General features: G+C 72.3%; 48 protein-coding genes (1 of these 48 running past the window's edge). 24 read left to right on the top strand and 24 right to left on the bottom strand.

The window, feature by feature from the left end; genetic code table 11:
- From hmgA to ABZ930_RS09410, 3 genes are all read left to right on the top strand, one after another.
- Positions 1-1148, top strand: the 3' portion of a protein-coding gene (hmgA, locus tag ABZ930_RS09420) for a homogentisate 1,2-dioxygenase (protein WP_361544116.1). The gene continues 166 nt to the left of window position 1, outside the view; 1148 of the gene's 1314 nt are visible here — the last part of the coding sequence; its start codon lies off the left edge, out of view; the stop codon is at positions 1146-1148.
- A gap of 151 nt (positions 1149-1299) precedes the next feature.
- Positions 1300-2049: a GntR family transcriptional regulator gene (locus ABZ930_RS09415; protein ID WP_361544113.1), complete on the top strand. Its 750-nt coding sequence runs from the start codon at positions 1300-1302 to the stop codon at positions 2047-2049.
- Between the two features lie 22 nt (positions 2050-2071).
- Complete coding sequence (locus ABZ930_RS09410; protein ID WP_361544110.1) at positions 2072-3304, top strand: type ISP restriction/modification enzyme; 1233 nt, start codon at positions 2072-2074, stop codon at positions 3302-3304.
- Positions 3305-3381: 77 nt separating this feature from the next.
- Here the strand turns inward: ABZ930_RS09410 and ABZ930_RS09405 are convergent, their stop codons facing one another.
- Positions 3382-5112 carry an amidohydrolase gene (locus ABZ930_RS09405; RefSeq protein ID WP_361544107.1) on the bottom strand — a complete coding sequence of 577 codons (1731 nt, stop codon included), beginning with the start codon at positions 5110-5112 and terminating at the stop codon, positions 3382-3384.
- A 257-nt stretch (positions 5113-5369) separates the two neighbouring features.
- Positions 5370-5642: a hypothetical protein gene (locus ABZ930_RS09400; protein ID WP_361544104.1), complete on the bottom strand. Its 273-nt coding sequence runs from the start codon at positions 5640-5642 to the stop codon at positions 5370-5372.
- A 634-nt stretch (positions 5643-6276) separates the two neighbouring features.
- On the opposite strand from ABZ930_RS09400, the gene ABZ930_RS09395 reads away from it, so the two are divergent.
- From ABZ930_RS09395 to ABZ930_RS09380, 4 genes are all read left to right on the top strand, one after another.
- Positions 6277-7824 carry a DUF4331 domain-containing protein gene (locus ABZ930_RS09395; protein ID WP_361544101.1) on the top strand — a complete coding sequence of 516 codons (1548 nt, stop codon included), beginning with the start codon at positions 6277-6279 and terminating at the stop codon, positions 7822-7824.
- 63 nt (positions 7825-7887) lie between these two features.
- Positions 7888-9198 (top strand): tetratricopeptide repeat protein, encoded by a 1311-nt coding sequence (locus tag ABZ930_RS09390; RefSeq protein WP_361544098.1) that lies wholly within the window; start codon positions 7888-7890, stop codon positions 9196-9198.
- A gap of 35 nt (positions 9199-9233) precedes the next feature.
- Positions 9234-10631: a sulfite exporter TauE/SafE family protein gene (locus ABZ930_RS09385; RefSeq protein ID WP_361544463.1), complete on the top strand. Its 1398-nt coding sequence runs from the start codon at positions 9234-9236 to the stop codon at positions 10629-10631.
- A 52-nt stretch (positions 10632-10683) separates the two neighbouring features.
- Complete coding sequence (locus ABZ930_RS09380; protein ID WP_361544095.1) at positions 10684-12333, top strand: serine/threonine-protein kinase; 1650 nt, start codon at positions 10684-10686, stop codon at positions 12331-12333.
- Positions 12334-12355: 22 nt separating this feature from the next.
- On the opposite strand, the gene ABZ930_RS09375 is transcribed toward ABZ930_RS09380, so the two are convergent.
- Positions 12356-13153, bottom strand: a complete 798-nt coding sequence (locus tag ABZ930_RS09375) for an SGNH/GDSL hydrolase family protein (protein WP_361544092.1) — start codon at positions 13151-13153, stop codon at positions 12356-12358.
- Between the two features lie 349 nt (positions 13154-13502).
- On the opposite strand from ABZ930_RS09375, the gene ABZ930_RS09370 reads away from it, so the two are divergent.
- The 5 genes from ABZ930_RS09370 to ABZ930_RS09350 all read left to right on the top strand — a co-directional run bounded on the left by ABZ930_RS09370 (position 13503) and on the right by ABZ930_RS09350 (position 20742).
- On the top strand, positions 13503-13889 hold the full coding sequence (locus ABZ930_RS09370) for a hypothetical protein (RefSeq protein ID WP_361544089.1): 387 nt from the start codon (positions 13503-13505) through the stop codon (positions 13887-13889).
- 422 nt (positions 13890-14311) lie between these two features.
- Positions 14312-15115, top strand: a complete 804-nt coding sequence (locus ABZ930_RS09365; RefSeq protein ID WP_361544460.1) for a glycosyltransferase family 2 protein — start codon at positions 14312-14314, stop codon at positions 15113-15115.
- Positions 15112-16131: a glycosyltransferase family 2 protein gene (locus tag ABZ930_RS09360; RefSeq protein WP_361544086.1), complete on the top strand. Its 1020-nt coding sequence runs from the start codon at positions 15112-15114 to the stop codon at positions 16129-16131. Before ABZ930_RS09365 ends, ABZ930_RS09360 begins: the two co-directional genes overlap by 4 nt.
- Positions 16128-16949 (top strand): polysaccharide deacetylase family protein, encoded by an 822-nt coding sequence (locus ABZ930_RS09355; RefSeq protein ID WP_361544083.1) that lies wholly within the window; start codon positions 16128-16130, stop codon positions 16947-16949. Before ABZ930_RS09360 ends, ABZ930_RS09355 begins: the two co-directional genes overlap by 4 nt.
- Positions 16942-20742, top strand: a complete 3801-nt coding sequence (locus tag ABZ930_RS09350) for a lipopolysaccharide biosynthesis protein (RefSeq protein ID WP_361544080.1) — start codon at positions 16942-16944, stop codon at positions 20740-20742. The genes ABZ930_RS09355 and ABZ930_RS09350 overlap by 8 nt, the downstream gene beginning before the upstream one ends.
- A gap of 56 nt (positions 20743-20798) precedes the next feature.
- On the opposite strand, the gene ABZ930_RS09345 is transcribed toward ABZ930_RS09350, so the two are convergent.
- On the bottom strand, positions 20799-22220 hold the full coding sequence (locus ABZ930_RS09345) for a xylan 1,4-beta-xylosidase (protein ID WP_361544077.1): 1422 nt from the start codon (positions 22218-22220) through the stop codon (positions 20799-20801).
- Between the two features lie 154 nt (positions 22221-22374).
- Here ABZ930_RS09345 and ABZ930_RS09340 point away from each other — a divergent pair, with 154 nt between their 5' ends.
- Positions 22375-23469 (top strand): DUF5925 domain-containing protein, encoded by a 1095-nt coding sequence (locus ABZ930_RS09340; RefSeq protein WP_361544074.1) that lies wholly within the window; start codon positions 22375-22377, stop codon positions 23467-23469.
- A gap of 363 nt (positions 23470-23832) precedes the next feature.
- Here ABZ930_RS09340 and ABZ930_RS09335 read toward each other — a convergent pair whose 3' ends face one another.
- The gene (locus ABZ930_RS09335) at positions 23833-24204 is read right to left on the bottom strand and encodes a GntR family transcriptional regulator (RefSeq protein ID WP_361544071.1); all 372 of its coding nucleotides are present in this window, start codon (positions 24202-24204) and stop codon (positions 23833-23835) included.
- Between the two features lie 70 nt (positions 24205-24274).
- Here ABZ930_RS09335 and ABZ930_RS09330 point away from each other — a divergent pair, with 70 nt between their 5' ends.
- Positions 24275-25213 carry a GNAT family N-acetyltransferase gene (locus tag ABZ930_RS09330; RefSeq protein WP_361544068.1) on the top strand — a complete coding sequence of 313 codons (939 nt, stop codon included), beginning with the start codon at positions 24275-24277 and terminating at the stop codon, positions 25211-25213.
- Positions 25191-25688: a DUF402 domain-containing protein gene (locus tag ABZ930_RS09325; RefSeq protein WP_361544065.1), complete on the top strand. Its 498-nt coding sequence runs from the start codon at positions 25191-25193 to the stop codon at positions 25686-25688. Before ABZ930_RS09330 ends, ABZ930_RS09325 begins: the two co-directional genes overlap by 23 nt.
- Here the strand turns inward: ABZ930_RS09325 and ABZ930_RS09320 are convergent.
- Positions 25681-26271 carry a class I SAM-dependent methyltransferase gene (locus tag ABZ930_RS09320; RefSeq protein WP_361544062.1) on the bottom strand — a complete coding sequence of 197 codons (591 nt, stop codon included), beginning with the start codon at positions 26269-26271 and terminating at the stop codon, positions 25681-25683. The genes ABZ930_RS09325 and ABZ930_RS09320 overlap by 8 nt on opposite strands.
- A gap of 52 nt (positions 26272-26323) precedes the next feature.
- Entirely contained in the window at positions 26324-26623 is a 300-nt protein-coding gene (locus tag ABZ930_RS09315; protein WP_361544059.1) for a hypothetical protein, read from the bottom strand.
- 332 nt (positions 26624-26955) lie between these two features.
- Between ABZ930_RS09315 and ABZ930_RS09310 the strand changes: the two genes are divergently transcribed.
- Complete coding sequence (locus ABZ930_RS09310; protein ID WP_361544056.1) at positions 26956-27093, top strand: hypothetical protein; 138 nt, start codon at positions 26956-26958, stop codon at positions 27091-27093.
- Between the two features lie 16 nt (positions 27094-27109).
- Here the strand turns inward: ABZ930_RS09310 and ABZ930_RS09305 are convergent, their stop codons facing one another.
- On the bottom strand, positions 27110-27583 hold the full coding sequence (locus ABZ930_RS09305) for a GNAT family N-acetyltransferase (protein ID WP_361544053.1): 474 nt from the start codon (positions 27581-27583) through the stop codon (positions 27110-27112).
- Positions 27584-27783: 200 nt separating this feature from the next.
- Between ABZ930_RS09305 and ABZ930_RS09300 the strand changes: the two genes are divergently transcribed.
- On the top strand, positions 27784-28785 hold the full coding sequence (locus ABZ930_RS09300; RefSeq protein ID WP_361544050.1) for a lytic polysaccharide monooxygenase: 1002 nt from the start codon (positions 27784-27786) through the stop codon (positions 28783-28785).
- Positions 28786-28852: 67 nt separating this feature from the next.
- Here ABZ930_RS09300 and ABZ930_RS09295 read toward each other — a convergent pair whose 3' ends face one another.
- Positions 28853-29299, bottom strand: coding sequence for a MarR family winged helix-turn-helix transcriptional regulator (locus ABZ930_RS09295; protein WP_361544047.1), 447 nt, complete (start codon positions 29297-29299; stop codon positions 28853-28855).
- An 89-nt stretch (positions 29300-29388) separates the two neighbouring features.
- Between ABZ930_RS09295 and ABZ930_RS09290 the strand changes: the two genes are divergently transcribed.
- Positions 29389-29763, top strand: coding sequence for a cupin domain-containing protein (locus ABZ930_RS09290; RefSeq protein WP_361544044.1), 375 nt, complete (start codon positions 29389-29391; stop codon positions 29761-29763).
- 171 nt (positions 29764-29934) lie between these two features.
- Here ABZ930_RS09290 and ABZ930_RS09285 read toward each other — a convergent pair whose 3' ends face one another.
- On the bottom strand, positions 29935-30402 hold the full coding sequence (locus ABZ930_RS09285) for a GNAT family N-acetyltransferase (protein WP_361544041.1): 468 nt from the start codon (positions 30400-30402) through the stop codon (positions 29935-29937).
- Between the two features lie 138 nt (positions 30403-30540).
- On the opposite strand from ABZ930_RS09285, the gene dnaE reads away from it, so the two are divergent.
- Both dnaE and ABZ930_RS09275 read left to right on the top strand, forming a co-directional pair.
- Positions 30541-33999 carry a DNA polymerase III subunit alpha gene (gene dnaE, locus ABZ930_RS09280; RefSeq protein WP_361544038.1) on the top strand — a complete coding sequence of 1153 codons (3459 nt, stop codon included), beginning with the start codon at positions 30541-30543 and terminating at the stop codon, positions 33997-33999.
- Positions 33996-35000 (top strand): ImpB/MucB/SamB family protein, encoded by a 1005-nt coding sequence (locus ABZ930_RS09275; protein WP_361544035.1) that lies wholly within the window; start codon positions 33996-33998, stop codon positions 34998-35000. The genes dnaE and ABZ930_RS09275 overlap by 4 nt, the downstream gene beginning before the upstream one ends.
- Here the strand turns inward: ABZ930_RS09275 and ABZ930_RS09270 are convergent.
- Complete coding sequence (locus tag ABZ930_RS09270; RefSeq protein WP_361544032.1) at positions 34987-36009, bottom strand: sugar phosphate isomerase/epimerase; 1023 nt, start codon at positions 36007-36009, stop codon at positions 34987-34989. The genes ABZ930_RS09275 and ABZ930_RS09270 overlap by 14 nt on opposite strands.
- A gap of 137 nt (positions 36010-36146) precedes the next feature.
- Here ABZ930_RS09270 and ABZ930_RS09265 point away from each other — a divergent pair, with 137 nt between their 5' ends.
- The gene (locus ABZ930_RS09265; RefSeq protein ID WP_361544029.1) at positions 36147-37256 is read left to right on the top strand and encodes a Gfo/Idh/MocA family oxidoreductase; all 1110 of its coding nucleotides are present in this window, start codon (positions 36147-36149) and stop codon (positions 37254-37256) included.
- Here the strand turns inward: ABZ930_RS09265 and ABZ930_RS09260 are convergent.
- On the bottom strand, positions 37244-38497 hold the full coding sequence (locus tag ABZ930_RS09260; RefSeq protein WP_361544026.1) for an ROK family protein: 1254 nt from the start codon (positions 38495-38497) through the stop codon (positions 37244-37246). The two genes, ABZ930_RS09265 and ABZ930_RS09260, sit on opposite strands and share 13 nt — an antisense overlap.
- Before the next feature lie 148 nt (positions 38498-38645).
- Between ABZ930_RS09260 and ABZ930_RS09255 the strand changes: the two genes are divergently transcribed.
- Together ABZ930_RS09255 and ABZ930_RS09250 are read left to right on the top strand one after the other, a co-directional pair.
- A complete protein-coding gene (locus tag ABZ930_RS09255; protein ID WP_361544023.1) occupies positions 38646-39695 on the top strand; it encodes a DUF3533 domain-containing protein in 1050 nt (349 codons plus the stop codon).
- A 138-nt stretch (positions 39696-39833) separates the two neighbouring features.
- Positions 39834-40433: an acetate uptake transporter gene (locus ABZ930_RS09250; protein WP_361544020.1), complete on the top strand. Its 600-nt coding sequence runs from the start codon at positions 39834-39836 to the stop codon at positions 40431-40433.
- Positions 40434-40514: 81 nt separating this feature from the next.
- On the opposite strand, the gene adhE is transcribed toward ABZ930_RS09250, so the two are convergent.
- From adhE to ABZ930_RS09190, 12 genes are all read right to left on the bottom strand, one after another.
- Complete coding sequence (adhE, locus tag ABZ930_RS09245) at positions 40515-43130, bottom strand: bifunctional acetaldehyde-CoA/alcohol dehydrogenase (protein WP_361544017.1); 2616 nt, start codon at positions 43128-43130, stop codon at positions 40515-40517.
- 254 nt (positions 43131-43384) lie between these two features.
- Positions 43385-44467 (bottom strand): S1 family peptidase, encoded by a 1083-nt coding sequence (locus tag ABZ930_RS09240; RefSeq protein ID WP_361544014.1) that lies wholly within the window; start codon positions 44465-44467, stop codon positions 43385-43387.
- A gap of 782 nt (positions 44468-45249) precedes the next feature.
- A complete protein-coding gene (locus tag ABZ930_RS09235; RefSeq protein ID WP_361544011.1) occupies positions 45250-46083 on the bottom strand; it encodes a slipin family protein in 834 nt (277 codons plus the stop codon).
- Between the two features lie 211 nt (positions 46084-46294).
- Positions 46295-47200 (bottom strand): S1 family peptidase, encoded by a 906-nt coding sequence (locus tag ABZ930_RS09230; protein WP_361544008.1) that lies wholly within the window; start codon positions 47198-47200, stop codon positions 46295-46297.
- A gap of 259 nt (positions 47201-47459) precedes the next feature.
- A complete protein-coding gene (locus ABZ930_RS09225) occupies positions 47460-48212 on the bottom strand; it encodes a DUF1684 domain-containing protein (RefSeq protein WP_361544005.1) in 753 nt (250 codons plus the stop codon).
- Positions 48209-49495 (bottom strand): LLM class flavin-dependent oxidoreductase, encoded by a 1287-nt coding sequence (locus tag ABZ930_RS09220; RefSeq protein ID WP_361544002.1) that lies wholly within the window; start codon positions 49493-49495, stop codon positions 48209-48211. The genes ABZ930_RS09225 and ABZ930_RS09220 overlap by 4 nt, the downstream gene beginning before the upstream one ends.
- Complete coding sequence (locus tag ABZ930_RS09215; RefSeq protein ID WP_361543999.1) at positions 49492-50550, bottom strand: LLM class flavin-dependent oxidoreductase; 1059 nt, start codon at positions 50548-50550, stop codon at positions 49492-49494. Before ABZ930_RS09215 ends, ABZ930_RS09220 begins: the two co-directional genes overlap by 4 nt.
- A gap of 139 nt (positions 50551-50689) precedes the next feature.
- Positions 50690-51658, bottom strand: a complete 969-nt coding sequence (locus ABZ930_RS09210) for an ABC transporter substrate-binding protein (protein WP_361543996.1) — start codon at positions 51656-51658, stop codon at positions 50690-50692.
- 44 nt (positions 51659-51702) lie between these two features.
- Entirely contained in the window at positions 51703-52464 is a 762-nt protein-coding gene (locus ABZ930_RS09205) for an amino acid ABC transporter ATP-binding protein (protein WP_361543993.1), read from the bottom strand.
- Entirely contained in the window at positions 52461-53360 is a 900-nt protein-coding gene (locus tag ABZ930_RS09200; RefSeq protein WP_361543990.1) for an amino acid ABC transporter permease, read from the bottom strand. Before ABZ930_RS09200 ends, ABZ930_RS09205 begins: the two co-directional genes overlap by 4 nt.
- Before the next feature lie 60 nt (positions 53361-53420).
- On the bottom strand, positions 53421-55205 hold the full coding sequence (locus ABZ930_RS09195; protein ID WP_361543987.1) for an FAD/NAD(P)-binding protein: 1785 nt from the start codon (positions 55203-55205) through the stop codon (positions 53421-53423).
- Positions 55202-56077 carry an amino acid ABC transporter permease gene (locus tag ABZ930_RS09190; protein ID WP_361543984.1) on the bottom strand — a complete coding sequence of 292 codons (876 nt, stop codon included), beginning with the start codon at positions 56075-56077 and terminating at the stop codon, positions 55202-55204. Before ABZ930_RS09190 ends, ABZ930_RS09195 begins: the two co-directional genes overlap by 4 nt.
- A 456-nt stretch (positions 56078-56533) precedes the next feature.
- Between ABZ930_RS09190 and ABZ930_RS09185 the strand changes: the two genes are divergently transcribed.
- On the top strand, positions 56534-57502 hold the full coding sequence (locus tag ABZ930_RS09185; RefSeq protein WP_361543982.1) for an ABC transporter substrate-binding protein: 969 nt from the start codon (positions 56534-56536) through the stop codon (positions 57500-57502).
- Positions 57503-57671: the final 169 nt, after the last annotated feature.

The raw sequence follows: 57671 nt of genomic DNA, 5'->3' as shown, positions 1-57671 counted from the left end.
CCGAGCCCCGCGCGCACAACCGGCGCTCGTGGCTGTACCGGATCCGCCCCTCGGCGGCGCACCCCGAGTTCACCCGGACGGACAACGGCACGGTGCGCACGGCCCCCTTCACCGAGTCGGTCCCCGACCCCAACCGCCGCCGCTGGAACCCGCTGCCCGACCCCGCCCCCGGCACGGACTGGCTGGCGGGCCTGTGGACGCTGGGCGGCAACGGGGACGCGACGCAGCGCACCGGCATGGCCGTGCACCTGTACGCCGCCGACTCCTCCATGACGGACCGGGTGTTCAGCGACGCGGACGGCGAGCTGCTGATCGTGCCCGAGCGCGGCGGGCTGCTGCTGCGCACCGAGTTCGGGCTGCTCGCCGCCTCCCCCGGCGAGGTCGCGCTGATCCCGCGCGGGGTCCGCTTCCGGGTGGAACTGCTCGACGCGAGCGCGCGCGGGTACGTGTGCGAGAACTACGGGGCGCCGTTCCAGCTCCCCGACCTGGGCCCGATCGGTGCCAACGGGCTGGCGAACGCACGGGACTTCAGGGCCCCGGTCGCCGCCTACGAGGACGTCGAGGGCCCGGTCCAGGTGGTGAACAAGTTCTGCGGCAACCTGTGGACGGCGACGTACGACCACTCTCCGCTGGACGTCGTCGCCTGGCACGGCAATCACGTCCCGTACGTGTACGACCTGAGCCGTTTCAATGTCATCGGCTCGATCTCGTACGACCATCCCGATCCGTCGATCTTCACCGTGCTGACCTCGCCGTCGGACACCCCCGGGCTCGCCGGTGTCGACTTCGTGGTGTTCGCGCCGCGCTGGCTGGTGGGCGAGGACACGTTCCGGCCGCCGTACTTCCACCGGAACGTGATGAGCGAGTACATGGGGCTGATCGAGGGCGCCTACGACGCGAAGGCCTCCGGCTTCCTGCCGGGTGGCGGGTCGCTGCACAACATGATGTCGGCCCACGGGCCCGACCGGGAGACGTTCGACAGGGCCAGCGCCGCCGAGCTGGTGCCGCAGCGGGTCGACGACGGGCTGGCGTTCATGTTCGAGACGCGCTGGCCCGTGACGGCCACGGCGCAGGCCGCTGCCGCGGGTCACCTGCAACAGGGCTATGACGATGTGTGGCGCGGCTTGGAGCGTCATTTCCGGGGGTAGGGGAGTCGGATGTCGTCTGCGGGCCGGCCTCTGAGGGCGAGCTTCGCTCGCTTCAGGGGCGCGGGGAACCGCGCGACCAGCCACGACGCACCCGCACCCCGAGAACGCACCCGCATTGCACATCACGTCGCCGACCGATACGGATAACCCCGTGACGTCATTCGCCCCGGACTCGATCGTCCTGAACCGCAAGCTGCCGCTCTGGTATCAGGTGTCGCAGTCCCTGCGCGCCTCGATACTGGGCCGGTCCCCGCAGGACCCGCTGCGCCTGCCCACCGAGGAGCAACTGGCGGGCCACTACGGCGTCTCCGTGCTCACCATGCGGCAGGCGCTGAAGGAGCTGGAGGACGAGGGGCTGATCACCCGGCACCGGCGCCGCGGCACGTTCATCGAACCGGCGGCCCGGCGGGGCGCCCCGGTGCGGCTGCTCGGTTCGGTGGACGCCATCGTGGCGCAGCAGTCCGGGATGACGGCCGAGCTGCTCGAACACGGCACGATCCCGGTACCGGCGGCGCTGACCGACCACTTCCCGGGTGCGGAGCAGGTAGCCACGTACCACCGGCTGCGCAGCGACGAGAAGACCGGCGAGCCGACGAACCACGCCCGCAACTACATCCGGCCCGAACTCGCCGAGCGGGTCGACGTCGCGGATCTGGAGCGCTGGCCGATGACGAAGGTGCTGCGGGACGTCGTGGGCGTGCGCATCACCCGGGTCACGGACTCGGTGGAGGCCCGCCTCGCGGATCCGGAGACGGCCCGGCTGCTCGAAGTGCCGCTGCTCAGCCCGATCCTGCACTACACGGGCATCACGTACGACGAGGAGGGCAGGGTCCTGGACGTGGCGGTGATCCATTATCGCGGGGACCGCTTCTCGTTCTCGGTGACGCTGGACGCCGACTGATGCACGGGCGGGGGGACGTACCATGCCGGGCGTGACGAACGACCGCCCCGTCGAAGCACACGCAGACGCCGACGCCATCGCGCTCGCGGACCTCATGCCCTGGTCCGTGGCACCGCTGCGGCTGGGCCGCGGCTGGCCCGTCGCGCCGGACGCCGCGTCCCTGAAGGCCCGTTGGGAGACGTTCGTCGACGGCGACCCCGCCCGGCGCGAGACGCTGCTGGAGGCGACCCGTCACCGTACGCTGCACACCGCGGCCGCCCAGCTCCCCGGCGTCCATGCCGGCACCGAGCCGCTCGCGCACGCCGCGGGGCCGTGCCCCGAGCCGGTCCGCGTGCTGCACGGCCCGTTCGACGAGCAGTGGCTGATCCCCGATCAGCGCCTGATCGACGCGGCCCGGCCCGAGTTGTGGCGGGTGGCGGACGAGCGGCAGCTGTACCTGGTGGAGCAGGGGTACGTGCCCGACGCCGGCGGCCCCGCCGTGCTGGCCTGCGCCGTGCTGCCCGAGGGCCGCTCCCCCGCGGGCCGCCCCGGCCGCATCCGCCCGCTCTACCGCCGCCCGGGCGCGGCGGAGCCGAACATCGCGCCGGGGCTGCTCCAGCACCTGTCCGGCACGTACGACCACGAGGTCACCGCCGCCGACCTGTTCGCCTGGATCCTGGCCGTGGCCGGGCGCGGCGCCGACCGGACGTGCCGGGTGCCGCTGCCCGTGGACCCGGACGTCTGGCGGCGCGGGGTCGACCTCGGCCGCCGTGTCCTGTGGCTGGAGCGGCGCGGCGCAGGCACCGAGCGCCCCAAGTTGCCGGGCGGCCGGCGCCCGTACGTCCGCGCGCCGCTGCCCGACCGGCCCGCCGAACTCCGCTACGACCGTGAGGAGGAGGCCCTGCTCGTCGGCGACGGCCGTATCTCGCCGGTCCCGGCGGCCTCCTGGGACTTCCAGGTGAGCGGGGTGCGGGTCCTGGAGCAGTGGTTCGCCCGCCGCACGGCCCCGGCCGAGCCGGGCACCCTGGCGGCGGTCCGCCCGAAGACCTGGCCGCAGCCGTGGACGTCGGACCTCCTTGAGCTGATCACCGTGCTCGCGCTGCTGGCCGAACTGATGCCTGAGCAGTTGGAGTTGACGGCGGCCATCGGCGACCGGATCACCCCGGCCGAACTGACCCGCGCCCGCGTCCTCCCGATCCCGTCCCCCGCCCGCCGCCCGGCCACGGTCCTGGACCACCAGGAGGAGGGCCCCGGCGGCCAGTTCGCCATCCTTTAGGGGCGCGGGGCTGTATCGATGTGCGGCTCCGCCGCGTGGGCGCGAGCAACGCGACGAAGCCGCACCGGCTCCGATCGTCAGGTCTGGGGAGCGAGTTCGGGGCCGAGCGAGGTGAACTTCTCCTGCGACACGACCCGCTCGGGCGGCCAGGTGATGTTGTTCGGCGGCCACTTCTGCCCGGTCTTCTTCAGGAACCAGGCCGGCGGCTCGTACATCGGGGGTTCATAGCCGTCCGGCAGCGCCGTCCTCCACTCGACGTCCTTGGTCCGCTCCTCGAACTCGTCCTTGATCGCCTTGAGACGGGCGGGCTGGGTGATCAGGTCGAGCGCCGTCGCCGCGAGATATTTCGCGGCGGCCACCACGGCGGCCTGGCCGGGGGCGGCGGCCGCGCAGGACGCGGTGGACCAGGTGTGCATCTTCGTCCCGATCGGGGCGAGCGCTGCGCCCATCGACACGGTCGGCACGTTCCAGCTGATGTCGGCGACATCGGTGGAACCGCCGCCGAGGAAGACCGGGTTGGGCGGGGTGAGCTCACCGATCTTCGCGTGCATGCCCTGCTGCGGCAGCCCCGGCGACTCCTGCAGTTCCTTCGCCAGGGTGTGGGCCGCGGCCGGGAAGTCGGGCGGCCCGATCTGCCGCATGTTCTCGTGCAGCAGCTCGGCGAAGGACTTGGACGGCAGCTGGTTCCAGCAGGCGGAGGTGATGCGGTGCCGCACCTTCGTCTGAGAGGCCTTGCCGGCGGCCTCGGAGACGGCGATCACCTTGTCGAGCAGCACCTGCACGCGGGCCGGACTGCCCTCGCGCACGTAGTAACTGATCTCCGCGATCTCGGGGGTGACGTTCGGTATGTCGCCGCCGTTGTTGATGACCCAGTGCAGGCGGCCCGACGGGGCGAGGTTCTCCTCGCGCAGGAACTCCGACATCGTCGCCATCATCACGGCCGCGTCCAGCGCCGACTTGTTGCCGAGCGGGGTGCCGCCGTGCCCCGCGACACCGAGGAAGGTGAAGGTCACGGCGGTCATCGCGGTCGTCGAGCCCCAGCCGGTGGCGTTGGCGGTCGAGGGGTGCCAGTCGAGGAACGCGTCGAGGCCCTTGTACACGCCCCGGCTCACCGCGTACGTCTTGCCGATCAGCGTCTCCTCGGCGGTCGAGCCGAAGAACTTCACCGTCACCGGCAGCCTGTGCTTCCTGGCGGCCTGGGCGACGGCGGCGGCAGCGGACGCCGCGGCCGTGCCGAGCGCGCTGTGGCCGCAGCCGTGGCCGGGCCCGTAGCCCGGGGCGAAGGGGTCGTGGACGTACTCGCGCGGGTCGTGGTGGCCGACGCCCTTGTTCTGCGAGAGGCCGGGCAGCGCGTCGTACTCGCCGCTGAAGCCGAGCACGGGGCCGCCGCTGCCGTAGGAGAACGTGGCGGTGAAGGCGGTCGGGAAGCCGGCCGTGCCGAACACGACGTCGAATCCCGCCTGTTCGAGGAAGGCGGCCTCGGCGATCGAGGATTTCCACTCACGCAGGGACAGCTCGGCGTTCTCCCAGATCTCGGCGTTCAGGGCCGTGATCCGGGAGGTGTTGCCCTTGATCCAGGCCAGGGCGGTGGACTTGGCGGGGCTGTCCTCGGCGAGGCCGTCGGGGGCGGTGTACGCGGCGGGGGTGGCGTCGTCCGCCGCGGCCATCGCGGGGTCCGCGTCGGCGGCCGTCACGGCGGCGGTCACTCCGGCGGCGCCGAGCAGCTGCATGATGCGGCGCCTGCTGAGCTGGGGACCCGAGGCCATCAGCGCCTGGGTGTGGTCGTGCTGGTCGTGCAGGTCACACACGCGAACCTCCGGGGGTGAGGTGGGTGTAGCTGTACCGGCCATTGATGATCAGCCGCCACCCTGGACCCCGAAAGTTGCTCCGTCAACATCCGTGCATGACAACGGTGTTACGGGAAAGCCCCGGGCCCGCACCCGACTCCCCCGCCGAGGCGCCCGCCGCATGCCGTGGGGATGACGGTCGCGGAGATGCGCAGCGGTACGCCGTACGGCGCGGAGGTCGGATACGGGCCCGGGGCCCTTGCTGGACGGGCGGCCGCCTAGTGGCCGCCGAACAGCGAGCGGCGCAGTCGCCGCAGTGGTGCGAAGAGCGAGACCCGCCGCACCCGCGCACGGCTCGTGCTGCGCTCATCGTGCGCGGTGTCACGCGCGGTCAGCTCACGCATCAGCGTCGTCGCCTCGGCCGTCTCGCGCTGCGGGACGGCGGGGCCGCCGAGCACCGAGAGATGGCGGTCGAGCCGCGAACTGGTCGCGCTGCTCCCGCAGGTGATCGCAGGCACACGAGGCCTGCTGCGCACTGTTATCTGTTCCATGTCACTCCCCACCCGTACGAGGGCACCCGGCCCGGGCAGGTTAACCCTATCGCCCCATCGCGACACTCGTGTATCCCGGTCGCAGGATTCACCTCCCTCATAGGGAGGTTGACGGCCCCTCACCGGTTACTCTCCGAATCCAACTGAATTCAGGGCGAGTTGGACAAGATGGGCGCCAGACGGACGTTTCGAGCTGCGATCCGGACGGGCCGTGACCGTCAGTAAGGATGCGACCGAGGTCAAGTCGGTGGCCGGATACGGCGTGTCGGAGCCCCTGTAGGGCAGTCCCGCCAAGGAACTCGGGGGTGCGGAGCCCTCGATGGCGACCCGCAGCCGGTGCTCCCGGCCGCGCGGGCCGGCGACGGGCCGAGGCGACGACGGAGAGGCCGGGCCCGGGTGACCCGGGCGGCCGACGCGGCGAAAACGTGGGCGATATCACGTGCCGCGACCCGGCGCGCGGCCCGCTGTTCGCGCTCCGCCGCCGCGCGCACGCCGCGGACGCGACCCGATGGCCCGCGCGGCCCCGCGGCGCGGACCAATCCACGGCGCCCCGCGGCCCGAATGGCCGTCGAGAAGCCCGCGCGTCGGTGCGGGCCCCAGGTTCAGGGCGCACGGATGTGTGAGGACGGACGCGATGACAGCAACTGCCAGGACACGGCCGGGCTTTCGCCCGCTGGCCGCGCTCATCAGCGGAGTACTGGCCGCCGGGGGGCTCGCCGCCGGCGCGACCACGCTGCAGCCGAGGGAGGCCCGCGCCTCCAGCCACCGGGAGGCCCCGCTGATCTCCGGGGACCCGCAGCACGACACCACGGACGTGTACGCGTTCGTCAGCCCGGACAGGCCGGACACGACGACGCTGATCGCGAACTGGACCCCGTTCGAGGAACCGGCCGGCGGACCGAACTTCTATCCGTTCGCGGAGAACTCCCAGCACGACATCCACATCGACAGCGACGGGGACGGCCAGGGCGATCTGCTGTACCGCTGGACGTTCCACACCAGGACCAGGAACGGCGGCACGTTCCTCTACAACACCGGCCCGGTCACCGCGCTCGACGACCCGGACCTGAACGTCTCGCAGACCTACGACATCGACCTGCTGAAGCTGCGCGACCAGAAGACCGTCTCCACGACGAAGCTCGCCGACGATCTCCCGGTGGCGCCGTCGAACGTCGGCAGGGCGTCGATGCCGGACTACAAGACGCTGCGCGGCCAGGCGATACGCCGGGTGAAGGGCGGCGGCACGGCGTTCGCCGGGCAGGCCGACGACCCCTTCTTCCTCGATCTGCGGGTCTTCGACCTCCTCTACGGCAGCAATCTGTCGGAGGTCGGCCGCGACACCCTCGCCGGGTACAACGTGAACACGGTCGCCCTCCAGGTCCCGACGGCCTCCCTGACGCAGTCGGAGCGGCAGCCGGTCATCGGCGTCTGGTCCACCACGCAGCGCAGGAACGCCGAGGGCGACTGGACACAGGTCTCCCGGCTCGGCTCGCCGCTGGTCAACGAATTGGTCATCGCCCAGAAGGACAAGGACCGGTTCAACGCCTCGCACCCGTGGAACGACGCGGACTTCCTGCCGTACGTGACCAGGCCGGAACTGCCCAAGCTGCTCCGGGCGATCTACAAGCTGCCCGCTCCCGCCGAGCCGCGCGACGACCTGGTCTCCGTGTTCCTCACCGGAGTGAAGGGGCTGACACGGCCGCCGCGCGTCCGGCCCGCGGAGATGCTGCGGCTCAACACCTCGGTCCGGCCGTCCGGTTCACCGAAGCGGCTGGGGGTCCTCGACGGCGACAGGGCCGGATTCCCGAACGGCAGGCGGCTGACGGACGACGTCGTCGACATCGAGCTCCAGGCCGTCGAGGGCGAACTCGTCGGCAAGAAGAACGACTTGGGCGACGCGGTGAACGCCAACGACCAGAAGTTCGGGGACTCCTTCCCCTATGTCGCGCTGCCGTCCTCCGGATCACGCGGACGATCGGCGAAGGCGGGAGACGCAGACGACACGTCCCGCAGCGTCCTCAACGGCGGCGCGCTGGGATCGAGTTCGTCCCGGTCCGGCGACGACACCGACGACAACACGCTGCTCGTCGCGTCGGCGGCGGCCGGGGTGGCGGGCGCGCTGCTGATCGGACTCGGCCTGGCCTGGTGGCGCGGACGGACGCGGCGCCGCGGGCTGCGCTAGCCGCGCCCGCCGCACCGCCGACGACACCCTCCGTTCCCGGAAAGCCCCAGAAAGGCGGCCCCCATGGCTCCGCGCCTCTCCGGACGCACCGCCGTCGCCGCGTGCGCCCTGGCACTCGCCCTCACCGGGGGCGCGCTCGTGGCCGGCGGCCGCGGCGGGGACGGGCCCGCGCCCGCCGCCGTCGCCCCGGCCGCACCACCGGGGCAGCGGCTCGGCACCGCCGGTCCCGACCGCTCCGTACGCGCGCTCCAGGCCCATCTCCGCGCCCAGCCGCGGGACTTCGGCGGTTGGGCGACGCTCGGCACGGCCTATGTGGAACAGGCCCGCACGCTCGGCGACCCGTCCCGCTATCCGCAGGCCCGGCGCGCCCTGACCCGCTCGCTGGAGCTGCGCCCCGAGGGCAACGACGCCGCCCTGGCCGGGCGCGCCGCGCTCGCCGCGGCCCGGCACGACTTCCGCGGCGCCCTGCGCGACGCCCGCCGCGCGCTCGCCGTGAACCCGTACAGCGAGGGCGCGCTGTCCACCCGTATCGACGCCCTCGTCGAACTCGGCCGGTACCCGGCCGCCGCGCGGGCCGCACACGAGGCGGACGCCCGCCGCCCGGGCATCCCGGTCCTCACCCGCCTCTCGTACGTTCATGAGCTGCGCGGCGACGTCACCGGTGCCCGGCACGTCCTGACCCAGGCGCTCGCCGCCGCGTCGGCGCCCGGCGACGTGGCGTACGTGGCCACGGCGCTCGGCCTGCTCGCCTGGCGGCAGGGTGATTTCGGTACCGCGCTGGAACGGTGCGAGCGGGCCCTGCGGGCGGCCGCCGACTCGGTGTCCGCGCTGGAGTGCCGGGCGCGGGCCCGCGCCGGACGCGGGGACACCGCCGGCGCGATCCGCGATCTGCGGGACGTGGTGGCCCGGTACCCGCTGCCGGGGCCGCTCGTCGCGCTCGGCGAGCTGTACGAGGCGCGGGGCGATCCGCGCGCGGCCCGCGAGCAGTACGGGCTGGTGGCGGCGTGGGTCGCGACGGCCCGCGCGAACGGTGTCGACGTCGATCTCGACACCGCGCTCGCCGCGGCCGACCACGGCGACCGGGCGGCCGCGCTGCGGGCGGCGCGGGCCGAGTGGGCGCGGCGGCACACCGTGCACACGGCGGACGCGCTCGGCTGGGCCCTGCACCGCGCCGGGCGCGACCGCGAGGCCCTCCGGTACGTCCGGTTCGCGACGCGGACCGGGTTCCGGGACGCGTCGTTCCTGTACCACCGGGGAGCGGTGGCGCGGGGCGCCGAGCGGCGGGAGTGGCTGGCGAAGGCGCTGCGGTGCAATCCGGCGTTCTCGCCGCTGGGCGCGGCCGAGGCCCGGCGGCTGCTGCGGGAGACGCCGTGAGGATTACGCCGTCGGCCCGCTGCGCCGTTCTCGCCCTGCTCGGCGCCCTCGTCCTTCTTCTGGCGCTCCCCGCCGGGCGGGCGTCGGCGCATCCGCTCGGGAACTTCACCACCAACACCCATGACGGGCTCGTCGCCGCTCCCGGCCGGCTTCTGGTCACCCATGTCGAGGACCTGGCGGAGATCCCCGCCGCCCAGGCCGAGCCGGCCATCGGGCGTGCGGGGCTCGCGCGCTGGGCCCTCGACCGGTGCCGGCGGGCCGCCCGCGACTCCCGGCTCACCGTCGACGGCCGGCCGGCCGCGCTCACCTCGGGTGCGGGCCGGGCCGCGTTCCGGCCCGGGCAGGCGGGGCTGCGCACCCTGCGCGTCGAGTGCCGGTCCACGGCGCCCCTGCCGCGTACCGCCGCCGCGCTCGCCTTCCGGGCGCCGGGCGGGCCGGGGCCCGGCTGGCACGAGATCACCGCGCAGGGCGACCGGACCACGCTGACCCGCAGCGACGTCCCCCGCGTCTCCGCATCCCGGCTCCTCACCCGCTATCCGAAGGGCCTGCTGTCCTCCCCGCCCGACACGACCTCGGCCGCCGTCCGCGTCCGCCCCGGCGGCCCGGCACTGGCCGCGCAGCGCCCGGCGCCGGACGTCTCCGGGGCCCTCCCCCGCGGCGCCGACCGCTGGACCCGCGCGCTGACCGGCCTCGTCGCCCGGCACGACCTGACCCCGGGCTTCGCCGGACTCGCCCTCGGCACCGCGCTGCTCCTGGGCGCGCTGCACGCCCTGGCACCCGGGCACGGCAAGACGCTGATGGCGGCGACGGCGGCCGCGCGCGGCCGGGCCCGCCCGCGCGACGTCCTGCCGCTCGCGGCCTCGGTCACCGTCACCCACACCCTGGGCGTGGTCGCGCTCGGCGCGCTGGTCATCGGCGGCTCCGCGGCCGCGCCGTCGATCGTGGCCTGGCTCGGCCTGGCCGCCGGCGCCCTGGTGACGGGCGCGGGAGTGCTGCTCGTCCGCAGGGCCTGGCGCGGCAGGCACACCCCGCACGCACACCCTCACAGCCACAGCCACAGCCACAGCCACGATCACCGGTCCGGTCGCGCACGGCCCGCCCCGACCGTGCGCGGTGCCCTGTTCCTCGGTTTCGCCGGCGGTCTCGTGCCCAGTCCGTCGGCCGTCGTCGTGCTGGTCGGTGCGGCCGCGCTCGGCCGGGCCTGGTTCGGCGTGCTGCTGGTGGTCGCGTACGGGGCCGGGCTCGCGGTGACGCTCACGGCCGCCGGGTTCGTCGTCGTACGGGCGGGGACGTTCGCGGCCCGTCGGCTGGAACGGGCAGGGACCGGGACCCGGCGGGCCGCGGGGCGGCTGCTTCCGCTCGGATCGGCCTGTGTCGTCCTGGCCCTCGGGTGCGGATTGGTGTTCAAGGGGGCCGCAACGGCCCTCGGTTGAGCTACTTTTGTTCAGACTTGTCGTGTTGTCGTGGCGAGTGGGGGCGGCGCCCGTGAACACAGGGCCGGGGAGTGGCGGGAGCAGCGGGCGGGTCGTCGCGGGCCGGTACCGGCTGCTCGACCCGATCGGCGAGGGCGGCATGGGCACCGTGTGGCGGGCCCATGACGACGTGCTCGGGCGCGAGGTGGCCGTGAAGGAGGTGCGGGCCCCGGCGGGCCTGCCGACGGCGGACCGGGACCGGATGTACCAGCGCCTGGAGCGCGAGGCCTGGGCCGCCGCGCGGATCTCGCACCGCAATGTGATCACGCTGTACGACGTGGCGACGGACGACGAACGCCCGTGGATCGTCATGGAGTTGGTGCGCGGCGTCTCGCTCGCCGACCAGCTCGACGCCGAGGGCCCGATGCCCCCGCAGCGCGCGGCGCACATCGGCGCCGAGATCCTCGCCGCGCTGCGCGCCGCGCACGGGGCGGGGGTGCTGCACCGCGACGTGAAGCCGGGGAACGTGCTGCTGTCGAACGACGGCCGGATCGTCCTCACCGACTTCGGGATCGCCACGGTGGAGGGCACACAGGCGCTCACCATGACGGGCGAGGTGATCGGCTCTCCCGAATTCCTGGCTCCCGAGCGGGCGTTGGGGCGCACGCCCGGTCCGGAGTCGGATCTGTGGTCGCTGGGTGTACTGCTGTACGCGGCCGTCGAGGGGCATTCGCCGTTCCGGCAGGACACCCCGCTGAGCACGCTGCGCGCCGTGGTCGACGAGGAGTTGCCGGCGCCGCGCCGCGCGGGCCCGCTGGCGCCCGTCATCGAGGGCCTGCTGCGCAAGGACCCGGCCGAGCGGACCGGTGCGGCGCAGGCCGAGCGGGATCTGCGGATCGTCGGCGCGGGCGGCGCGCTGCGCGGAGACCCGGTACAGGCCTCGCCGATGTCGTCGATGCCGACGGCGACCTCGCGGCAGCCGTCCGCCGCGCCCACCCCGCCGCTTCCCCTGCCCGCGGCCGGCACCACGTCGGCCGTCCCGGAGGACACGGGCCCGCGGGCGGCCCGCCGCGCCTCGCGCGCGCTGACGGCCGGCCTCGTGATCCTGCTGCTGGCGATCGGCGGACTGACGTACGCGCTGCTCGACCGTGACGGCGGCGGCGGTGACGGTGGTGACGGCGGGAATTCGTCGGCCGGCGGCTCCGGCGGTGGCACCAAGGGCGGCGGGAGCCCGAGCGCGTCGGAGTCGGAGTCGGAGTCGGAGTCGGAGTCCTACGGCGCCACGTCGTCGTCCGGCCACGGCGGCGGGAGCGGGAGCGGCGGTCACACGACCACGCCCGCCCAGTCGGTGCGGGTCAGCGTCTCGGCGGTCCGCGGCAGTTACTCGGGGCCCTGCCCGCCGCCGGGTTCCGCGGCCCCCGCCTTCGCGGCGACGATCACCGTGGGGCGTACGCCGGCGAAGGTCGAGTACCGGTGGGTGACGAAGACCGGCGAGCCGTCGGACGCGGGCTGGAAGTCCCTGAGCCTCGGCTCCGGCGACGCGAAGAGCCGCACGGTGAACACGACGGAGACGCGGTACGAGGACGGCGGCACGCTGCACGACGAGATCGGTGTGGAGGTGCGCGCTCCGGTCGCGGTGAAGTCCAACTACGTGGCCTACGCCGTGACGTGCGAGGTGGTGACCCCCTCCACGGGAGCCACCACCGGTTCACCCACGCCGTGAGCCGGCGCTCACGGGGTACGGCTCACGCGTTGGACGTGAGCACGGGCAGATAGCCGCCGGACTGTCCGGCGGCCGTCGGGTGGTACGACTCGCCGATGTTGGTCCAGTTGACGCTGTGCAGCCAGGAGTCGCCGGAGCAGATCTCGTGCCCGGAGAACTTCGTGGTCACGTCGCCGAAGGTGAATCCGTGGTCGGCGGCGCGCTTGGCGGTGGTGGTGTTGAGCAGGTCGGCGGCGCTGTTAATGGCGGAGCGCTCGTTCTCGGACAGGCCCGTGACGCAGGTGCCGCTGAGCTTGTAGAAGCGGGGGTAGCCGATGACCACGACGTGGGCGGCCGGGGCCTTGGCGCGGATCGCGTCGTAGACCTTGTCGAGGGCGGCGGGCAGCGTCGAGGTGACGTACGCGCGGGCCGTGTTGATGCGGTTCAGGCACGTCGCCTCGGAGTTGAGGACGCAGGTGGTCATGACGTCGGCGAAGCCCGCGTCGTTGCCGCCGATGCTGATCGAGACGAGGCCGGTGCCGGCGCCGAGCGGGGCGAGCTGGCCGGAGAGGACATCACCCGTACGGGCACCCGAGCACGCGGTGAAGTTGAAGCTGGAGGGTGAATGGGCGGCCGCCCACAGGGCCGGGTAGGCCTTGGTGGAGCGCTTGCAGGCGCCGCTCTCGCTGGTGTAGCTGCCGGAGCCGACCCCCGAGGAGTAGGAGTCGCCGAGCGCCACATAGCCGGTGGCGGCGGCCTGCGCGTCCGTTGCCCCGGTGAGGGCGACGCCGGCCGCGAAGAGGAACGAAGTCATGAATGCCGTAAGTCGGAAACGTCTCATGGAACCTCCCTTAGCAGGATTTCTGCCACATCTGTGGTAGCACGCCACGGAGTTACCGGGAAGTACCCCTGACGGACCTTCACCGGCCGTTCAATTGCAGGTACATGTCAGGGTTATGACATACCCTCAGTTCGGCCGAGCTACGCCCGTAGATGCCTCGGACCGCTGAGCGGGTCCGGACGGAACGCCCGACTCCGACGGCTCGTACGCGCCACTGCTGACTGGCCGTCAATTCACAAGTGCGACAACGGCGTTCCCCGGCCGTGCCGTCCTGGAGCTCCTTGACGCCGCCCCGGCCGCTGCGCCACATTGAAGTCCGGCATCCGGCGCTTCAGGGGGCAAGTCGCCCATGCAGACCATAAGGATCAAGGCGGACCGCCCGCAGGGCAGAGACGCGCTGTACCTGCTCGCGGGGGCCGGCGCCGTCGCGGCGGGTGCGGGACTGGTGCTCGCGCTCACGCACACCGGCTCACCCCTGCGCGGACCGCTCACGCTCTTCTTCCTGCTGGCCGCGCCGGGCGCCGCGTTCGCGACGGCACTGCGCGGCCTCGACCCCGGGGTGCGCATCCTCGTCTCGGCCGCCGGCGCGGTCTGTGTCGTGATGCTGATCGCCCAGGGAATGCTCGCCACGCACCGCTGGTCCGTCGACGGCGGGGTCATCGCGGTGGGAGCGCTCACCGCGCTCGCGTTCCTGCTGCAACTCGCCTTCCGCAAAGGGAGACACAAACTCCATTAGTGGGGCACTCGTTCAACCAATGGACAGAACAGCCGAAAAGTGAGTGCTTGTTTCAGGTCTTGCCATACAGTCTCAATCATCAATACCGTCGTACATCCACCCGCATCGGTCCATCACGTACTGCGATCAAGGGGAGGGCTCACGATCGCGACGGGCCCGGCGCGGGGCGCGGTAGGGGGGTGCCGTGCTCGGTGATTCGCTTGTTCCTGAGGGGTGGGTCGTCGAGTCGCGTGCCGCGCGACCGGTCCAACCAACCGGTGTGCATTGCCAGCTCACCCGGCCCGTACGGAGAGCCGATCCGGCCTGGCCGTAAGTGAGAACCCCCCTTTCGAACCGGATACACAGCCGGACCGCCCGAGGGGCGGGCGGTCCACCGGACGAGAGGGACCAGACTCATGAGCAGTTCCGTGGTGCGCCCGGCCATGCCGGACGACGGGGCCACGCCCGACGACTTACCCGCCCAGTACCGGGCGATCTCCACGCACCTGGCCATCGCGCCACGGGTGAGCGTGGTCATTCCCGCCATGAACGAGGCGGAGAACCTGCCCTACGTCTTCAAGACGCTCCCGGGGTGGATCCACGAGGTCGTCCTCGTGGACGGCAACTCCACCGACGGGACGGTGGCGGTGGCCCGGGGGCTGCGGCCGGACGTGGTGGTCGTGCCGCAGCACGGCAAGGGCAAGGGGGATGCCCTGATCACCGGTTTCCACGCCTGCTCGGGCGACATCATCGTGATGGTCGACGCGGACGGCTCGGCGAACGGCCAGGAGATCGTCAGCTATGTGTCGGCGCTGGTGTCCGGGGCCGACTTCGCCAAGGGCTCCCGGTTCGCCAACGGCGGGGGCACGGACGACATGACGCCCGTGCGCAAGCTGGGCAACTGGGCGCTGTGCACGGCCGTGAACGCCAAGTTCGGCGCCCGCTACACCGACCTCTGCTACGGCTACAACGCGTTCTGGCGGCACTGCCTCGACGAGATCGACCTCGACTGCACCGGCTTCGAGGTGGAGACCCTGATGAACATCCGGGTCGTCAAGGCGGGCCTGAAGGTCCAGGAGATCCCGAGCCACGAGTACCTGCGCATCCACGGGGCGAGCAATCTGCGCGCCGTGCGGGACGGGATCCGGGTGCTGAGGGTGATCCTCAAGGAGCGGTCGAACCGGCGCGGCCTGCGCGTCAGGGCCGCCGCCCCGAAGGCCGGCCTCGCGCGGGGGGACCGGTCTTGACGGAGCCCCGGAACCCAGGGGCGGCGATCTCGGTCGTCGTCTGCGTGTACACCGAGGACCGCTGGAGCGACATCCTCGCCGCCGTCGACTCGGTCCGAGCACAGTCCCGCCCAGCTCTGGAGACACTGCTCGTCGTCGACCACCGTCCGGCGCTGCTCGACCGCCTCACCCGGGAGTACAAGGAGACACCCGGGGTCCGGGTCCTCGCCAACCGGGGGCCGCGCGGACTGTCCGCCGGGCGGAACACCGGGATCGCCGCCTCGTACGGGGAGATCATCGCGTTCCTCGACGACGACGCGGTCGCGGAGCGGGACTGGCTGCACTGGTTCGCCGACGGCTACGCCGACCCGGAGGTGCTGGCCGTCGGCGGGCGCACCGAGCCGATCTGGGCGTCGGGGCGCCGGCCCGTCTGGTTCCCCGAGGAGTTCGACTGGGTGGTGGGCTGCGCGTACAAGGGGCTGCCGCGCGGCCGGACCGCGGTGCGCAATGTGCTGGGCGGCAACGCCTCGTTCCGGCGGACCGCCTTCGACACCGTCGGCGGGTTCGCCACCGGCATCGGCCGCGACGGCGACAAGCGGCCGCTGGGCGGCGAGGAGACGGAACTGTGCATCCGGCTGTCCCGCGCACGGCCGGACGCGGTCCTGCTCCTCGACGACCGCGCGGTGATCCACCACCGCGTGCCGCCCGCGCGGGAACGGTTCGCCTACTTCCGTACGCGCACCTACGCCGAGGGCCTGTCGAAGGCCCTGGTCGCCCGAAGTGTCGGCGCTCAGAGAGGACTTGAGAGCGAGCGTGCCTACACGAGCCGGGTGCTCCCGGCCGGAGTGGCACGCGGTCTGCGCGACGCCGCGCTCGGCCGGGCCGGTGGCGCGAGACGCGCCGGGGCCATCGTCGCCGGAGTGGCGGCGGCGACCGGCGGCTACGTGCTCGGAAGTCTGCGGGCGCGGGGCGGGAGCGCCGGTTCGTTCACCGTCGCGGAGACCGGCCGGGACGACGACCTGGGGGAAGCGGCATGACCGAGCACGCACGGATGCCGGACGGGGTGCCCGTCCCGATCCTGATGTACCACTCGGTCGCCCGGGAGCCGAGCGAGGAGACGCGCACCCTCTCGGTCTCCCCCGGCCGGTTCGCGGAGCAGATGGAGATGCTCGCCGACCACCGCTGCACCCCGCTGACCACGGCCGAGCTGGCCGCGATCTGGCGCGGCGGCCGGGCGCTGCCCCGCCGGCCGGTCCTGATCACCTTCGACGACGGCTACGAGGGCGTGCACCGGCACGCCCTGCCCGTCCTCGCCCGGCACGGTTTCGCCGCCACCCTGTTCGTCTCGACGGGGTGGCTGCGGGGCGCGCACGACACCGGCGGCGGGCTCGACACGATGCTCGACTGGGACCAGGTGCGGGCCCTCGCCGGGCAGGGCGTGGAGATCGGCGGGCACAGCCATACGCATCCGCAGCTCGACCAACTCACCGACGGGAGGCTGGCGTTCGAGCTGCGCCACTGCAAGGACATCGTCGAGGGGGAGCTGGGCGCCGCGCCCGTCTCCTTCGCGTACCCGTACGGCCACTCCGACCGGCGGGTGCGCCGGGCCGTGCGCGCGGCGGGTTTCGCCCAGTCGCTCGCCGTCGGCAACGGACTGGCCAGACGCCGGCAGGGCCCGTACGCCCTGCAGCGCGTCACCGTGCGCCGCTCCACGGACGCCGCCGAGTTCGAGCGGCTGGTCGAGGGCCGCGCGATCGGCCGCACCTTCGCCACGGACCGTGCTCTGACCAAGGGGTACGCCGTGGTCCGCAGAGCCCGACAGGCCCGCCGGAAGGCAGCTCGTACCCGTGTCTGACACGACGACCACCACCGCCAAGGCCGGACCGACCACCACCGCCGAGCCGCAGGCGCCGCCCGGCCGCAGACTCAGGCTGCCCGGCCGGGGCGGGAGCAGGAAGGGCAGACCACACGGCATGGGGCCGGGGAACGGTGACCAGCTGTTCCGCAACGCCTATGCGCTGATGCTGAACACCGGCATCTCGGGCGTGCTCGGCGTCGGCTACTGGCTGGCCGCCGCGCACTACTACACGGCGGACGCGGTCGGTCAGGGCTCGGCCGCGATCGCGGCGATGAAGTTCCTCGCGGGACTCATGGCCGTGACGCTGACCGGGGCCCTGGCCCGCTTCATCCCGATCGCCGGGCGCGGCACGGGACGGCTCATCTTCCGTACGTACGCGGGCAGTGCGCTGGCGGTGGCGCTGGCCGCGCTGGTCTTCCTGCTCACCCTGGACGTGTGGGGGCCGTCGTACAGATTCCTGCACGGGCCGGTCAACGGCCTGGGGTTCGTCGCGGCCGTCGTCGCGTGGGCGCTGCTCACGTTGCAGGACGGGGTGCTCACCGGGCTGCGCAGCGCGCTGTGGGTGCCGGTGGGCAACACCGTGTTCTCGCTGGTGAAGCTCGGCCTGCTGGTCGCGTTCGCGGCGGCGCTCGCGACCACCGGGGTGTTCGTGTCCTGGGTCGTCGCGATCGCGTTCTCGGTGGTCCCGCTGGGCTGGCTGGTCTTCCGCCGACTGGTGCCCCGGCACATCGCGGCGACCGACGGCGGGGCGGATCCGCCGACGCTGCGGCAGATGGGCCGGTTCGTCGCGGGCGACTCCACCGGCTCGCTGTTCTCGCTGGCCGTCGTGTCCCTCGTGCCCGTCGTCATCGCCGCGCAGATCAGCTCCGCCGACAACGCGTACTTCTACATCGCCACCACGATCAGCGGCACGGTCAATCTGCTGGCCATCAACATGGGCGCCTCGCTGACGGTGGAGGGCTCGCACGACCCGGCGCGGCTCGCCGCCAACACCCGTGCGGCGCTCGGCCGGATGGCCCGCATCATGATCCCGGTCTGCACGCTGCTGTTCGTCCTCGCTCCGTACGTCCTCCATGTCTTCGGCGCGGCCTACGCGGACGCGGCGACGCCGCTGCTGCGCTGGTGCGCCGTGGGCGCCGCCCTGCGGGTGGTCATGGAGACGTACTTCGCCGTGCTGCGGGCGCAGAGCCGGACCGCCGGACTCGCCTGGTTGCAGGGCCTGTTGTGCGTGCTGGTGCTCGGCCTGACGTTGCTGCTGCTGCCGCGGATGGGGCTGACCGGCGCGGGCGTCGCGGAGTTCTGCTCGCTCGCGGTGATCATGACGATCGCCGGGCCGAAGCTGTGGCGCGTGGTGCGCGCGGCGCCCGCGGCGGCGCCCTCCGACAGCGTGGCGCCCGACGGCGACCTCGCCGATCTCGGGATGCCGGCGGCACCGGCCCGTGCGACGGGCAGGCGGGACCCCAAGCAGGCGCTGCGCGGCGCGATGGACTCGGACACGCTGCAACTCGCGGTGCAGCTCAACCTGGACCACCAGGAGCGGCGGCCCGATGTGCGCCCGGGCCCGGTGCCCCCGCCGCGCGGGCCGTCCACCGCGCACCGGCCGTCCTGGGCGGCCGGAACCAGGTCACCGGACGCGGAGGAGGCGTCGGCCCCGCAGGCGTCCGGCGACGAAGCCGACGCGGACGGGCCGGGGGCGCCGGGCGGCCCGGGCACGGTGCCCCAGCGGCCCGCCGCCCCGGCGCCGGAGGCCCCGGCGAAGCCGCCGCGGGTCCGTCTCACCCCGTCCGTGACCGTCCTCGCGCTGCTGCTGGTCGCCGGGCTCGGCCTGTACTGGGGTCCGGTCCTCGGCATGAGCGACGCCGATCTCGACGGCATGGGCGGGCTCGGCCTGATCTCGGCCCTCTCCCCCGTGACGCTGTTCGGCGGCGCGCTGCTCATCGGCGTCTTCGCGTCGCTGCTGTGGCTCGAACGCCCGCACACCTGGCTGCTGTGGGCGACCCTGCTCGCCACCGTGGTGTCGCTGCACGCGCTGCCCGCGGTCATCGAGACGGAGCCGCGCTTCGCGACCGCCTGGCAGCATCTGGGCTTCCTGGACCACATCGACCGCACGGGTTCGGCGGTGCCGGACCTCGACGCCCGCTGGAGCTGGCCCGGCTTCTTCGCCGCGGCCGCCTTCGTCGCCAAGGCGTGCGGGGTCAGCGATCTCGGCGAGGTCGTGCGCTGGTGGCCGGTGACGCTCCAACTGCTCTTCCTGGCACCGATGTTCCTGCTGCTGCGTTCGGTGCGGGCGAGCTGGAAGGCCAAGTGGACCGGCCTGTGGATCTTCGTGCTGAGCGGCTGGGTCGGCCAGGACTACTTCTCGCCGCAGGGCTTCACGTATCTGCTCTATCTGATGTTCGTGGCGATCCTGCTGGTCTGGTTCCGGGCGCCCCGGATGCTGCGGACCGGGCACCGCCCCGGCGAGGCGGAGGCCGAGCCGCTGGACCGCCGCCGGCGCGCCGTGCTGCTCGTCGTGCTGATCGCGCTGTTCGCCGCGACGGTCCCCGCGCACCAGCTGACGCCGTTCATGATGCTGGCGGTGCTCGCCGTCCTGGTCCTGGCCCGCCGGTCCGAACTGCGCGGGCTGCCGCTGCTGTTCGGGGTGGTCGTCGCCGTCTGGCTGGGCTTCTTCGCGGAGCCGTACTGGTCGGGGCACTTCGACGACCTGTTCGGCGGGATCGGCGGGGTGGGCGGCAATGTCTCGTCCTCGGTCTCCGGCCGGATCCAGGGCGGCGGTTCGACCCACAAGCTGGTGCTGTACACCCGGGTGCTGCTTGCGGGCGGCGTCCTGGCGTTCGCCTGCTTCGGCTGGTGGCGGCGGCACGACTGGAAGTACCGCGAGCGCTCGCTGCTCGTGCTGACCTTCGTGCCGTTCCTCGGCTTCGGCATGCAGTCGTACGGCGGTGAGATGGCGCTGCGGGTCTTCCTGTTCGCGCTGCCGGGCGCCGCGCTCCTGTCGGGCCTCGCGCTCTTCCCGCGGACCGGCGTCACCGAGAAGGAACGCGACAGGGACCGGATCACCCTGGCTCCGCTCGCGGCGCTGCTGGCGGGTCTGCTGCTGTTCGGCGGCTTCCTCGTGGCCCGCTGGGGCAACGAACCGTTCGAACGGGTCAGGACCGGCGAGGTCGCGGCGATGGACTACGTCTACGCCCATGACCGGCCCACCGTGCGGCTGCTGTGGTTGAGCGACGACACCGTCGACAACGTCACCCCCTCGCTGCCGTGGGGCGCGCGCGACATGGAGAGGGTCCAGTACGTGCCGACGCTCGCGCCCGCCGACCCGGTCCTGGTCGGCGGTCTCGTCAAGGCGCTCAAGGACGCGGGCCCGAACTCGTATCTGATGATCAACAAGAGTCAGGTCGTGTATCTGCGCCTCGATGCCGGCTACTCCCCGGCGTGGTCCGCCCGGCTGACACAGAACCTGGACCGGCGTACGGAGCTGGTGAAGGCCTACGTCAACGACGACGCGACCCTGTACCGGCTGCGCACACCGCCGTCCGGCGCGGTCGAGCGGGCGGATCCGGGCCCGGCCGGCCCGCTGATCACCTGGACCCCGTGGTCGGTGGTGGGCGCGCTGGCCGCCCTGATCCTGATCGTGCTGCTCACGGCGCGTGAGGTGGTCCGGGTGGCGACGCCGCCGAGCGTGCGGCGGCTGCGTCTGCTGCAGAGCACGTTCTGGTTCTCGCTGCCGCTGCTCGCGGTGGTGCTGGCGGCGCTGGTCGAGCGGTTCCTCACGATGGGTCCGCACTGACGGGAGGCGCCGGCACCGTTTCCTCCGGTGCCGGTGCCTCCTACCGCATCAGCGCTTCAGCGCTTCAGCCACTTCACCTCGTAGCCCTGCATCTCGAACCGTCTGCCGTCGACCTTCGCGCTGATGGTCCGGTTCAGGGTGTTCACGACGAGCGCGGCCTTGTCGTCGGCGAGGACCCGCACGTGGGGGGCGTCGTCGTGAGCCACGGAGACCGGGGTGAACTCCGTGTCCGGGCCGAACTCCTCGTTGAACCGCGACACGAGCCCGTACATGGGCAGCGCTCCCCCGCCGCCGGCCCTGTCCGTGGGCCGCCACAGGCAGCCGGCGCAGGCGCGGCCCCTCTCGTCCTCGGGGTTCCAGTAGAACCCGGAGGTCGCGCCGCCCTTGGCCAGGGCGATCAGGGCGGCGGCCTGCACGGCGACGCGGTGCGCCTCGCTCCAGCCGTCGCGCTCGTCCCTGTTGTCGGCGGGCTCCACGTAGTACTCGGCCCACCACAGCGGCAGATCACCGGTCGCCCGCTCGATCCAGGCGCTGACGGCCGTGAACTTGTCGGTGGCCGCGAACTCGTCGGGCAGCATCTCGTCGTCGTTCGTGTAGCTCGATCCGTCGACGACGACGAAGTCCGCGCCCGCCTTGTGCTCGTTCCAGTAGTCGAAGGCGTCGACGACCCGCTGGTCCATGCGGCCCCACGGCCCCCCGACGGCGTCCGACGCTCCGTGGGTCTGCCGCGGGTCGACGCTGTCCATCACCAGATAGGGGCCGCCGACATTGATGCCCTTGTCGACCTTCTTCAGGGCGTCGTGGACGAGGTTGTAGAGCTTCGTGTAGCCCTCGTAGTCCCAGCGGCCCTTCCCGTCGCTCCAGAAACCCTTGAACTCGTTCCACACGATGAAGTGGCGTACGTCCGGATAGCGCTTGGCGACCGTCGCGGCCAGGTTCGCGAAGTCCTGGTAGTGGTCCGGGTCGGGGGCCTTCTCCAGGTTCCGCTGACTCCAGTTCGTGTTGTCGACGCCCGCGTCGCCGCCCTTCATCCAGTCGGGCGCGCAGCACAGCGTGAGCACGGGGGTGCCGCCGGACGCGCGGATGAAGTCGATGCGGCGGTCCAGCGCGTCGAAGTCGTAACGCCCTTTCAACGGCTCGGGGTTGTCCGCGCCCCAGCCCATGATCGCCTGGTTCTGCGGCATCGGCCGCTCACCGAGCAGCTTCTCCGCGCGGATGACGGCGCTCCGCGCGCCCTCGTCGGCCGAGTGCTGGGTGTGCGTGAAGCCCCAGCCGACCGTGGGGCCCTCCTGCAGGGGCGGGTTGGCCGGTGTGCCGTGGACCTTGTCGCCGTCGGGCGAGGTGCCGGCGGTGCTGACCCTGCTGTCGGGGAGTGTGCTGAGCACCGTCAGGGCCAGGGCCAGTGCGACCATGGCCACGCCGAGCGCGGCGATCAGCCGCCATCGCCGCACCCCCGAATTCCACCCATGACGTCTCATCAAGGACAAGGGTAACCAGGGGAGTTGAGGAACCGACAGGGTCCGCCGGCACCGCCTCGTCACGGCGGCCGAGGTGACGGGCGCACCGTGCGGCACAGGTGACGCGCTGCGGAAATACCGTGCGTCCGGCCTCCGCTTGCCGGATCATGGCGGCATGTCTGCGAACCCATTCGACGCGCTGCCGGTCCGGTTGGGCGTCGACGACAGCGACTCGCCCTCCGATGTCGTCGACGCGCTGTTCCTCGGCCGCTTCGCCACGGGCGAGCAGCCGCACTCGCACGCGGTCAACATCGACCGGGTCCGGTCCGGCGCCACGCTGCTGCCGCCGGACGCCCGCATCCTGCGCTCCGCGCGCGACGACGACCGCAGTGCGACGCTCGCCGAGGGGGACGGCTGGACGCTGCTGATCTCCCGGTGGAACCGGGGCGCCGACGTCACGGTCACGGCGACCACCACCGAGCTGGCGGCGAAGATCCTCGGGCAGGCCACGGACGGCGCCGCCGACGAGCCCGAACCCCAGCCGGAGAACGTGACGATGGGGTTCTGGTACGTCTCGCCGCGGCGCGGACCGCACCGCACGACCCGGCAGATCTCGGCGGGTACGTGGGAGGAGGTCCGTCCCAACTACACGGCGCCGGTCGCCGAGGCGATGGACGGCCTCATGAAGACGCGGCCCGAGGACATCGCGGGCCGGCTGCTGCTGCTCCACGGGCCGCCCGGCACGGGCAAGACCTCGGCGCTGCGGACGCTGGCCCGGTCGTGGCGGGACTGGTGCCAGGTGGACTGCGTCCTGGACCCGGAGCGGCTCTTCTCCGACGTCGGCTATCTCATGGACATCGCGATCGGCGAGGACGACGGTACGGCGAAGGGGCGTTGGCGGCTGCTTCTGCTCGAGGACTGCGACGAGCTGATCCGGGGCGAGGCGAAGCACACCGCCGGGCAGGCGCTGTCCCGGCTGCTGAACCTCACGGACGGGCTGCTCGGGCAGGGCAGGAACGTTCTGGTGGGCGTGACCACCAACGAGGACCTGGAGCGGCTGCATCCCGCCGTGGTCCGGCCCGGCCGCTGTCTCGCCCGGATCGAGGTGGGCCCGATGACGCATCGTGAGTCGGTGGCGTGGCTCGGCACCGAGGAGGGGGTCGGGCGCGAGGGCTCGACTCTGGCGGAGCTCTACGCCCTCCGCCGCGGCATCTCTCCGACTTCGGTGCCGGATCAGCGGGGCGGGGCCGATGCGGGGCTGTATTTGTAGGGGGCGCGGTGGGGTGCCGGCTGCGTAGGGTGCGCGGTCGGGTCCCGGTTCCGTCGTGGCTGGTCGCGCAGTTCCCCGCGCCCCTGGGTCGTTCGTCACCCGCGGCCCGGTGGCCTCTTCTCGCGCAGTTCCCCGCGCCCCTGAGGCAGGCGCTTCGCGCCGCCTTCCCTTCAGAGGCTGCGGCTTCGCCGCGCCTCTCTGCCGAGGTGCCGCACGGGGTGCGCCTCTCTGGATGAGATGGCGCACGAAGTGCGCATCTCAGGGGCGCGGGGAACTGCGCGACCAGCCACGACGAGAGGCGCGCGGGGAACTGCGCGAGAAGAGGCCACCGGGCCGCAGCCGAACGGCCAGCCCAACCAGCCGTCAGCCGGCGGAATAAGCGGCCCGCACCGCATCCCGGGCAGCAGCAAGCGCGGCGTCCTCCGAGAGGCCGAGCCGACGGACGCGCTCGGCGTAGACCTGCGCGGCACCGGCCGCCTCCCGAGAAGCCGCATCCCGAGCGGAAGCGACGAACGTGCCGTTGCGCCCCCGCGTCTCGATCACCCCGTCCGCCTCCAGCGCCCGATACGCCTTGGCCACGGTATTGGCGGCAAGCCCCAACTCCTCGGCGAGCCCCCGCACCGTGGGCAACTTGTACCCGACGGGCAGCGTCCCGCCCCGGGCCTGCTCGGAGATCTGCGCCCGCACCTGCTCGTAGGGGGCCGCGCTGTCGTCAATCCGGATCTTCAGGGTCACGGCCCGATTCTCCCGCAGGCCCGGAAAATGAGAGGCACCCGGGCACGACCGGCGCGTAGCGTGCCACGCCATGACCTTGATCGTCCGTACCCTGCGGCCCGATTCCCCGTCCGACGCGGAAGGATTCGCCCGGGTCCGCCGCGCCTGCGTGCCGGCGATGCTCGCGACCCCCGACTCCATCGCGCATCAAGCGGCCCGCACCCATCCCGACGCCCACTACCGCCAGCTGATCGCGGTGGCGGACGACGGAACGGTGATCGGCACGGCGCAGGTCGGCATCGCGCACGACAGCCCGCGGCCGGGCCAGGGCTACGCGAACGTCTACGTCCACCCGGACCACGAGAACCGGGGCGCGGGCAGCCTGATCCTGCGCACGGCCGAGGAGCATCTCGCGCGGCACGGCGCCCGCGAGGTGTTCTGCTGGGCGCTCGACGGCGACCGCAATCTGGCGTGGGCGGCGGCGCGCGGCTACCGGCCCAGCCGCAGCGCCCACTTCCTGCGCTTGGACCTCACCCCCGCCGACGCGCTGCCGCCCCGCGGCCCGGTCCCGCCCGGCGTGGAGCTGCGCACCGCCGCCGACTTCGCGGCGGATCCGCGCCCCCTGTTCGCCCTCGACGCGGAGACGGCGGCCGACGAGCCGAGTGACATCGCCACCGAACTCACCGACTACGAGCAGTGGCTGGCGGACGTCTGGCACCATCCGCTGCTCGACCACGGGCTGACGTCGGTCGCCGTGGTGGACGGCCGGCCCGCCGCGTTCACCCTCGCCCACACCGACGGCGACGGCCGCTACTCGTCGGGCATGACCGGCACGGCCCGCGACCACCGCGGCCGGGGCCTCGCCAAGCTGGTCAAGAACGACTCGCTGCACCGTGCCCGGGAGGCCGGGATCACGGTGGCGTACACGGGCAACGACGCCGGAAACGAGCCGATGCTCGCGATCAACACCTGGTTCGGCTACACGTTCGACGCGAAGGAGATCCGCCATGTCCGCACCTTCGACGCCTGAGGTGGTGCACGTGCGCCTGGTCAAGGCCGGGCGGACGAAGATCAGGTACCCGGCGGCGCTGCTGCGCGACGACGGCACGCACGCGGTGGTCCGCGCCGACTGGGCCACCGACGGCGTACGGGACTTCGGCTTCGTGCGGTTCGTGCCCGGCGACGTCCTCACCGAGCACTACTGGCGGGACCGCTGGTACGCGGTCAAGGAGGTGCGGACCGGCGACGGCGTCCTGAAGGGCTGGTACTGCGACATCGCCCGCCCGGTGGTCCGCGGCGAGGACGGCGATCTCCTCTCCGAGGACCTCGATCTGGACCTGTGGGTCTCGGCGGACGGCTCCGAGGTGATCCGGCTGGACGAGGACGAGTTCGCCGACAGCGGTCTCGCCGAGCGGGACCCGGCCGCCGCGCGGGAGGCGACCCGGGCGCTCGACGCTCTCGAACTCCTCGCCCGCCAGGGCGCGTTCCCCGCGCTGCTCAGCTGAGGGCGACCACCGCGTACCGCTCGTCGCGCACCGGCCCGCCCCACAGTCGCGCATCCTGCGACAGGGGGGTGTGCCGCACCTCGCGGACGAGCGGTGCGAGGGTGTCCAGGATCCGGTGCGCCGGGATGCCCACCGGGTTCAGCTCGCCCCACACCCCCTCGATCAGCACCAGCCGTCCCGCGGGCCGCAGCAGGGTCAGCCAGTGCCGCAGGACGTCCTCGGGGCCGGGCAGCGTCCACAGCACGTGCCGGACGAGCACCACGTCGTAGGCGCCCGGCCGCACCGGCGGCTCCGCCGCGCTCCCGAGGTGGAACTCGGCTTCCCGGTCCGCCAGTTTGCGCCGGGCCCGCTCCAGCATGCGCGGGGCGCTGTCGATCCCCGTGACCCGGTGGCCCCGCTCGGCCGCGAGCAGCGAGAGGCTGCCGGTGCCGCAGCCGAGGTCGAGCACCGCGGACGCCGAAGCGGGCAGCCAGTCGTCGAGGCGGGCCGCCCAGGCCGCCCGCACGACGGGGTCCCGCAGCCCGTGGTCCGGCTCGTCGTCGAACGTGGCCGCCGCGTCGTCCCACGTACCGCTCGTGCTCACGCGTGCTCCTTCGTGTCCGTGGTCGTGTCCTTCAGGTCGGCGTCGTCCCGGGTCACCTGCGGTCCGGCCACCTCTTCGCCCCGGGCGCGGGCTGCGGCGCGGGCTCCCACACGAGTTCACCGGCGAAGGGCACGCCCACGTACCGCAGGGACGCTCCCACCGGTGTGCCGTTCTCCAGCGCGTCGGCGACCTCGGTCAGCAGCTCCGTGTACGAGGACCAGCGGTCCGCGAAACGGGTGCCCGCGCCACTGAAGAAGTCGCCGTCGAGCAGTCCGTCCTCGCCGTCCTCGCTGCCGTCGTCCCAGAGGTCGAGACACATCCGGGCCCCGTCGAGCAGCTCCGCGAGCGACATGGGCTGATCGGCGCCGGGAAAGGCGAACGCGCCCGGGCCCGACGCCGGGCCGCAGCGTGGCGTACGTCACAGGCGCGTGTGCGCTCAGCCATGCCTCGATGCGCCCCCAGGGCTCCGGGGCGGGAGGGGCCGTGCTCACGGGTATCTCGCTCATGTCCCGCATCAGACCACGCGGCACTGACAACGGAGCTGCCCAGGGACTGCCGCCAGGGGGCGCCCGCCCGCTCCTTCCGTGACAACCGCCACTGACAAATGCGCTTCGATGAGCGACGCTCCGGGAACAGGTCTACAACGGCACCACGTTGGAGACCGTGTAGGTACAGGAGGCACCCATGCGCCGAGTGACCATGCACAAGCCCGTCGGGCAGAGCGCCATCGCCCGCCGACTGCGGGAAGAGGCTGTCGAACGGCAGCGGGAGCGGCCCGAAGTGCGCAAGGACGTGCGCAAGACGTGGTGGCCGGACGAGTAGGCCCGGCCGATGACGCTCAGAGCCGCTTGCGGTAGTGAATGCGGTCGTAGGGCCCGTCGACGCGGCGCTCCATGACCTCGTATCCGTAGCGCGGATAGATCTCCTGGTTCTCCCGCATCAACGCGTGCGTGTAGAGCCGGACTTCGGGCAGACCGAGGGCGCGCGCGTGCTCGTCGACGAAGCCGAGCAGGCGGCGGCCCACTCCTCGCCCGTGGGCGTCGGGGTGGACCGCGATGCTGTCCAGGAACAGATGACCGGCCCTGGCCTCCACCACCACGAGCCCGATGACGTCCGGGTCCCCGATGACGTGCACCAGGCCCGCCGCGACGTTCGCCGCGTGGTCGGCCTCCATCGGCTGCGGGGCGAGGCCGATGCGGGCGATGTAGGGGCGGTACGCGGCGTCGGTGACGGCCTTGACCGCGGGTACGTCGGCGGCGACGGCCGGGCGGACGCGGAGCCCCGGATCCGCCTTGCGTGCTTCTTCGTTCATGTCTCCTTGTCTACGCCACTGCCCCGCCCCCCGCACCAGCGGGTTCCCGGCGGGGCCGCGCTGTTTCTGATCCCCGGCTGAGCCCGGCCTTAAGGGGGCCATAAAGATCGTCCCGGCGCCCTCGGAAGGGCCGATCGGGCCGGTTTCGCGGGCTAACTTCCTTGGCACACCCCCACGTCGGACAAGACCGAGGAGCCCCCATGCCCACACGCCGCAAGCTGACCGCGCTCACCGCCGTCGCCTCGGGCGCCACCGCCCTGGCCGCCTTCTCCGCGACGCCCGCCGCCGCGCACGGCACGCTCGGCGACCCGGTCAGCCGGGTCGCGGCCTGCTACGCGGAGGGCGCCGAGAACCCCACCTCCGCCGCGTGCAAGGCGGCGGTCGCGGCGGGCGGTTCGCAGGCCCTCTACGACTGGAACGGCATCCGGATCGGCGACGCGGGCGGGCAGCACCAGGCGAAGATCCCCGACGGCAAGCTGTGTTCGGCGAACTCCGAGGAGTTCAAGGGCATGGACCTGGCGCGGGACGACTGGCCCGCGACGAAGGTCTCGGCGGGCTCGTACACCTTCAAGTACAAGGTGACCGCCCAGCACAAGGGCACCTTCAACCTCTATGTGACGAAGCAGGGTTACGACGCGTCGAAGCCGCTGGCCTGGTCCGACCTGGACCTGGAACACCCGGTCGCGACGAAGACGGACCCGACGGCCGAGGGCGGCTACTACACGTTCTCCGGCACGCTGCCCGAGCGCACGGGCCGCCAGCTGGTCTACGGCATCTGGCAGCGCTCGGACAGCCCGGAGGCGTTCTACTCCTGCTCGGACGTGACGTACGGCGGCAGTTCCGGGTCCACGGGCGCGGCGGCGGCCCCGGCGGCCTCCGCCCCCTCCGACGAGCAGATCGCCGAGGACGCCGACAAGTCGACGGTGGACCACAGCGGTATGGACATGGGTGACGACGACACCGCCACCTCGCACGAGGACCACGGTTCGGCGTCCCCCTCGACGGAGGCGGCCGCGGCGTCGACCGACGGCAACACCCCGTCCACCGACGGCAGTTCGGAGCGGCTCGCGGAGACCGGTGGCGACGCGTCCACCTCGTACATCGCGATCGGCGGCGCCGCCGCCCTGACGATCGGCGCGGCGGGCCTGTTCGCCTCGGTGCGGCGTCGCGCGGTGGCGGGCGGCGGGCGGCACGGCCGCTGACCCTCCCCTTTTCCGTACGCCCCGGCAGGCCTGGCAGCCTGCCGGGGCGTCGGCGTGCCGTCCCACATCACCAGATCGGCCTGACCGGACCGCCCGGCGCGATGGCCAGCAACTGAGCGGTCAGCGCCCGCACCTGCTCCTCGCCGAACCGCTCCACCCAGGGCAGCACGGCCTCCCCGGCGGCCTCCTCGGCGGCCCGGGTGCAGGCCCGGCCGCGCTCGGTGAGCACCAGGAGGCGGGCCCGCGCGTCCTGGGGGTGCGGCCGCCGCTCCACGTACCCCTTGCGCACCATCTCGTCGACGAGCTGACTCGCGGCCTGTTTGGTCACGCCGAGATGGGCGGCGAGTTCGGTGGCGGTGGCGTCCCCCGCGGACAGCCGCGAGAACGCGAAGCCGTGCACGGGGCGCAGCCCGTCGAACCCTCTGGCGACGACGCCCTCGTGCAGGCGTTGCGTCAGGTCGCCCGCGGCGGCGATCAGGGCGGCGGGCAGGGCGAGGGCTTCGGTCTTCTGCACCCTCGCATTGAAACACCCTTGACGAGATGGTCAAGCAGCCTGACCATATAGCCGGATAGTCAAGCTGCTTGACTACATGAGGAGGAGACATGCCCGTAGTCCGCGCGTCGGAGGCCGTCGTCCACGAACTGCACGGCGCCCGCTTCGTTTCGTACGCCACCCCCCGCACCGGCAGCGAACACCTGGCGGCCTGGCGGGGCGAGATACCGGCCGGCACCCGGGCGCCGGCCCACACGGTGACCCACGAGGAGGTGCTGTATCTGCTCGCGGGGACGCTGCGACTGACCCTCGACGGCGAGATCCACACCGTCGTCGCCGGTGACGCGGTGATCGTGAACGCGGGCGCGACGCTCGCGGTGGAGAACCCCACGGACACCACGGCGACGACATGGGTGACGACATCGGTGGGCCTGGAGGCGGAACTGGCAGACGGGACACGGATCACGCCGCCCTGGGCGCACTAGGGCCTGTCTTCACACTCCCCTCGTCGCCCGAAGGGCGGCCCTGCGGCGTCTGGTGCGTGCTCTCGTCGTGCCGGGTGCAGGGCCTCGTACTGGACGTACTCGGCCTTGTGCCCGGTGCGGCGAGAGGACGTGCCAGGCGTCGCGGGGCAGAGGGGAGTGTGAAGACAGGCCCTAGCCCCTCAGTACGAGTTCGCCGACCGTCTCGCCGTCACTGGCCTCCCCGGTCGGCCGGAAGCCGAGGCCGAGGTAGAAGTCCTCGGGGCCGTCCGGGCCGGGGTGCCAGGTGACGAACAGGCGGGTGCCGCCGCGGCGGCGCATCTCGGCGGCCACGGCCTCGACGGCGAAGCGACCGTAGCCCCGGCCCTGCTCGCCCTCCGCGATGTTCAGCCGCCACAGGCCCGAGCGGTGGTCGGCGCCGTCGCCGGTCCAGTCGACGTCGAAGAAGGCCATCAGGAACCCGACGGTCCGCTCCCCGTCGACGATCAGCCGGGGCCAGGCCACGCCGGGATGCACGTACGCCTCGGCCAGCGACTTCACCACCGGCGCCACCAGATGCTCCTGGTCCGGCCGCACCCGCACACCGAGAGCGGCGTCGAGATTGCCGGGGGTGATGTCGCGGAGTCGCAGGTCGCTCGCCATGGGAGCCACCTTAGGTTCCCCTCTCGGATGCGATCAAATGTTCGAACACTGAGCTAGAGTGACCGAAGTTATCGAACGCGAGTACGATTGAAGCGTCGGACAGAAGCGGCAAAGGGGGCGAAGCGATGGAGGTGTGACATGACGGGCTTCGCTCACCTGCATGTCGCATCCGGCTATTCGATGCGCTACGGCGCCTCCCACCCCGAGCAGCTGGCACACCAGGCGGCGCAGCGCGGCATGTCGGCGCTGGCGCTGACCGACCGGGACACGGTCACCGGCGCTGTTCGATTCGCGGAGGCGTGCGCCGCGGAGGGGATCCGGCCGGTCTTCGGGATCGACCTCGCCGTGGAGGCGCTCGCGCCCCCGCCCCCCGCACAGCGCCGCCGCACACCGGCCCGCGGCGGCGCGCACGTGCTCGAGCCGCCGCTGCGGGTCGTCCTGCTGGCGGAGGACCGGGCCGGCTGGGCCCGGCTGTGCCGGATCACGTCGGCCGCCCACGCCCGCGCCGCGACCACCCCGTCGGGGATGCCGGTCGTGCCGTGGGAGGCGCTGCGTGAGCACGGCGGCCCCGGCCTGACGGTGCTGCTCGGCCCCCTCTCCGAGCCGGTCCGGGCGCTGACCGTGGGCCGGGAGGACGTCGCGCGGAAGCTCCTGGCCCCGTGGCGGGAGGTCTTCGGGCGGGGAGTGCGACTGGAGGCGGTAGCGCAGAAACGTTTCAGCACGGATGCGGGATCCCTGCGCCTGGCCGCCCGCACCCTGACCCTGGCCGACCGCACCGGCACCACGGCCGTCCTCACCAACGCGGTGCGCTACGCCGACCCCGGCCAGCACCGCATCGCCGATGTGCTGGACGCCGCGCGGCTGCTGCGCCCCGTCGACCGGCGCCGTCTCGACAGCGGACAGCGCTGGCTCAAGGACGAGGCGGCCATGGCGGGCGTCGCGCGCATGATCGCCGAGTGCGCCGGGGACGGACCCCGGCGGGCCGAGCGGCTGCTGGCGGACACCGCGGCCACCGCGGCGGCCTGCACGGTGGACCCCGCGGCCGACCTCGGCCTGCGCTCCCGCAAGCTCCCGGAGCCCGAGCTGTTCGGTGCCTCGCCCCGGAACGGCGGCGCGGCCCGGCTGCTGCGCGAGCGGTCCGAGGCCGGTCTGGCCCGGCGCGGTCTGGAGCGCGACCCGGCCGCCCTGAAGCGTCTGGACGAGGAGCTCGCCGTGATCTCGCGGCTGGACTACGACGCGTACTTCCTCGCCATCGGGCAGGTCGTGGCCGACATCCGCGCGAAGGGGATCCGGGTCGCCGCGCGCGGCTCGGGCGCCGGTTCGATGGTCTGTCACGCGCTGGGGATCGCCACGGCCAATCCGCTGGAGCACCGGCTGCTGTTCGAACGTTTCCTGAGCGTGCGCCGGGCCTCGCTGCCGGACATCGACCTCGACGTGGAGTCCGCGCGGCGCCTGGAGTGCTACGACGTGATCTTCGAGCGGTTCGGGAAGGAGCGGGTGGCGGTCACCGCGATGCCGGAGACCTACCGGGCGCGCCGGGCACTGCGCGACGTCGGGCTCGCCCTGGGCATCGAACCGGCGGAGGTCGACAGGATCGCCAAGAGCTTCCCGCACCTGCGCGCGTCCGACATCACCGGCGCCCTCGCCGAACTGCCGGAACTGCGCGGGCTCGCGGCCGAGGCGCACCGGTACGGGCCGCTGTGGGAGCTGGCCGAGGGGCTCGACTCCCTGGTCCACGGCATGGCCATGCACCCCTGCGGTGTGGTCATCAGCGACGCGACGCTCCTGGACCGGCTGCCGGTGCAGCCGACGCCGCAGGGCGACTACCCCATGGCGATGGCGGCGAAGGAGGAGATCGAGGCGCTGGGCAACATCAAGCTGGACGTCCTGGGCGTGCGAATGCAGTCCGCGATGGCCCACGCCGTCGCGGAGATCGAGCGGACCACCGGCGACCGCGTCGACCTGGACGACCAGGAGCAGGTGCCGCTCGACGACGTGTTCGCGTTCAAGCTCATCCAGGAGAGCCGGACCCTGGGCCTGTTCCAGCTGGAGTCCCCCGGCCAGCAGGACCTGCTGTCGCGGCTCCAGCCCCGCGATCCGCAGGACGTCATCGCCGACATCAGCCTCTTCCGGCCCGGGCCGGTCGCCGGCGGGATGCCCGAGCGGTACATCGCCGCCCGGCACGGCGGCACCCCCGAGTACGCCCACCCGGATCTGGAGCCCGTGCTCGCGGACACCTACGGCGTGACGATCTGGCACGAGCAGATCATCGAGACCCTGTCGGTGCTGACGGGCTGCGACCGTGCCATGGCGGAGATCGCCCGGCGCGCGCTCGGGGACAAGGAGCGGCTGCCCCGGATCCGGGACTGGTTCCACCGCACGGCGCGGGCGCGCGGCTACAGCGCAGAGGTCCGCGAGGAGGTCTGGAGGACCGTCGAGGCGTTCGGCGCCTACGGCTTCTGCCGGGCGCACGCGGTCGCGTTCGCCGTGCCCGCCCTGCAGAGCGCCTGGCTCAAGGCGCACTTCCCCGCGTATCTGCTGGCGGGGCTGCTCGAACACGATCCCGGCATGTGGCCCAAGCGGGTCCTGGTCGCCGACGCCCGCCGGGGCGGTGTGCCGGTGCTGCCGGTCGACATCAACCGCTCGCGCGTGCGGCACGTCGTCGAGGAGGCCGACGGGGAGCGGTGGGGGGTGCGGCTCGCGCTGTCCGAGGTGCGCGGCATCAGCGAGGAGGAGGCCGCCCGGATCGAGGAGGGGCAGCCCTACGGTTCGCTGTCGGACTTCTGGCAGCGGGGCCGCCCGAGCCGGCCGACCGCCGAGCGGCTCGCCGAGATCGGCGCCCTGGGCCCGCTGCACGACGGCCGGCTCACCCGCCGCGACCTGCTCCTGCAAATCGCCGAACTGCACCGGCAGTCCCGTACCCGGTCCGCGGGCGAGGGCCAGCTCCCCTTCGACACCGGCGCGGTGGGCGGCCAGGACCCCAGCGGGCTGCCGGACCTGACGTCCCGGGAGACCATGAGCGCCGAGCTGAACACCCTCGGCCTCGACGTCTCCAAGCATCTGATGGAGCATCACCACCGGCTGCTGCGGGAGATCGGGGCGACCGACGCGGCGCATCTGGCCGGTCTGCGCGCCGGGCAGCAGGTGCTCGTCGCCGGGGTCCGGGCCTCCACCCAGACGCCGCCGATCGCCAGCGGCAAGCGGATCATCTTCGTCACCCTGGAGGACGGCGCGGGACTGGTCGACCTGGCGTTCTTCGAGGACTCCCACCCGGCCTGCGCGCACACCGTCTTCCACAGCGGGCTGCTCCTGGTGCGCGGCACGGTCCAGGTGCGCGGCACCCGCCGCACCGTGGTCGGCACCATGGCCTGGGACCTGGACGAGATCGCCGCGGCCCGCCGGGACGACGGCCCCGAGGCCGCGCTCGCCCTGCTCGGCGCCGACCGTCCGCATCCGACGCCCGCCCAGCCGCGCCGCACCCTCGCCAACGGCACCACGGGCGCCCGTCTGCACCCGTACGCCGATCTGCAGCCCGCGGGCAGCCGGTCGGCGGATCTGAAGAAGTTCGGCCACAGGAGTCCGGGGAGCGCGGGATGACCACACGACGGCGGCACATCGCCCATCTCCACCTGCATGCGCGGCTGACCGAGGAGCAGTTCGAAAAAATAATCGAACTGATGTCCGGCATCACGCCGCACGTCCAGGCCGTCCCGCCCGACGCCGTCCAGCTGGACCTGACGTCGGCGCTCCGCTACTTCGACATGTCCCCCTACGACGCGGTCCAGATGGCGATGATGCGACTGAAGGCCCTCTACGGCATCGAGAGCAGCGCCGGGCTCGCGGGCAACCGGATGCTGGCGGCGATGGCGGCCGACGCCTCCGCTCCGGGAGCCACCACCTGGGTGCCCGCCGAGCGGGCCGCCCAGTGGCTCGCGCCGCGTCCGGCAGCCGCCCTGCCCGGCATCGGCCGCAGCACGGCGGCGACGCTCGGCACGTACGGCCTGCACACCATCGGGCAGATCGCGGAGCTGCCGCCCGCGACCCTGCAACGCCTCCTCGGGACCGCGCAGGCACGGCTGCTGGCCGAGCGCGCCCGCGGCCACGACCCGCGCCCGGTCGTCGCGGCCGAGCCCGCCGAGCAGCTGAGCGTCGATCACGTCCTGGACCGCGACTGTCTCGACCCGGCCGAGCAGCACCGCGCCGTCCTGGGCCTCGCCGATCTGCTCGGTCAGCGGCTGCGCGGCCGGGGGCAGGCCGCCGGACGGCTCACCCTCACCGTGCGGTACGCGGACCGCAGCTCCACCACGCGCACCCGCGCCCTGCCGGAGTCCACCGGCCACTCACCGGCCCTCGCCGGGACCGCGCTCGCGCTGCTGGCCGGTCTCGGGCTGCAACGCGCGCGCGTGCGCGCCTTCACCGTCCGCGCCGACGACCTCCGCCCGGCCGGTGCGGCGCACCGTCAGCTCTCGCTCGACCCGGGGGCCGACCGGGCCCGCGCCGTGGAGGCCGCCGCGGACAGGGCCCGCCGCCGCTTCGGTCCCGGCGCGGTGCGGCCGGGCACCCTCGCGGGGGCCGGGCCGTCGGTCACTGGTTGCTGAACGCAGCGTCGAAGGAGGCCTCGGGCAGCGGCCACAGCGCGGCCTTGATGCGCTCGACGGCCTCGGCCGCGCCGTGCAGGCGGTCCATGCCGGCGTCCTCCCACTCGACGGAGATCGGCCCGTCGTAGCCGATCGCGGCGAGGGCCCGGAAGGCGTCCTCCCAGGGCACGTCGCCGTGGCCCACGGAGACGAAGTCCCAGCGGCGGCGCGGGTCGCCCCACGGCAGGTGGGAGCCGAGGATGCCGGACCGGCCGGTCTGCGGGCGGACCCGGGTGTCCTTGCAGTCGACGTGGTAGATGCGGTCGGCGAAGTCGGTGATGAAGCCGACGGTGTCGACGCCCTGCCAGAGCATGTGCGAGGGGTCCCAGTTGAAGCCGAAGGCGGGCCGCCGGCCGATGGCCTCCAGGGTCCGCACGCTGGTCCAGTGGTCGTAGGCGATCTCTGAGGGGTGGACCTCGTGGGCGAAGCGCACGCCCTCGGCGTCGAAGACGTCCAGGATCGGGTTCCAGCGCCGGGCGAAGTCCTCGTAGCCGTCGTCGATGACGGACTGCGGGACCGGCGGGAACATGGCGACGTACTTCCAGATCTTCGATCCGGTGAAGCCGACGACGGTGTCGGCGCCGAGGCGGCGGGCCACGCGGGCGGCGCGCTTCATGTCCTCGGCGGCCCGCTGCCGCACGCCCTCCTCGTCGCCGTCGCCCCACACCGAGGGGCGCAGGATCGCCTGGTGGCGGAAGTCGATGGGGTCGTCGCAGACGGCCTGGCCGCCCAGGTGGTGGGAGATCGCCCAGACCTTCAGCCCGTACCGGTCGAGGACGGCCTGCTTGGCGGGGAGGTAGTCGGGGTCCTCCTCGGCGCGGGCCAGGTCCAGGTGGTCGCCCGAGGCCGCGATCTCCAGACCGTCGTACCCCCACTCGCTCGCCAGCCGGGCGACCTCCTCGAAGGGCATGTCGGCCCATTGTCCGGTGAACAGCGTGACCGGTCGGCGGGCCGGCGCGTGCTGGGTCATGGGGTGCCTCCTTGGCTCTGTTGGCGACTTTAGCTTAGTTTGAACAAAACTATCGGCCAAGGATCTCTTCCGGGCCGTACCTTTTGTTCGCGTGAGGCTTTGCTGAAGCCCCCTGGGGACAGGAAGACGAGGGCATCATGAGTCAACTCCGTGTCGCGGTGATCGGAACGGGTTTCATGGGGGCGGTGCACACCCGGTCCGCGCGCGCGGCGGGCGCCGACGTCGTGGGGATCGTCGGGTCCACCCCGCGGAAGGGCCGCGACGCGGCCGAGCGGTTCGGCGCCGGGCGCGGTTTCGACTCGGTGGAGGACGTGCTGCGGGCCGGGGTGGACGTCGTGCACGTGTGCACGCCCAACGCCTCGCACGCCAGGTTCGCCCGCGCCGCCCTCACCGCGGGCGTCCCCGTCGTCTGCGAGAAGCCGCTGGCCACGGACGCCGCGACCGCCCGGGAGCTGCACGAGCTGGCGACGGAGCGGGAGTTGGTGACCGCGGTGCCGTTCGTGTACCGGTACTACGCCTCGGTGCGCGAGGCCCGGCTGCGGCTCGCCCGGCCGGGGCAGCGGCCGCCGTGGCTGCTGCACGGCAGCTACCTCCAGGACTGGCTCGCCGACCCCGACACCGGCAACTGGCGCGTCGACCCGGCGGACGGCGGCGCCACCCGCGCCTTCGGCGACATCGGCGTCCACTGGTGCGACCTGGCGGAGTTCGTGACCGGCCAGCGCATCACCCAGGTCTCGGCGACCTTCGCGCGGACCGCCGCGACCCGCCCGGCGGCCGACGGCACCCCGCGTCCCGTCGCGACGGAGGACGGGGCGGTCGTGCAGTTGCGGACCGACTCAGGCGCCGTGGGCTCGGTCGTCGTCAGCCAGGCGTCGGCGGGCTACAAGAACGCCCTGTCGTTCTCCTTCGACGGGCCGGACGCCAGCTTCGCCTTCCACCAGGAGACCCCCGAGTCGCTGTGGATCGGCGGCCGCGACGGCGCGCGGGTGGTCGTGCGCGACCCCGACCGCGCCGACTCGCCGGTGGGCCGCTCGGCGGCCCTGCCCGCCGGTCACCCCCAGGGCTACTACGAGTGCTTCGCCGACTTCGTCGCCGACGCGCACGCCGCCGTACGCGGTACGGAGGCCGAGGGGATGCCGACCTTCGAGGACGGGGTCCGGGCCGCGCACATCGCCGAGGCGGTCGTGGCGTCGGCGCAGGACGGCGGCTGGGTGGACGTGAAGGAGACGGCCGCTCAGGAGAGGTAGAGCGGCTCGGCACCCGCCCGCTCGCGGGCGTGCGCGTCGCGCGGGCTGCCGTGCGGCAGCCATTCGCCGAGCATGTCGGGGTGCAGCAGCTCCTCGATGGCGAGCTGGGCCGCGCCCACCCCTTCGGCCCGGTCGGGGTCGGCCTCGGTGATGACGAGTTCGTCGGTGGCCAGCGGGAGGGCGCCCCGGGTGACCTGGTCGACGACCGGCGCGCGGAACACGTCACCGGCCTGCGCCAGCGTGCCGGCCAGATACACGGTCGACGGGTTGAACACGCTCACCAGCAGCGCCAGTTGGGAGCCGACGAGCTCCCCGGCCCGGGTGACCAGCTCGATGCTCACCGGGTCACCGTACGCACAGCCGTCCAGGACCTCGGTGACGGTCAGCCGGTCGAGCCGCTCCTGGAGGAAGGGGCTGCGCCCGGCCAGGGCCGCGGCGCGGGCGTCCCGCGCGAGCGCCCAGCCGCCGGCGAGCGCCTCCAGGCAGCCGAACTTCCCGCACCGGCACCGGTGGCGGGACTCGGCCGCGACGATGGTGTGGCCCAGGTCGCCGGCCGCGCCCCGGGCCCCGCGGTGCAGGCGGCCCCGGGAGATCAGGCCGAGGCCGATGCCGGTGCCGGCCTTGACGAGCAGGACGTTGTCGCCGGCCGAGACCCGGTCGCGGCTCCAGGCGCCCAGCGCCATCACGTTGGCGTCGTTGTCGACCCAGGCGGGGACCGCGAAGTGGGCCTCCAGGCGCTCGCGCAGCGGGAAGCCGTGCCAGCCCTCCATGATGGGCGGATGGACGGGGGTGCCCCGGGCGAAGTCGACCGGCCCCGGCACGCCCACGCACACGCCCCACAGCCGGTCCGCCAGCTCTCCGGTGAGCAGCTCGGCGGCGGCCGCGAACAGCGCCTCCAGGGATGCCTCGGGGCCCGCCTCGACGTCCCAGGGCAGGCGCCGGTCGGCCAGTTGCGTACCGTCCAGGTCCGTCACGGCGAGGTGCAGATGTGTGGCGCCGAAGACCACCCCGAGGACGGCGCCGCGCCCGGAGGCGATGTGCAGGATCCGCGACGGTCTGCCGCCGGTCGACGGCGCGGGCTCGCCCTCGCTGAGCAGCCCGGCCCTGAGCGCGTGGTCGACCCGCTGCTGGATGATCGTCCGGCCCAGGCCGGTGTGCCGGCTCAACTCCGGCCGCGTCACCGCCAGGCCGCTCCTGATGGTTCTCAGGACCAGCGACAGCGTCTGGGTCTGTTCGGTCATACGGCGCAGTCTCCATGGGGTCGGGAGGACGAGCTTATGGCGTGCCCGGGCGCGCGGGCAGGGCCGGGCGGACGCGGCGGACGCCCCGGGGCCACTCGTTCGGTCCACCCCGACTGCATGGAACGGTGCCCCGCCCGACCGTGGGGACATGAGATTCGCCGATCGATTCGCCCGAGAGTTCAAGGACGCCGTCACTCCCCGGGCCGCGGTGCTCGTCATCGGCGTGCTCGCGCTGCAACTGCTCTTCATCGCCTCCTACGTGGGAGCGCTGCACAGCCCGAAGCCGAAGGACGTGCCGTTCGGTGTGGTCGGTCCGACGGCGGCGGTGGCCCAGCAGACCGAGCAGCAGCTGGCGAAACTGCAGGGCTCACCGCTCGACCCGCGCGTGGTCGCCGACGCGGCGACGGCGAAGCGGCAGATCCTTGACCGGGAGATCGACGGCGCGCTGGTCCTGAACGCGCGGGGCACCACGGACACCCTGCTCGTCGCGTCCGGCGGCGGCACCGTCCTGGCCAGCGCCCTGGAGAACCTGGCCGGCGAGATCGACGCCACCCAGCAGCGCACGGTGCGCACGGTCGACGTGGCACCGGCCTCGCCCAGGGATTTCGACGGCCTCTCGGCGTTCTATCTCATCGTCGGCTGGTGCGTCGGCGGTTACCTGTGCGCCTCGATCATGTCGATCAGCGCAGGCTCCCGGCCCACCAGTCCGCCGCGCGCGCTGATCCGGCTCGGCACGATGGCGCTGGTCGCGATCGCGGGCGGCATCGGCGGCTCGCTCATCATCGGCGACTCGATCCTGGGCGCGCTGCCCGGCTCCTTCTGGGGCCTGGCCGGGCTCGGCGCGCTCGTCACCTTCGCGGTCGGCGCGCTCACCCTGGCCCTGGAGGAGCTGACCGGCATCGTCGGGATCGGCCTGGCCGTCCTGGTGGTCGTCGTCGCGGGCAACCCGAGCGCGGGCGGCGCCTTCCCGCTGCCGATGCTGCCCCCGTTCTGGAAGGCGATCGGCCCCTGGCTGCCGCCGGGCGCGGGCACCTGGTCGGCCCGCTCGATCGCCTACTTCCACGGCAACGACATGACGAAGTCCCTGCTGGTGCTGTCGGCGTGGGCGGTGGCGGGCGTGGCGGTGACCTTGCTGGTGTCGACCCTGCGAGAGAAAAGGCGCGCTTCTTCGGAGGCGCCGAGCCCTGCGGCCCCGTAGGGGGCGCGAGGAACTGCGCGAGCAACCACGACGCACCGCCACCCGCACACGAAAGCGCACCCGGCAGACGAATAGGCGCCCCCATTGAACCTCCCCCACCGATCAGGCCCGGCAGCCCAGGCCAGCTCCGTCAAACGCATGGAGCCCACGGCCCAGGCCCAGCTCGGCCCCCTCGGCCTGACGGGCTTCATCGTCGTCACGATGATCGCCACCGGCATCGACGCGGGCATCTTCCCCGAACGGCTCGCGGCGGCCGACGTCCCCACGGTCGGCTTCTTCATCGGCGGTCTGGCCCAGTTGCTCGCCGGTCTCTTCCAGGCCCAGCGGGGCGACACCTGGCACGCGACGGTCTTCGGCGGCTTCGGCCTGTTCTGGATGGCGAAGGCGCTGATGCTCCAGTGGATCGTGCCCTCGCTCGAACCGTCCCTGCGGGGCGACGCGATGGGCCTGTTCACGCTCCCCTGGGTCTTCGTGGTCTTCGTCCTGTGGCTGGCGAGCTGGCGCATCCACCTGGTCCTGCTGCTCACCTTCAGCTGCGTCCTGGTGGTGTTCGTGGCGATGACCTGCAACGGCTTCACGGGCCTCGAGGGCTGGAACCGGGTCGCCGGCTGGTTCGGCCTCGGCGCGACGGCCGGGGCGCTGTATCTGCTCGCGGGCCAGGTGATGGCCTCGACGTGGGGCCGCCCGGTGCTGCCGATGGGCCGCTTCCTGACGCCGCCGGAGCTCGCCGAGTCCTGATTCCCGTACGCGTACGGGAAAGCGCGCCCCGGCACCGTCGTGCGAACGGTGCCGGGGCGCGCGTCTGCGCGGGGACGCGGGTCACGCGGCGGGCGCGCCCTCCCGGTTCCCGTAGTACGCCTGCCGCATCAGCCGCTTCATGTCGTCGATCATCGGCATCCGCGGGTTGGCGGGCGCGCACTGGTCGGCGTAGGCGTTCATGGCCTGCTGGGGCAGTGCCTCCAGGAAGGCGCTCTCGTCGACGCCCTCGGCGGCGAACGAGGCGGGGATGCCGCAGCGGTCGCGCAGTTCCTCGACGGCCCTGGCGTACGACTCGACGCCCTCTTCCGGGGTCGCGGCGGGCAGGCCCAGCATCTTCGCGATCTCCTGGAGGCGTTCGGGCGCGCGGTAGGTCTCGGCCTTGGGCCACGGGGTCGCCTTGTAGGACACCGTGCCGTTGTGCCGGATGACGTGCGGCAGGAGCAGCGCGTTGGTGCGGCCGTGGGCGACGTGGAAGGTGTTGCCGAGGGTGTGCGCCATGGCGTGCACCAGGCCGAGGAAGGCGTTGGCGAAGGCCATGCCCGCGATGGTGGAGGCGTTGTGCATCTTCTCGCGCGCCTCGGGGGCCCTGGCGCCGTCGGTCACGCAGGCTTCCAGGTTCTCGAAGACGAGCTTGATGGCCTGGAGGCACTGGCCGTCGGTGAAGTCGTTGGCGTAGACGGAGACGTACGCCTCGGTGGCGTGGGTCAGCGCGTCGAAGCCGGAGTCGGCGGTGACGGTCGGCGGGAGGTTCATCGGGAGCATCGGGTCGATGATCGCGACGTTCGGGGTGAGCGCGTAGTCGGCGAGGGGGTACTTCTGGGCGGCCTCGGGGTCGGAGATGACGGCGAAGGGGGTGACCTCGGAGCCGGTGCCGGACGTGGTGGGGATCGCGACCAGCTTGGCCTTCTCCCCCAGCTGCGGGAAGGTGTACGCGCGCTTGCGGATGTCGAAGAACTTCTCCTTGGTGTCCGCGAACTCGATCTCCGGGTGCTCGTACATCAGCCACATGATCTTCGCGGCGTCCATCGGCGAGCCGCCGCCGAGCGCGATGATCGTGTCGGGGCGGAAGTCCCGCATGGCGGCGGCGCCCGCCCGCACGGTGGCCAGCTCGGGGTTGGGTTCGACGGTGTCGATGACCTGGACGGTGACCGGCCGCGGGCGGGAGGCGAGTATGTCGGTGACCTTCTGGACGAAGCCGATGGCGCCCATCGTCTTGTCGGTGACGAGGCTGACGCGGCTGACGCCGTCCATCTCGCCGAGGTACTTGACGGCGTTGCGCTCGAAGTAGATCTTCGGCGGGATCTTGTACCACTGCATGTTGGTGTTGCGCCGCCCGATCCGCTTGATGTTGACGAGGTTGACCGCCGAGACGTTGTTGGAGACGGAGTTGTGGCCGTAACTGCCGCAGCCCAGGGTCAGCGACGGGAGGAAGGCGTTGTAGACGTCGCCGATGCCGCCGAAGGTGGAGGGCGCGTTGACGATGACGCGGATCGCCTTGACGCGCCGGCCGAACTCCTCGGCCAGTTCCTCGGACTCGGTGTGGATGGCGGCCGAGTGGCCGAGGCCGTTGAACTCGACCATCTGCGCGGCGAGTTCGAGGCCGTGCCCGGTGTCGCGGGCCTTCAGCGCGGCGAGGATCGGGGACAGCTTCTCGCGGGTGAGGGGTTCGGCCGGGCCGACCTCGGCGCATTCGGCCACGAGGACCGAGGTGTCGGCGGGGACCTCGAACCCGGCCTGTTCGGCGATCCACGTGGGACTCTTGCCGACGACGGAGGCGTTGAGCCTGGCGCCCGCGCAGTCGGTGCCGTAGGCGGTCGCGCCGAAGACGAACTCCTCCAGCTTGGTCTTCTCGGCGGCGGTCAGGACGTGGGCCTGGAGGCGGCGCAGCTCGGCGATGCCGTCCTCGTAGATCTCCTGGTCGAGGATCACGGCCTGCTCGGAGGCGCAGATCATGCCGTTGTCGAAGGCCTTGGACAGGACGATGTCGTGGATGGCGCGGCCCAGTTTGGCGTCCTTGGCGACGTAGGCGGGGACGTTGCCCGCGCCGACGCCGAGGGCCGGCTTGCCGCACGAGTAGGCGGCCCTGACCATGGCGTTGCCGCCGGTGGCGAGGATGGTGGAGACGCCCTCGTGGTTCATCAGGAAGCCGGTGGCCTCCATGGAGGGCTGCTCGATCCACTGCACGCAGTTCTCGGGGGCGCCGGCCCCGATCGCGGCGTCGCGCACGATCCGGGCGGCCTCGGCCGAGGACTTCTGGGCGCTGGGGTGGAAGGCGAAGACGATCGGGTTACGGGTCTTGAGCGCGATCAGCGCCTTGAAGACCGTCGTGGAGGTCGGGTTGGTGACGGGGGTCATCGCGCAGATGACGCCGACCGGTTCGGCGATCTCGGTGACGCCGTTGATCTCGTCGCGGGAGATGACACCGGCGGTCTTCAGGCCGCGCATCGAGTTCACGACGTGCTCGCTCGCGAAGAGGTTCTTGACCGCCTTGTCCTCGAAGACCCCGCGTCCGGTCTCCTCGACGGCGCTCTTCGCCAGGTCGCCGTGGTGGCTGAGCGCCGCGAGGGACGCCTTCTTGACGATGCGGTCGACCTGCTCCTGGTCGTACGTCTCGAACCGGGCGAGCGCCTCCAGCGCGCCGGTGACCAGTTCGTCGACCATCCCCTTGGCATCCACGGCAGGGTCTCCTTCTTCGCGGCCTTTTTCTTCGACAGTTCGATTCCACACCTTTTCGTGCGGTCCGAGCGGTGGAAAAGGGCCCCGGCCTACGGGCCGAAGGTCCCGCGAAGATCATTCGCTCTCGAGCAGAACCCTCCCCCACCTGCGCGGACGGTTCGGGTCTTACGTCCCTTGCGAGCTTGTGAAAACTTTCACAAGAATTTCGCGGGAAAAGGGCACCCCGCGTGTGCGGGGTGCCCCGGGAAAACCGGTCAGCCGATTTCCGCGCCGAACGTGGACAGCGCTTCCGTGACCGGCTGGAAGAACGTCTCGCCGCCCGAGCTGCAGTCACCGCTGCCGCCGGAGGTGAGGCCGATCGCCGTGTCGCCGGAGAACAGCGAGCCGCCGCTGTCGCCGGGCTCGGCGCAGACGTCGGTCTGGATGAGGCCGTTCACGATGTCGCCGTTGCCGTAGTTCACGGTGGCGTCGAGGCCCGTCACGGTGCCGTCGTGCACCTGGGTGGTGGAGCCGGAGCGGGTCACCTTCTGGCCGACGGTCGCGTCACCGGCCTTGGTGATCGCCTGCGCGGAGCCGTTGTAGAGGTTCACCTCGCTGGGGTGGGGGACGTCCGCGGTGTACTTCACGAGCCCGAAGTCGTTGTCGGGGAAGCTCGACTCCTCGTTCGTGCCGATCTCCTGGCCGCTGGAGTCGGACCAGGTGGAGATCGCCTCGGTGCAGTGGCCCGCCGTGATGAAGTACGGCTGGCCGCCCTTGACCACGTTGAACCCGAGGGAGCAGCGGCCGCCGCCGCCCGAGATGGCGTCGCCGCCGGACACGAAGGTCTTGAACTCACCCTGGGTGCGCTGGAGTTCGGCCTTGGCGCCGAGGCCGTCGACGACCTTGTTCAGCTTCTGCCAGTCGGCGCCCTTGACCGTGCGGTCGGCGGTGACGACGACCTTGTTGGTGGCGGGGTCCGTGGCCCAGGAGGTGCCCGGGATCGAGGCTTCGCTCTTCAGCGTCGTGCGGGCGCTCTTCAGCGCGGCCAGGGAGTTCTGCACGATTCTGGCCTGCGCGCCGGCCGCCTCGACGGTCTGCGCCGCGTCCTTGCTGAGCACGTTGACGACGAGGTGGTTGGCCTTCGCGTCGTAGTAGCTCCCCGCCGCGTCCGCGCCGAGGTCCTTGTGCAGGGTCGAGGCGAGGTTTCCGGCCTTCGCCACGGAGAGGTTCTTCGGCGTCAGGTCAGGGGTGTCGGTGCTGGCGTTCGCAGTCTGGAAGGTGATGCCCGCGGCGGCCAGGGCGGCTATTCCCGCTCCGACCACGGCGACGCGCCGCTTGGGTATGCGTCGGTGCTTCAACTCTCGTCCTCCTGTGGGGGGTTGGGAGCCCGGAAGTCGTGGGGGACGTACCGGGTTCCATGAGGCTGACGGGCCCACTATCCCGACCGTCACAGGGGGCACACAAGGTCGACTTCAGGACGCGCATTCGTCAAACCGCGTACGCCCCTTACCTCTTACACGCACCAACGCCGCCGAGGTCGACCGCCTGCGATCCCCAAAGCAAACACTCCGTGCGCGCACGGTTGGGCAGAGGGTGAGGACTAGTCCTGTCCAGAAATCGCCCCGCCGGGGGCGCGAGAAACGGCGCACTCAGCCACACCCGACACACCACGGCTCCCCCACCAGAGTCGCGAGGAACCGCGCGAGAAGCCCCACCGACCGCCACCCAACCACGGCCGCCAACCCACCCAGGGGCGCGAGGAACTGCGCGCCCAGCCACAGACGACCCACACACCACAACTCACCCCACCAGGGGCGCGAGGAACTGCGCGCCCAACCACAACCGCCCTGCACCCCACACACCACAGCCCACCCCACCAGGGGCGCGAGGAACCGCGCGAGAAGCCCCACCGACCGCCACCCAACCACGACGGCCAACCCACCCAGGGGCGCGAGGAACTGCGCGCCCAACCACAGACGACCCACACCCCACACACCACAGCTCACCCCACCAGGGGCGCGAGGAACCGCGCGAGAAGCCCCACCGACCGCCACCCAACCACGACGGCCAACCCACCCAGGGGCGCGAGGAACTGCGCGCCCAGCCGCAGACGGCCCGCACCCGACACACGACAGAAGCCCTACAGCGCGTCACCCTCCGCAGCGCCGCCCCGACGAACGGCCCCCTCGGCGGAGCCCCCCTCGGCGCCCCCCGAGGGCGTCGCCCGCTCAAGAAACCGCAGCAGCTCCACCGGAAACGGCAGCACCAGCGTCGAGTTCTTCTCGGCGGCGACCGCCACCACGGTCTGCAGCAGCCGCAGCTGGAGCGCGGCCGGGGTGTCCTCCATCTGCTGCGCGGCCTCGGCCAGCTTCCTGGACGCCTGAAGCTCCGCGTCGGCGTTGATGACCCGGGCCCGCCGCTCCCGGTCGGCCTCGGCCTGCCGCGCCATCGACCGCTTCATGGTCTCGGGCAGCGACACGTCCTTGATCTCCACCCGGTCGATCTGCACACCCCACCCGACGGCCGGACTGTCGATCATCAACTCAAGCCCCTGGTTGAGCTGTTCACGGTTGGAGAGCAGATCGTCGAGGTCGCTCTTGCCGATGATGGAACGCAGGGACGTCTGCGCCATCTGGGAGACCGCGAAGCGGTAGTCCTCGACCTGCACCACGGCCTCGGCCGGATCGACCACCTTGAAGTAGATGACGGCGTCCACCCGCACCGTGACGTTGTCCCGGGTGATGCCGTCCTGCGCGGGCACCGGCATCGTCACGATCTGCATGTTGACCTTACGGATCCGGTCGACGCCCGGCAGGATCATCGTGAGCCCGGGGCCGCGCACCGACGAGGTCAGCCGACCCAGGCGGAACACCACCCCGCGCTCGTACTGTTTGACGACGCGGGCCGCCGCCATCGTGTACACCGCTGCGGCGCAGACGACGGCCGCTCCCGCCACCACCAGTTCCTCGACCATCGCACGGCCCCCCGGGGTCCGAAGTGGGCGCATCGGGCGCGTGGTTCAGGCGCGCACTTCGACGGTAACTCCGTGCGGGGCGGTACGGGAGAGCCCCCGCCCGGTGCGCTGCCGGACGGGGGCTTCCACTGGTGGCCGCGGTGCCGCACAGACGTACAGACGTACAGACGTACAGCCGGTGCGATCGGCGCAGGTGGTGCGGGTGGTGCGGTCAGAACACGTGGACGCCGTACACGCTGAGCGCCTCGGTGACCGGCTGGAAGAACGTCGTGCCGCCGGACGTGCAGTTGCCGCTGCCGCCCGAGGTCAGACCGTAGGCCACGCCGCTCGTGGAGTAGAGGGCGCCACCGGAGTCGCCGCCCTCGGCGCAGACGTTGGTCTGGATCATGCCGTAGACGATGTCGCCGCTGCCGTAGTTCACGGTGGCGTTGAGCCCGGTGACCTTGCCGCTGTGGATGCCGGTGGTGGAGCCGTCACGGGTGACCGCGGTGCCCACGCTCGGTGTGGCCGCGCTCTTGATGTCCGTGTTGCCCGCGGTGCCGGACTTGGTGACCGAGCTGTTGCTGTACTTCACCAGCGCGTAGTCGTTGGTGGGGAAGCTGTAGCTCACGTTCGAACCCAGCACCGTGGTCTTCGCGGAGTTCGAGTACCAGGTGGAGGCGACCTCACCGCAGTGGCCCGCGGTCAGGAAGTAGTAATTGCCGCTGTTGTCCTGGACGTTGAAGCCGAGGGAACAGCGGTAGGCGCCGCCGTAGATGGCGTCGCCGCCGGCGATCAGCTTCTTGAAGGTGCCGTTCGTCCGCTCGATCCGGAGCGCGCCCGCATTGCTGCCGGCCTGTTCCGTGATCTTGTTGATCTCGGCCTGCGACACGGTGCTGTCGACGGTGACGAGGACCTTGCCGGTCTTCGCGTCGACAGCCCAGGCGGTACCGCCGATGTCGGCCGCCTCGACGGCGTCGCTGGCGCGGGTGAGCTGGGCCGCACTGAACGTCGGGTTCTCCGCGGCCTGCGCGGAGGGGATGGTGAACGCTGCCACGGCCAGCAGTCCGGTGCCCGCGGCGATCAGCCCGGTCCGTCTCGCTACGCCGCTACGGGGGGTGGTGCGCTTGATCCTCACTGGTCGTTCCCTCCTGAGGAGAGTCGGGGGCCCGCGTGGGGTCGGGGCCCGTGAGGCGCGGTCAAGGGCACGGGAGTGGTCCGGATTCCGAACACGCCGTGACCCTGACAAGCGCTGTTCGGGAGTATTCGGTCTCTCAACTACCCCGCACAAGGGCGCCTTTCGGCCTTCCACCGGATCTCCGTACCCCACGACGTCCTGCCCCGGCGGCTTCCCTCGTACGGTGCGCACGAGGGCCGTCGGGGCTCGGCTCGACCTGTCAGACGGTCCGGGGCGCCGCCGGGTTCCGCTCCCCCGCCTCGATTCCCACGGTGAGGGTGTTGCCCGGGGGCGGGAAGGGGCAGACGAAGTGATCCGCGAAGGCGCACGGCGGCAGCGTCGCCCGGTTGAGGTCCACGGTCGTGCGGCCGTCGGCGTCGGGCGCGGCCGGGTACAGGAAGCGGAACCGGTAACTGGTGCGGCCACTGGTGGCGTCGGCGAACACGGCCCAGAGCCGGCCGTCCGCCTGCCGCGCGACCTGCAGCGTGTGCTCCTGCCCGGCGAGCGTGAAGGCGAGTTCCCCCGCGAGTCCGAGTGCCCGCTTCCTGCCGTCGGCGTTCTCCACGCGGACGTCCGTGGTCCCGTCCGGGTACGGGGTGAAGCGGCCCTCGACCGACCAGCGCGGGTCGTACGGAGTGGCGTCGATGCCCGCCGACTCCAGGAACGCCGCGCGGGCGGGCGCGGCCGGGTCGAAGTCCCGTACGCCCCACAGCCCTTCGCGGACGATCACGACGAGCCGCCGCTCGCCGAGCGCGACGGTGGCGTCGGGGCCGAACCGGGTCTCCACGCCGTCGAGGGTGCGCACGACGGCGTCACCGTCCGTCCGCCACTCCCCGGGGATGGCCGGAAGTTTGCCGTCCGGATAGTCGTCGAGCCAGTGCGTGCCGGTGAGCGAGAGGGGCCCGTGGGGCGCGGCGACGGACGCGGTCCGTGCTTCGTGCCACTGCTTCCAGGCGTCGGCGGCGTCGGTCATGCGGTGAGGATCCTTTCGGGAGTGCGCAGTCCCAGATGGGAGCGCAGGGTGGAACCGGTGTATTCCGTGCGGAAGACGCCGCGTTCCTGGAGCAGGGGGACGACCCGGTCCACGAAGGCGTCGAGGCCGCCGGGGGTCAGGTGCGGGACGAGGATGAATCCGTCGGCGGCGCGGCCCTGTACGAAGGCGTCGAGTTCGGCGGCGACCGCGTCGGGCGTTCCGATGAACGACTGCCGGCCGGTCGTCTCGATCACGGTCTGCCGGATGGACAGGCCCTTGGCGCGGGAGACCGCCCGCCACTTCTCGGCGATCTCGAAGACGTCTCCGCGCCGGGTGCGGCCCTGGGAGAGGCCGGAGTCGGGGACCGGGTCGATGTCGGGCAGCGGTCCGTCGGGATCGTAGGAGGAGAGGTCCACGCCCCACACCTGTTCCAGGGCGAGGATCGCGGTCTGCGGGGAGACCTGCTGCCGCCGGATCTCGGCGGCCCGCTCCTGTGCCTCCGCCGCGGTGTCGCCGAGCACGACGGTGACCCCCGGCATGATCTTGAGGTCGTCCGGCTCGCGCCCGTACGCCGCGAGCCGTGCCTTCACATCGGCGTAGAAGGACTGCCCCGCCTCCAGGGTGCCGTGCCGGGTGAAGATGACGTCGGCGGCGGACGCGGCGAACTCGCGGCCCTCGGCGGAGTCCCCGGCCTGGATGACGACGGGGTGGCCCTGGGGCGGGCGGGGCACGGTGAAGTCGCCCTCCACGGTGAAGTGCCGCCCCTGGTGGCGGACGGGGTGGTCGGTGCCCGCGTCCCACAACTCCCGTGCCAGCTCCACGAATTCGGCGGCGCGTGTGTAGCGGTCGGCGCGGGCGAGGTAGCCGCCGCGGCGGAAGTTCTCGCCGGTGAACGCGTCGGAGGAGGTGACCACGTTCCAGGCGGCGCGGCCGCCGCTGAGGTGGTCGAGGGTGGCGAAGCGGCGGGCGGTGTCGAACGGCTCGTTGAAGGTGGCGTTGACGGTGGCGGCGAGGCCCAGTTTGCCGGTCACCGCGGCGAGCGCGTTGAGCACGGTGATCGACTCGGGGCGGCCGACGACGTCCAGGTCGTGGATGCGGCCGCGCTGCTCGCGCAGGCGGAGCCCTTCGGCGAGGAAGAAGAAGTCGAACAGGCCGCGTTCGGCGGTGCGGCCCAGGTGCTCGAAGGAGGCGAAGTCGATCTGGGACTTCGAGCGCGGATCGGCCCACACGGTGGTGTTGTTGACGCCCGGGAAGTGGGCGGCGAGATGGATCTGCCTGGTCATGAGCGGGCCCCCGGGGCGGCTGCGTACTGGCTGGCGGGCCGGGCGAGTCCCAGGTGTTCGCGCAGGGTGCTGCCCGGATAGAAGGTGCGGAACAGGCCGCGGTGCTGGAGCAGCGGCACGGTGCCGTTGACGAGGCGCTCCAGGTCGCGGCGCGGGTCGAGCGGGGTGAGGTGGAAACCGTCGGCGGCGCCCGCCCGGTACCAGGCGGCGATCAGATCGGCCAGGTCGACGGGACCGCCCCGGTACAGCGGCCCTTCGCCGGTGGGCAGCGGTCCGCCGCCGTGGCCGGGCTGGGCGGCGTGCTCGCCGCCGCCGAGGTCGATGCGGAGCGCGGCGAGCACCCGCAGCTCGTCCGGGTCGCGGCCGTGCTCGCCGGCCCGGCGCCGCAGTCCGCTCCGGGCGGCGGCGAGCTGGTCGGGATCGGAGACGCCGACGAGCGCGACGTCGGCGTGCCGGGCCGCGACGTCGTACGCGTACGGCTGGGTGGCGTCCACGACGACGACGGGCCGGCCCTGGGGCGGCCGGGGCACGATCGACGGGCCGCGCACGGAGAACGTCCGGCCCTCGAAGTCGACGTAGTGCAGCTTGTCGCGGTCGATGAAGCGGCCGGTGGCGACGTCCCGGATCTCGGCGTCGTCCTCCCAGCTGTCCCACAGCCGCTTGGCCACGTCGACGACCTCACCGGCCTCGTGCCACAGGTCGGCGGGCGGCGGGACCGTGGTCAGCCGTCCGAAGAGCAGCGCCTCGTCGTCGCCCGGCGACACGTCGGGGCGCCAGCCCGCCCGCCCCCGGCTCACCCAGTCGAGGGTGGCGACGGCGGCCTGCACGTGGAACGGCTCGGTGTGGGTGGTGGTGACGGTGGGCACGAGCCCGATCCGGGAGGTCTCCGGGGCGAGCCGCGACAACACGGCGAGCGCGTCGGCTCCGGGCGCGGCGAAGGTGTCGTGCAACGTCACGAAGTCCAGCGCCCCGTGCTCGGCGAGCCGGGCGAGCTCCAGGTAGGGCGCGGGTTCGTAGGTGTCGGCGAGATCGACGCCGGCGGCGAGGTGCAGCATGGCGGGGGGGGAACCTTTCATCGGGGAGGAGAACAGCGCAGCCAGGGGCGCGGGGCTGTATCGATATGCGGCTTCGCCGCGTGGGCGCGACCGGCCACGACGAGACCCGCGGCCGGTCACCCACAGCTCCCGGCACCGCCTACGAGGTCTTGGGCAGCCCCTGAGGGTTGACCACGGACTTCGACACGGCCTCGCTGGACAGCCCCCACCGCTTCAGCACCCGCGCGTACGACCCGTCGGCGATGACATGGTTCAGCGCGGCGGCATAGGCGTCGACGAGCCCGCTCCCCTTCTTCGTCGTCGCGGCGATCTCGCCCTGGACCTCGTCGCCGCCGCCGGAGATGGTGCCGATGATCTGCGACTGTCCGGCGGACGCCACGTGGTAGGAGGAGGCCGGACTGGGGCCCAGGTAGGCGTCGATGCGCCCGGACTGGAGCGCCAGGTAGTAGTCCGTGTCCTTCTGGAAGTACTTGATGGTGACGGGCTTGCGGCCCGCCTTCTCGTTGCGCCTGCTCCAGTCGACGAGGATCTTCTCCTGGTTGGTGCCGGAGGAGACGGCGATGGTCTTCCCCGCGACGTCCGCGGGCTTCTTCACCCGCCAGCTCGTGCCCTTCTTCGCCTCGAAGGCGATGTTGTCGAGCCGGTACGTGGCGAAGTCGTACTTCTCCTTGCGCTCCTCGGTGACGGTGACGTTGGAGAAGACGGCGTCGAACTTGCCGCTATCGAGCCCGACGAACAGGTTCTCCCAACTCACCTGCTCCTGATGGAGCTTGAGCCCGAGGGTGTCGGCGACGAGGACGGCGAGATCGAGTTCGGAGCCGATGCGGGTCTTGTCGTCGGTGGCGAAGAAGCCGAGTGGCGGCGAGGCGTCGGCGCTGCCGCCGAGCCGCAGCGTGCCGCGCTCGCGGACGGCCGCGGGCAGCAGCGCGGCGATCTCGTCGACCTTCTTGCCGCGGATGCGGTGCTGGTCGGGACCGATGTTGATGTTCCCGACCTTCTTCGTGCCGGCGCCGGTGGTCGCGGCGTCGCTGTCCCCTCCGCAGGCGGTGAGCAGGGGGGCCAGGGCGAGCGCGGCGACGGAGGCGGTCAGGGTGCGGCGGGACAGCATCTTCGTACTCCTCGATGTCATGAAGGGAAGGGAGGTTCGGGAGGTCAGAGGACCTTGGAGAGGAACGTGCGGGTGCGGTCCTCGCGCGGCGCGTCCAGTACGTCGCCGGGGGCGCCCCGCTCGACGATGCGGCCCTCGTCCATGAACACCACGGTGTCGGCGACCTCGCGGGCGAAGCCGATCTCGTGCGTGACGACGATCATCGTGGTGCCCTGCCGGGCGAGGTCGCGGATGACGTCGAGGACCTCGCCGACCAGTTCGGGGTCGAGCGCGGACGTCGGCTCGTCGAAGAGGAGCAGCTTGGGTTCCAGGGCGAGGGCCCGGGCGATGGCGACGCGCTGCTGCTGGCCGCCGGAGAGCTGACGCGGATAGGCGTCGGCCTTGTCGGCGAGACCGACGCGGTCGAGCAGCGCACGGGCGCTCTCCACCACCTCGGCGCGGGGCCGCTTGAGCGCCGAGACCGGGGCCTCGACGATGTTCTCCAGGACCGTCAGGTGCGGGAAGAGATGGAAGTTCTGGAAGACGAAGCCGATGTGGGTGCGCTGCCTGAGGATCTCGCGCTCGCGCAGCTCGTACAGCTTGTCTCCGGAGCGGCGGTAGCCGACGAGCTGTCCGTCGACGCTGATCCAGCCGCTGTCGACCTTCTCCAGATGGTTGATGGTGCGCAGCAGCGTCGACTTGCCGGAGCCGGAGGGGCCGAGGACGACGGTGACCTCGCCGGCCCGCACCTCCAGGTCGATGCCCCGCAGCACCTCGACGGAGCCGAAGCTCTTGTGCACGGACCTGATGTCCACCATGGCGCTCATCGGGTGGAACCTTTCGCGAAGTGGCGCTCCACGTAGTGCTGGAGTACGGAGAGCGCGCTGGTCAGGAGGATGTACCAGGCGGTGGCGACCATCAGCAGGGGCACGACGCGGCCGTTTCGGCCGTAGATGACCTGCACCTGGTAGAAGAGTTCGCCGATCGCCATGACGGAGACGATCGAGGTGCCCTTGAAGAGGGAGATGACCTCGTTGGCGGCGTTGGGCAGGATCGAGCGCATCGCCTGCGGCAGCACGATGCGGCGGATCTGCCGCAGCCGCGGGATGCCGAGGGCGGCCGCGGCCTCCAACTGGCCGCCGTCGACGGCGAGTACGCCACCGCGCACGATCTCGGCGGCGTACGCGGCCTGGTGCAGGGCGAGCCCGAGGACGGCGGCGCTCATGGCGCCGACGAGCCCCATCGTGTCGAAGGAGAAGAAGCCGGGTCCGAAGGGGATCCCGAACGTCAGCCGCTTGTACAGGTAGGCCAGGTTGAACCAGAACAGCAGCTGCACGATCAGCGGGATCGAGCGGAACGCCCAGATGTAGCCGAACGCCACCGTCCGCAGGAAGCGGCTGCTCGACAGCCGCATGAACGCGATGACGATGCCGAGGGCGAAGCCGAGCGCCGTGCCGTAGGCGGTGAGCTGGAGCGTCGTCCAGACGGCCTTGAGGATGACGTCCGCGGTGAAGAACTCCGCGAACACCGCCCATTCCCAGCCGGAGTTGGTGGCCAGACCGTGCGCGAACTGGGCGAGCAGCACGGCGGTCACGACGATGGCCACCCAGCGCAGGGGATGGCGTACGGGGACGACCTTGAGGTGCGCGTAGGCGTCCTTCGGCGCTTCGGCGGCGGTGTCGGTATCGGTGGTGCCCAGGGGTGGATCACTGGTCAGAGACATGGGTGTCCTCGGAGACGGACGGGCGGAGACGGGCGAACGGGGTGCGCGAGCGGGGCGGGCTCAGGCGGCGGTGGCGCGACAGGAGAGGTCGTGCAGCAGCGCGAGGACGGCGCGGGCGGTGGCGTCGTTCTGCCGGAACGACGGGCCGTTGGTGCGCGGGCGGGTGAAGGCGCCGGCGCCGCGCGCGTCGGTGTGCGGGCCGAGGGCGAAGCGGCGCGGGTGGGCGGCGCCGTCGCGGTACAGGACGCGTCCGTCGGACGGGGCGACGGCGAGCAGTCCCGCGTCGGTCGCGCGGGCGCCCTCCTCGTGGAGGGTGCGCAGCAGCAGGTCCCGGGTGCGGGCGAGGGTCGGCTGCGGGAGGCGGGCCTCGACGAGTGCGCGGGCCTCGGTCCTGACGCCCGGCGCGCTGGCGCTCGTGGCGCGGAAGACGCCGTCCCGCGCCTCGATCCGCATGTCGGCGCCGACGAATTTCACGACGCCCGCGCGGGACAGCGCGAGCAGTTGGCGCAGGCGCGGGCCGGGCGGTCCGGAGGCCAGATAGCTGAAGAACCCGTGCCACCAGGGGCCGACGTCGCCGAGCCGGACGAGCTGCCCGTACACGGAGAGCAGGCCGAGGAAGACGGCGAGGTCGGGGCTGTGCGCCGGGTCGTGGCGGCGCTCCAGGTCGTCGGCGATGTGGCCGCGCAGGCCCGCCTGCAGTTCCTCGTACGAGCCGTAGCGCACGCCGTCGAGCGGGCGGTCGAGGGCGGCGAGGTCCAGCCGGTCGGCGGGGTCGGGCACGGTGGCGGCGACGAGCGCCTGCTGTTCGGCGCCGAGCGGCGGCGCGGCGGCGTACTTCTCCTCGAAGACGTCCCAGGCGACGCTCGTGCGCTCGGGGTGGGCGGTGAACAGGCGGTGGTAGTGCGCGTAGCCGAGTTCCTTGTCGATGAGCGGCCACAGTTCGCGCCGGAAGTCGTCGGGCCCGAACCCGCCCTCCTTCGCGAGGAGTTCGTCGATCTGCGCGGGGCCGAGGAAGCGGGGCAGCGGCGGCCGCTCCCCCGCGCCCCAGTCGTAGCCCAGCTTGGAGTGGTAGGGCACCCCTCGCCGGGACCCGACGTGCAGGACGGGTTCCCGCCCCGAGGGCACGTACGTGTCCCCGTCGAACCGTCCGCCCCGCCCTTCCGTCAGCAGCACCATCAGGTCGACGAAGGCGAGCCCGAAGCCGCGGACGAGCACGTCCTGGCCGGGCGCGAGCGCGCTCAGGTCGGAGTCGGCGGTGAAGTCGGGCGGCAGGTGCACGAGCCCGTGCCGTGCGGCGTACGCGCTCAACTCCTCCTGCTCCTCATCGAGTTCGGCGTCGAGGTGGCCCTGGGTGAGGACGACGGCGTCGGCGGACAGCGGATGCTCCACGCCGTCCAGCCACACCTGCTGGCGGCCGTGGCGCGTCCCGGAGACGCGCAGGGCGCGCCGGGGGTGATGGCGGACGCTGACCCCGGCGGGCAGCGCGGCGACGGCCCGCTCGTACACCCATCGCAGATAGCCGCCCTGCCGGCGCCGGTCGGCGAAGGTCCGCCCGTCGATCCCGGCCCACTCGTGCAGCACGGGTCCCGGCACCACGGGCCCGGCCACCTCCACGGTGTCGTCGGTGAACATGGTGACGTCCTGGGCCTGCGAGTTCATCCACAGCAGCGGCGACTGCTCGCGCCGCCAGATCCGCCCGCCGCCGGGCGGGTAGGGATCGACGAGATGCACATCGAGCGCCAACTCGCCCTTCAGCTCTGCCGCGTTGGCGGCGAGGCGCTCCAGGACGCCGGTCCCCCGCGGCCCGGCCCCCACGATCACCAGGGACTGCCGTACGGGACTCATCGCCGCGTCCCGCGCGCGTAGTGCCGCTCGACGTAGTACTGGCCGACGCTGAGCAGCGAGGTCACCACGACGTACCAGATGGTGGCGACGAGCAGCAGCGGGATGACCTGGTAGGTGCGGTGGTAGACGAGCTGCACCGAGTAGAGCAGGTCCTGCACGGCGATGACGCTGACGATGGAGGTGCCCTTGAGGGTGCCGATCAGCATGTTCCCGGCCGGCGGCACGATGGCCCGCATGGCCTGCGGCAGCACGATCCGGCGCCAGCGCCGGTACCGGCCGAGCCCGAGGGACTGGGCCGCCTCGACCTGCCCCCGGTCCACGGAGAGGATGCCGCCGCGCACCACTTCGGCGGCGTACGCGGCCTCGTGCAGGGTCAGTCCGATGATGGCGACGGTGACGGGCCCGAAGAGATCGACGGTCTTCACTCCGAGGACCCGGGGGTACAGGGCGCCGATGTTGAACCAGAACAGCAGCTGCACCAGGATCGGCACCGACCTGAACAGCCAGACGTAGCCCCAACTCACCGCGCGCAGCACGGGGTTGGCGGACAGTCGCATGACGGCGAGCAGGGTGCCGAAGGCGAAGCCGAGCGCCATGACGAGCGCGGTCAGCCACAGCGTGAGCCAGAGTCCGCGCAGCACGGCGGCGGTGGTGAAGTAGTCGGCGACGACGTCCCACTGGAACGCTTCGTTGCGCAGCACCGAGTTCACCGCGAGGCCGAGGAGGACGAGCACGACGGCCGCGGCGGTCCACTGTCCGGTGCGGCGGCGCGGGACGATCCGGGGGGCGGCGGCGACCTCGCCGGGTGGCGCCTCGGCCAGGGGATCCGAGGGGGACGGACGGGTGTCCGAGGACAGGGGAAGTGAGGACATGGGAAGGCTCCGTGGGCTGGAGTCCCGTCCAGTACGGTCCTGCCGTCACACCTGCCGTGCGTACCTGTCGGGCCGAGCCCCTCAGCAGCGGTCCCGCACCGAGAGTACGGGGCCTGTCACACCGTCTGTCAAGGCTGTCCAGACTGTGAGCCGCGCGTCTCAAGTGAGTTGACGCCGAACCGGATGCCTGTTCCACTGATGCCCATGCATCCGCAGCAGTGGCTGGTCACCCGCTCCCACATCGACTTCGGTCGCGTGTGGTCCGCGTCCTGTTGATGCCCTTCCGACGCCTCTGAGCGCGTCGCTTCTTCTTTTCTTCCCGGCTTTTCCCTCGGCGGCTTCTCAGCCGCACTTCGACGCGTCCCACTCCCTTTTCCAGGTACGCGCCCTCACCCTGCTGCACGCTCCCCTCGCCCAGCCGGTTCCTCTTGCCATCGAAGGGCACATCTCTCCGCCATGCGCTCCTCCACCCGTACCTCCAGACTGCCCGTTTCCTCCGCGCTCTCCGCTTTTGCCCTGATCACCGTCGCCACGCTGGGGCTGACGGCCTGCGGCTCGGGGGACGGCGCGGACGACGCGGCGCCGGCCGGCGCCGCGAGCGACAAGATCCCGACGAAGGACGTCGTGTCCTCCGTCGCGAAGGATCCCGCGTCGGCGAAGCTGCTCCCCGCGTCCGTCCGCAAGAGCGGCAGCGTCACCATCGCCGTGAGCGTGGGCGGGACTCCGCCCAACTCCACGTATCTGCCGGACGGGAAGACCGTCGTCGGGCAGGACATCGACTTCGCGAACGCGGTCGGCAAGGTGCTCGGCATCAAGCTCGACCAGCAGGTCGCGAGCTTCGAGGCGATCCTTCCGGCCCTCGACAGCGGCAAGTACGACCTCGGCACCGGGAACTTCGGCGTCACCGACGAGCGCCGCAGGACCATCGACTTCGTCACGTACATCAACGACGGCCAGGGCTTCGCCGTCCGCGAGGACAGCGACCTGAAGAAGGTCACCGATCTGACCCAGCTGTGCGGCCTGAACGTCGCGACCGGCGCCGGCACCACCTTCGAGACGACGCTGGAGGAGAACAAGGGGCTGTGCGAGAAGGCGGGCAAGAAGCCGTACGACGTGAAGACGTACGCCGAGCCGAGCGCGGTCTGGTCGTCGCTTCAGCAGGGGCGCAGTGACGTGGTGATGAGCACCATCAACGGGCTGCGCTACGGGGTGGCGCATCAGGAGGGGCTGCGGTTCCTCAACGAGTTCCATCGGCTGGATGTGGGGTTCGCGTTCAAGAAGGGGACGCCGCTCGCCCCCGCGTTCCGCTCCGCGGTGAACCGGTTGATCGCGGACGGCACCTACCGGAAGATCCTCGCCAAGTGGGGTACGTCGGACTCGTCGATCGGCACGTCCCGGATCTCCCCGCCGGAGATCAAGGACTGATCCCGTCGGTTCCTTGTCCGCGGCCCGGTGGGGGCTGATCGCGCAGTTCCCCGCGCCCCCCGCGCCCCTGAGCGAGCGCAGCTCGCTTCAGGCCGTCGCTGTCCCGTCCCGAGGTGGACGTCCTCGACGGTCTGACGACGGCGATCATCGTGGACCAGCAGCGGATGGG

Origin of the sequence: Streptomyces sp. NPDC046716 (assembly GCF_040645755.1) — a bacterium.
Lineage (GTDB): Bacteria > Actinomycetota > Actinomycetes > Streptomycetales > Streptomycetaceae > Streptomyces.
The sequence above is the reverse complement of the archived record's forward strand: the minus strand, read 5'-3'. Positions and strand labels throughout refer to the sequence as shown.

Coding starts and splice junctions, on each gene's coding strand:
- ABZ930_RS09250 (WP_361544020.1), top strand. CDS start 39,834: ATGGAGCCCACGGCCCAGGCCCAGCTCGGCCCCCTCGGCCTGACGGGC.
- ABZ930_RS09305 (WP_361544053.1), bottom strand. CDS start 27,583: ATGAACGAAGAAGCACGCAAGGCGGATCCGGGGCTCCGCGTCCGCCCG.
- ABZ930_RS09220 (WP_361544002.1), bottom strand. CDS start 49,495: ATGACCAGGCAGATCCATCTCGCCGCCCACTTCCCGGGCGTCAACAAC.
- ABZ930_RS09365 (WP_361544460.1), top strand. CDS start 14,312: ATGCCGGACGACGGGGCCACGCCCGACGACTTACCCGCCCAGTACCGG.
- ABZ930_RS09200 (WP_361543990.1), bottom strand. CDS start 53,360: ATGTCTCTGACCAGTGATCCACCCCTGGGCACCACCGATACCGACACC.
- ABZ930_RS09310 (WP_361544056.1), top strand. CDS start 26,956: ATGCGCCGAGTGACCATGCACAAGCCCGTCGGGCAGAGCGCCATCGCC.
- ABZ930_RS09270 (WP_361544032.1), bottom strand. CDS start 36,009: ATGACCCAGCACGCGCCGGCCCGCCGACCGGTCACGCTGTTCACCGGA.
- ABZ930_RS09185 (WP_361543982.1), top strand. CDS start 56,534: ATGCGCTCCTCCACCCGTACCTCCAGACTGCCCGTTTCCTCCGCGCTC.
- ABZ930_RS09290 (WP_361544044.1), top strand. CDS start 29,389: ATGCCCGTAGTCCGCGCGTCGGAGGCCGTCGTCCACGAACTGCACGGC.
- ABZ930_RS09205 (WP_361543993.1), bottom strand. CDS start 52,464: ATGAGCGCCATGGTGGACATCAGGTCCGTGCACAAGAGCTTCGGCTCC.
- ABZ930_RS09235 (WP_361544011.1), bottom strand. CDS start 46,083: ATGGTCGAGGAACTGGTGGTGGCGGGAGCGGCCGTCGTCTGCGCCGCA.
- ABZ930_RS09370 (WP_361544089.1), top strand. CDS start 13,503: ATGCAGACCATAAGGATCAAGGCGGACCGCCCGCAGGGCAGAGACGCG.
- ABZ930_RS09340 (WP_361544074.1), top strand. CDS start 22,375: ATGTCTGCGAACCCATTCGACGCGCTGCCGGTCCGGTTGGGCGTCGAC.
- ABZ930_RS09345 (WP_361544077.1), bottom strand. CDS start 22,220: ATGAGACGTCATGGGTGGAATTCGGGGGTGCGGCGATGGCGGCTGATC.
- ABZ930_RS09255 (WP_361544023.1), top strand. CDS start 38,646: ATGAGATTCGCCGATCGATTCGCCCGAGAGTTCAAGGACGCCGTCACT.
- ABZ930_RS09355 (WP_361544083.1), top strand. CDS start 16,128: ATGACCGAGCACGCACGGATGCCGGACGGGGTGCCCGTCCCGATCCTG.
- ABZ930_RS09195 (WP_361543987.1), bottom strand. CDS start 55,205: ATGAGTCCCGTACGGCAGTCCCTGGTGATCGTGGGGGCCGGGCCGCGG.
- ABZ930_RS09190 (WP_361543984.1), bottom strand. CDS start 56,077: ATGTCCTCACTTCCCCTGTCCTCGGACACCCGTCCGTCCCCCTCGGAT.
- ABZ930_RS09330 (WP_361544068.1), top strand. CDS start 24,275: ATGACCTTGATCGTCCGTACCCTGCGGCCCGATTCCCCGTCCGACGCG.
- ABZ930_RS09325 (WP_361544065.1), top strand. CDS start 25,191: ATGTCCGCACCTTCGACGCCTGAGGTGGTGCACGTGCGCCTGGTCAAG.
- ABZ930_RS09260 (WP_361544026.1), bottom strand. CDS start 38,497: ATGACCGAACAGACCCAGACGCTGTCGCTGGTCCTGAGAACCATCAGG.
- ABZ930_RS09395 (WP_361544101.1), top strand. CDS start 6,277: ATGACAGCAACTGCCAGGACACGGCCGGGCTTTCGCCCGCTGGCCGCG.
- dnaE (WP_361544038.1), top strand. CDS start 30,541: ATGACGGGCTTCGCTCACCTGCATGTCGCATCCGGCTATTCGATGCGC.
- ABZ930_RS09265 (WP_361544029.1), top strand. CDS start 36,147: ATGAGTCAACTCCGTGTCGCGGTGATCGGAACGGGTTTCATGGGGGCG.
- ABZ930_RS09375 (WP_361544092.1), bottom strand. CDS start 13,153: ATGAGACGTTTCCGACTTACGGCATTCATGACTTCGTTCCTCTTCGCG.
- ABZ930_RS09300 (WP_361544050.1), top strand. CDS start 27,784: ATGCCCACACGCCGCAAGCTGACCGCGCTCACCGCCGTCGCCTCGGGC.
- ABZ930_RS09285 (WP_361544041.1), bottom strand. CDS start 30,402: ATGGCGAGCGACCTGCGACTCCGCGACATCACCCCCGGCAATCTCGAC.
- ABZ930_RS09210 (WP_361543996.1), bottom strand. CDS start 51,658: ATGCTGTCCCGCCGCACCCTGACCGCCTCCGTCGCCGCGCTCGCCCTG.
- ABZ930_RS09390 (WP_361544098.1), top strand. CDS start 7,888: ATGGCTCCGCGCCTCTCCGGACGCACCGCCGTCGCCGCGTGCGCCCTG.
- ABZ930_RS09400 (WP_361544104.1), bottom strand. CDS start 5,642: ATGGAACAGATAACAGTGCGCAGCAGGCCTCGTGTGCCTGCGATCACC.
- ABZ930_RS09410 (WP_361544110.1), top strand. CDS start 2,072: ATGCCGGGCGTGACGAACGACCGCCCCGTCGAAGCACACGCAGACGCC.
- ABZ930_RS09215 (WP_361543999.1), bottom strand. CDS start 50,550: ATGCTGCACCTCGCCGCCGGCGTCGATCTCGCCGACACCTACGAACCC.
- ABZ930_RS09275 (WP_361544035.1), top strand. CDS start 33,996: ATGACCACACGACGGCGGCACATCGCCCATCTCCACCTGCATGCGCGG.
- ABZ930_RS09315 (WP_361544059.1), bottom strand. CDS start 26,623: ATGTCGCTCGCGGAGCTGCTCGACGGGGCCCGGATGTGTCTCGACCTC.
- ABZ930_RS09225 (WP_361544005.1), bottom strand. CDS start 48,212: ATGACCGACGCCGCCGACGCCTGGAAGCAGTGGCACGAAGCACGGACC.